We start from the raw sequence: 57,671 nt of genomic DNA on the forward strand, positions 1-57,671 counted from the left end.
TAGACTCGAACTCATGCACTGGCTAATTTCATAAATTCCTTTTTTTGTCAACTCCTAATACTGAACCGACGCCCTAGCACTGTGGAGTCAATCTAAAATCTAAAATCTAAAATCTAAAATCGACTGACGCACGCTACTACTTATACACTTTGTCGATCGGAATCTGAATCCTAAAAGTCGTTCCGCATCCTATGGAGGAAATACACTCAATCTTGCCATTGTGCTTTTCCACCACAATCGAGTGCGCGATAGACATTCCCAAACCCGTTCCTTTTCCCACAGCTTTTGTAGTAAAAAACGGGTTAAAAATGCGATCGACTATCGCCTCGGGAATGCCCGTACCGTTGTCCGAAATTTCCACTATCGCAGTCTTCTGGGCCGTTACACCAGTGAAAATAACAATCCGGCCGTTCTCGATCTGCGATTGTGGAACCGATAACTTTTGATATCGTTCTTCAATAGCATCAATTCCATTAGCAATAATATTCATAAACACCTGATTCAGTTGGCTCGGATAGCACTCTACCAGCGGCAGTTTCCCGAACTCCTTAATTACTTCAATTTCCGGGCGGCTGTCCCGACTCTTCAAGCGGTGCTGCAAAATTAACAAAGTGCTTTCAATTCCCGCGTGAATATCGACCGGCTTCATTGCCGATTCGTCCAGCCGCGAGAAATTCCTGAGGGACAAAACAATTTGCCGGATGCGCTCGGTTCCTACCTGCATAGAACCCACGAGTTTTCTTAAATCCTCAGCCATGAAATCCAAATCTATCTCTTGAATGCGATCGACAATTTTTGAATTTGGTTCGGGATACTCCTGTTCGTAAAGAGTCACCAGATCGAGCAACTCTTTTGTATACTGGTTGAGATAATCAATGTTAGCGTGAATGAAGTTAACGGGATTATTAATTTCGTGAGCGATGCCGGCAACTAATTGCCCCAAAGAAGACATTTTTTCAGTTTGAATGAGCTGAGTTTGAGTAGATTGCAATTCTAGCAGCGCTGACTCTAAATCTCGAGCTTTTTCTCTTTCTCGTCCCTCGCTTTGTCGCAGTGCTTCCTCTGCTTGCTTGCGAGTCGTAATATCCTGGGAAACTCCAATTATTACCTTAGCCTGACCGTCAGCATTCCTGCTAAAAATACTATCCCGACTTTGCAGCCACATAATTTGACCGTCTGCTGCCCGTATCCGGTACTCAATTTCCCTAGTTTCGCCATCTTCAATTCCTGCAAAGCTCGCGTGATGTTTCACAATTTTATGGAAATCTCCAGGGTATATTAACTGAGGCAGGAGTGACGAATCCATCGCTGTAATTTCGTCGCTGGTATAGCCCAAAAGCGCGAACATTGAAGTATTAGTGTAGATATTTCGCTGTTCTTCCAAGTCGTAGAGATACAAAATACCGGGAGTAGCATCGGCTACTTTTTTAATGAACTGCTGGCTTTCTTGCAAAGCTAATTCAGCTTGTTTGCGATCGGTAACATCAATGGTGATGCCGTCCCAAAGAATATCGCCGTTTTCTTTAGCTTCAGGACGCGAATTTGTCTGAAACCAGCGAACCTCGCCCGAAGGCAGCACCAGCCGTCCTTCCCAGTGCCAAGGTTGCAAAGTTTGCGCTGAAATAGCAATAGATTCGTAGTAATTTTGGCGCTCGTCGGGATGAACCAAATCTGTTAGCAAAGCCGAATTTTGCAGAACAGCTTCTGGTTCTAACTCAAACATTTCTAGGGAAGCAGGACTCATGTAAGGGAAACTAACAGAGCCATCTGCACGCAACAAACATTGATAAATGATTCCCGGCAAATTAGCAGACAGCTTTTGGAATCTTGCCTCACTTTCCCGCAGTGCTTCCTCTGCTTGTTTGCGCTCCGTAATGTCAGTAATTGAACCAACCATGCGGACTGCTGTTCCAGATGCGTCCCACAAAGCTTGTCCCCGACTGAGTATCCATTTGTAGGCGCTGTTATAGCACCAGCAGCGGTATTCGATGATGTAATGCGGCGTTTTCTTGTTTAAATGGTCTTGGAGAGCTTGCATTACTAAGGCTAAATCCTCGGGATGCGTGCCCCTTTTCCATTCGTCCAAGTAATCTAAAATTGAGCTGTTTTCGTATCCGGTGATTTCCTTAAATCGCTCGGACAAGAACACTTCCCCTGTTTGCAAGTTCCAGTCCCAAATTCCGTCATTGTTGCCTTTGAGTGCTAACTGCCAGCGTTCTTCAGTTTGCATCAATTGAGCAGTTCTCTGTTTGACTCTATTTTCTAGCTCTTGATTGAGTTGTTTGAGACTTTCTTCTGCCTGTTTGCGTTCGATCGCAATTCCTGCTAAATTTATGACCGCTTCTATCAATTGCAGCTCAAAAAAATGGGAGCTGCGCGGTTGGGCATAATACATTCCAAAAATTCCCAGAACTTGACCCTGAGATGAGAAAATAGGAGTAGAAAAGCAAGCTTTCAGTCCAAAACTCAAGGCTAAATCTCGATAATTTTCCCACAAAGGATCGGTGGCAATATCTGTAACGATCACCTGTTGGCAGCGAAAGGCAGCAGTGCCGCAGGAACCGACATCCGGGCCGATGGCTGTGCCGTGAATAGCAGCATTGTAACTGTCGGGCAAACTCGGGGCGGCTCCGTGCAGTAAATGTTCGCCGTCTGGAGCTAGAAGCAAAATCGAACCCATGACATCTCTAGATTGCTGTTCGATAATTTCAACTAAAGTATTTAAAGTATCGCCCAGAGGAGCGCCCTTAGCAATCATTTCTAAAATTTGTTTTTGACCGGTCAACCAATTTTCAGCTTGCTTGCGCTCCGTAATGTCGCGGGCTACCACCAGAACCGTGTTTTCTTTCATTGGCGAAATGGTAGTGGCAAACCACGTTTGTACGCTGGCAATTTCCAGGTTATATTCAAAAGTACAGGTTTGATTTGTACCAAGGGCGGTGCGAATTTTATCCTGAAAAATATCTGCAATTTCTGGCTCGAATACTTCGCTGATTTTTTTGCCGACAAGTTCTGCCGGCGGTTTGTATAAAAGTCCAGGATTTGTCGGGGCAATTTTCAGGTAGCGTCCCTCAATATCAATCACCAAAATTACGTCGTTCATGGCAGCGAACAAAGCTGTAAGTTCCGCTTCAGAAGCTTGCAGGGCGATTTCAGCTTGTTTGCGATCGCTAATATCCGTCCCGATACAAAGCAGTCCTGCCAAATTTCCATTCGCATCTAGTAAAGGTTTATTTGTCCACGCTATCCACACCCTTTCTCCATTGCTGCGGATGTTTTCCTTTTCGTGTTGGAAGTATTTTTCCGGCTGTGCCAAAAAATCTCGAATCATTGCCGCGAGGTCACTTTCGGAGAAATCTGTTTTCGGTATAATTGTGCCGATCGCACTTTTGCCGATGATTTCTGCTTCTGAATACCCGAAAAAAGCTTCACCAAACTCGTTAAAAAAAGTAATCTTGCCTTCACTGTCTAACTGCACAATAATGCTGTTAGCATTCTCAACGAGTTGCCGGTACTTAGCTTCGCTTGAACGCAGTTTCGCACGGCTGTACACCCAGCTAAAAACCCCCACCCCGCTCAAAAGTGCCAGCAAGTCGCCTCCAAAGAGCAGCCACCCCCGAAACGGCGAATTCGCAGGCCATCCTCCTGCCGGAATTGCTGCTAACTGCCAGGAACCGTTGGGCAAAGTCACTTCCAGCACCACGGGATTGTCCTGAAAAATTGACTCGTCACCGAAAAACACTGCGCCGGATGCTCCCCTCCCGTCTTTGCCCCGCAGAGCGTATTGCAGCTTAGCTGAGGAGTCGTTGAGTCCTGCTTCCTCAATCAGGGAATTTTTGTCGATGATCAGACCTGTCAAGCCCCAGTAAACTCCTGTTTCGGGCTCGGCGCCGGAGGGTGTGAGAAAAATCGGCGATCGGCTGATAAACGTCTCGTCCCCCTCCAATAATTTCACGGGCCCGGCCAGCAAAGTTTTTCTGGTGTTGATGACATCTTCGACCATTTCCCGCTGTTCGGGTAGCGCGGTCAAGTCAACGCCGATCGCCACTTCATTTCCGTCTCGCGGATAAAGGTAAGCGACCGTCGTGCCTTTAACTAAAGTTATGGCGCGAATGCCCGGTTGCTGTGCCATCAGAATTCTCGCCGTCGCTGCAAACTCGGCTTCGGTGATATTTGGGTTATTGGAAAGATAAGCCCCCAAACCCCGCATCAAAAACAGCCGGGAATTCAAAGAGCTTTCCAGCTTAGAACGGACTGTGCTGAGCCGATCGAGGGTGCTAGCGCGGTTGTACTGACAAAACCGCTGTTGTTCCGATCTGTCTAAAATACCAACTCCGATCAAAATGGCTACTGATGCCGAAATTGCTGCTAAATAGGGTAAAATTTGAAATTTTTTAATCTTAAAGTATTCCATCTGCCGGCGGTTTAAGGTAGATCTTTACGTCTTTAGATAGATTTAGTTTAGTTCCATTTTTATAGGCAGATGCAAGATTTCCGGGATACCGGGCTTTTGGCGAGCCGGCGCGAGTTTTTTGTGTTCTAGGACGCCCGCCGAACGCCGGCGATATGTAAACCTCTAATCCTCAATTCTACGGAGAAAGTTTTAAATCTCAAATCGACTGACCGAAAGTAATGTGATCGTAAGCCCCCGAATTCATTCCTTCGCAGACTCAGAACGGGATCGATCTAAAATCTAAAATCTAAAATCTAAAATCGACTGACTCGCCATTTATCGGGGAGGGTGCGCGCTGCCGTACCACAGTGGTGGGGGAGCGCGTACCCGAAAGACGGGAATTATTAGCTAAAATATGGTTAGCAATAATTTTTTTCAGCGCTACGGCGAATCAAAATAGGGGCAATTTGATGCAAGAACAGTTGATGGAAGCGATCGCACCTTACCGCGATCGCGTGGATTATCTGGAAGTTCGCCTCGAACAAAGCGAGTCAACTGCGATTAGTTTTCGCGGCCCTCAGTTAGATGCTGTCAACCGCAGTTTTAGTCTCGCCGGCGGCATCCGCGCCTGTCACAAAGGCGGCTGGAGCTTTGTAACTTTTAACGGTTTAGCTGAGTTAAAAGATCGCATTGAAGAAGCTGTCGTTCAGTCTCGTTTGGTTGGCAGCGAAAAAACTCTACTAGCAGATGTCACCCCGATTCAAGATTATGTAGCAGTGGAATTGGGTCGCGATCCGCGCTCTATTACTCTAGCCGAAAAGCGAAAATTGCTCGAATCTTACAACCAGTTGCTGTTAGATTACGACCCGCGAATTCAGACGACAATGGCTGGTTACAGCGACAGATTCGGCATTACTTATTTTGTGAATTCTCAAGGTACTTGCATCGCTCAAGAGCGCTTGGACGTGACCGGGCGTTTCGGGGCGATCGCCCGCGGCGAAGGCGGTGTCGTCCGCCAAGGGTTTGAGTCGATTCACTCGCGATCGGATTACGATGTCTTGACAAATATTGAAGATCGTGTTAAGAGTGCTGCGGTTCGAGCAGTGGGCCAACTAGAGGCAAAATCGGTGAAAGGCGGTCAGTATCCGGTGATTTTAGACCCTTATTTGTCGGGGGTTTTTATTCACGAAGCTTTCGGGCATTTGTCGGAAGCAGACGGCATTTACGAAAACCCGAAAATGCAGGAATTGCTGACTTTGGGCAAGCCTGTGGCGATCGAACAATTGAATGTAATTGACGACGCAACTGTGCCGGGATTGCCGGGAACTTTGAAATACGACGACGAAGGTGTGCCGGCTCAGTGCAAGCATTTAATTAAAAATGGAGTTTTAACGACTCGGATGCACAATCGCGAGACTGCGGGCAAAATGGGCGAAAGTCCGACAGGAAATGCCCGGGCTTTGAGTGCTACTTTTATGCCTTTGGTGCGGATGACTAATACTGCGATCGAGTCTGGCGAACATTCTTTTGACGAAATGGTTGCCGACATTGACGAAGGAGTGTATGCAGTGCGGATGTTGGGAGGACAAACCAACGGCGAAATGTTTACCTTTGCGGCGGCTCAAGGGTTCATGATTCGCGACGGCAAATTGGCTGAACCGGTGAGCGATGTCACTTTAAGCGGCAATGTATTTCAGACGTTAAAGGATATTGAGTCGATAGGAAACGACTCGGTTTATGCCTACGGCGGTTGCGGTAAAGGCGGCCAGAGCGGTTTACCCGTAAGCGTCGGCGGCCCCCATTTGCGGATTAAAAATGTCGTCGTCGGAGGAAGATAATCATTAGTGATTAGTCATTAATTATTAGTTCAAAACTTACGCAACTGGCACATGGTGAAGGCGTGTTCGCGCCCTCACGCCTCGCCTTAACCAGTCCGGAACACTGACAAGTTGACCGACGACTCAAAATCTACTTTCGAGGGCTTCAGCTAGGTCGTTTGGTGTTTGGGAGACTTCATAAATTACAGAGAAATTGGGGAAGTGCGATCGCGATCTAGATTCTACCAGGCTTTACCCTGGTTTTTTGTTGAATTCTCCTTAAGTTGCCTCCCTCTTTACCTGAGCGCGTTGCCTAATGGGAATCTCAATCACAAATTCTGCACCCCTATCTGCTGGCTGCGATAAACATCTCAAATCTCCGCCGTGCTTATCCACCACAATCTGATAGCTAATAGATAATCCCAAACCAGTGCCTTGACCCACAGGTTTAGTTGTGAAGAAAGGACTAAACAGATGCGTTCTTACATCACTTGTTATCCCCAGCCCGTTGTCTTTAACACTGATTCTTACCCAATTGTCATTCAGCATAGAAGTACGAATTGTAATCGTACTAGGATCGTTTTTTATTTGCTCCAGGCTGCGTTTTTTGTCATAGTAATTCAAGCCATCAATGGCATTGCTCAGCAAATTCATAAATACCTGATTCAACTGAGAGGCATAACATTCTATTTTTGGCAAATCTCCGTATTCTTGAATAATTTGAATAGGTGGACAATCCGGCTTAGGCTTGAGCCGACTCTGCAAAATGACTATAGTGCTGTCGATGCCATCGTGAATATTAACGGGTTTCATCTCCGCTTCGTCAAGCCGCGAGAAGTTCCGCAACGTCAGCACAATCTGACGGATACGTTCAGCCCCTATTTTCATCGAAGATAGCATTTTAGGCAGATCTTCTCGGATAAATTCTAGCTCTATGTTCTTAATTAAAACTTCGATTTCAGGGTGATTGTGGGCACCGTGCTGCTCGTAAAGGTTTATTAAACCCAATAGCTGCTGAGTATACTCATTGACATAAGTTAAATTGCCATAGATAAAATTAACGGGATTATTAATTTCGTGGGCAATACCTGCAATGAGTTGTCCTAAGCTAGACATTTTCTCAGTCTGAATAAGCTGAGCTTGGGTGCGCTGTAAATTTTGGAGTGCAATTTCTAGTTGAATAGCTTTTTCTCGCTCTCGCGCTTCCGATTGCTGCAATTTCTCCTCTCTTTCTTGGCGGGAGCGCTCGTTTTCCTTTAGCTGTTGTACGTGGGACAATGTTTTGTTAATTGTAATTTCTAAATCCTGAAAATTTATAGGCTTAGTCAAAAAATCAAAGGCTCCGGCGTTCATCGCCTTTCTAATATTTCCTAAGTCGCCATAAGCCGATATAACTATTGTTTTGACTAGGGAAGCTATCTGATTAAGTTCCCCTAACAAAACGATCCCATCCATAACTGGCATATTAATGTCAGTCAGCACAATGTCTATATCGGGTTGTTCTTGTAACTTTGCCAGCGCTTCTACGCCATTATACGCAAAAAAAACCTGGTATTCTTCCGCACGGATCTTTTTTCTAAATTTCTGGGAAATTAGAGATTCTAAATCTGGCTCGTCATCCACAAACAGTATTTTTGCTGACATATTGCGATATTTTTCGGTCTGATGCGACATTTTTTGCCCCTTGCATTGATTAACTTATCCCAGTAATATTTATATACTTTAAGTTCTATTATAGATTATTGTTGCAAGAGTCATGAAAAGGCTGATTTCTACAATGGCAAACCTAAGGGCTGTAATAGGCTCTGAGTTTGGTAGAGGGCGATTGATTAGATAAGGTCGAATTCAGCCTTAGTTTGTGTGATTGGAATTTCTATCCAGAACTCCGCTCCCTCCCCCACCTCTGAAACACACTTCAATGTGCCGCCATGCTTTTCCACTATAATTTGGTAGCTGATATAGAGACCCAAACCAGTACCCTGACCTACAGGCTTAGTAGTAAAAAAAGGTTCATAAATACGGTCTTTCACGTCTGCGGTCATTCCCAGCCCATTGTCCCGAATTTGAATGACGACACGGGAACTTTCCTCTAGCAGAACAGTGCGAATACTAATGGCGCTCTGGAGAGCCGAGTTCTCATCTAGTGACCGTTGTTTATTGTACTCATTCAAAGCATCAATCGCATTAGAAAGAATGTTAATAAACACCTGATTTAGTTCTCCAGCATAGCATTCTACCAAAGGCAGATGGCTGTACTCCTCAAACACTTGAATCTCTGGACGCGTTCTCGTTGTTTGAAGTCGGTTATCCAAAATCAGCAGGCTGCTTTTGATCCCTTCGTGAATATCAACAGACTTTATGTTAGCTTCATCCAGCCTTGAGAAGCTACGCAAAGACAAAACAATCTTCTGAATGCGGTTAACACCACATTTCATCGAAGCCAGAATTTGAGATAAATCTGCTATCATAAATTCTAAATCTATGGCTTTGATTTCAGCTTCAATCTCAGAAGTGGGTGGGTGGTACTGCTGCTGATAGAGATTTAGCAGGTGGGTTAGGTTCTGGATATAATCACTGACGTGGCTAATATTGCCATAGATAAAGCTAGCAGGGTTGTTAATTTCATGAGCAATTCCCGCAACCAGTTGACCCAAAGAAGACATTTTTGCGGTCTTAATTAGTTGAGCTTGGGTCTTTTTTAGCTCTTGCAGACCTTGTTGTAAATCCTGAGCTTGTTCTCTAGCGCGAGCTTCTGATTCCCGCAAGCGCTGGTTTTCTTTTAAGTGTTGCACGTCACGCAGAGTTTTGTTGATGGTAATCTTTAAATCCTCCAAATCTATCGGCTTGGTTAGAAAGTCAAAGGCACCTAAGTTCATGGCATTTCTGATATTTTCCATGTCGCTATAGGCTGATATAACTATTGTTTTCAGCGGTAGGTCTCTTTGATTAAGTCTAGATAGTAAAGTCAGGCCATCCATTTCAGGCATATTAAGGTCGGTCAATACTATATCCAGATCCGGGTTTTCTTTCAATTTTTCCAGCGCTTCTACACCATTACGAGCAAAAAAAATCTGCCATCCTTCCGTGCGGATATTTTTTCTAAATACCTGGGAAATTACATATTCTAAATTTTCTTCGTCATCTACAAACAGTATTTTGGCTGACATATTAGTCTCTCAGTTGCTAGTAGAACCCTGAAGGCAGAAGGAGAGGATGGGAAGGTACCAATTACCAATTACCAATTACCAATTATGTTTTATTGTGAATTTACTCCAAATTGATTATTTTATTTTTCAGGCTCTCAAAATTAACAGGTTTAGTAATATAGTCATCAGCTCCATAAGCGATTGCGGTTTGGTAATTTCTTTCATCTCCATAAGCGGTAATCATAAAAACTTTTAGATCGGGAAACTTTTCTTTGATAATTCTGAGCAGTTCTATCCCATTCATTCCTGGCATATTAATATCGGACAAAATCAAAACAATTGACGCTTCTTTATGATTTTCTAAGTAGTCCAATGCCGCCTCTGCTGACAGGGCAAAATAAAAGTGGATTAGCCCTGCTTTGATTTCTTTTCTAAATTTTTGAGTAAACAAAGACTGAATATCTTCCTCGTCGTCTACAACCATTACTTTCATTTTTTTTACTCCTAAATTTCTGCTGTTTTTTTCGGCAATGTAATTATAAACTCTGTGTAATTTCCTACTTCTGTTTCGACTTTTAGTTCTCCGCGATGTTGCTGGACGACAACATCGTGACTGATAGAAAGACCTAGACCAGTACCTTCTGCTGGTGGTTTTGTCGTAAAAAATGGATTGAAAATTTTATCGAGTACCTCTGGCTTTATACCTGCGCCATTATCGCGAATGCGGATTTCAATTCGACCTTCCAGATTTCGAGTTTTCACGTCAAGTATAGGTGAAAATTCTGCTCCCATTTCTTGTTGCTTTTTATGGGCTGCATAGCAAGCATTGCTAATAATGTTAAGAAACACCCTACCTATGTCTTGTGGCACGACCTCTACTTGGCCAATGTCATTGTCATATTCGGTTTCTATGGTAATGTTAAAAGCAGTTTCTTTAGCTCGCATCCCGTGATAGGCTAGATTGATATATTCGGCCAATAAACTATTGATATCTGTGGCTTCCCAATGACCGCTTTGTCCCCTTGAATGCAACAGCATATTGCCAACAATTTTGTCAGCTCTTTGACCGTGTTGATTGATTCTTTTAAGATTTTCTTTGAGAAAGGTTAATAGCTCGGCAATATATTCATTGGTTTCCGGCTCTAACCTTTTTCCTTGATTTTCTAATTCTTCAAACAGTTCTTCGGTTAATTCAGCAGAAAGTTCTGAGAAATTGTTGACAAAATTTAAAGGATTTCTGATTTCGTGGGCAATTCCAGCGGTTAAACTGCCCAGAGAAGCTAGTTTTTCTTGGACAACAATCTGATTTTGCATAGCTCTGAGATTTTCTTCGATCCGCTGGCGCTCTTGAATTTCATTCTGCAATTGCTCTACAGTGTGGGTGAGTTCAGATGTACGCTCCTCGACTTTGATTTCTAGTTCCTCATTAGCTTTTTGCAGGGCTGACTGGGCTTGTTTGCGATCGGTGATATCGCGGACGATCGCCACATATTCTTGCAGATCCTGATTGGTTGTCGAAGCGCTTTGAGAGAATCGGTCTGAGATGGCAACTTCTAGAATGCGCGAGTCGCGATCGGGTTGGTTGAGAGTTTGTTCGCTGCGACTGAGCCACCGATCGGGCTGAGCCCCTAATCCGGGTAGAAATTTGTTGAGGTAAGACCCAATTAGCCTAGTAGAATCTATTCCGAAGACGCTTTCAGCAGCGGGATTAGTCTGGCAAATTACACCTTTTTCATCCAGCACTACGATCGCATCTAGGGCAATGGTAAATAGTTGTTCTGCTCCCTCTCGTGCTTCATCCATTGAGACGACTTGGGGTAAACTCGTCCAGCAGGCGATCGCCACCGCCACAAAAGCAACTAACAAAAGCAGCGCCAGCAAAAGATTAGAACCAACGCTAGAGTTAGCGTTTAATCTGACCCCAGAACCCCAACCGATCGCCACAGCGCTACAGACCAGTAAAATCAGGATTACCACTTGAAACGTTACAAAATCTGCGACCAGGCGATTGCTCTGCGTCCTGTAAACTTTAATCCACCACTCCGCATGGAAGGGGGGAAAGTTTATGCGTCGCATCGCCCCATCCGCTGCCCACAAGACGATCGGACACAGTAGACCCAGGATGAAATCTTGCCACCCCCAAGCCAATCCGCCACAAACCAAAACAACCGTCTCTATCATAAAGAAGCCTAGAGACCACCACGGCCACAGAACCTCTGGCCGCTTTCTTTGCAGCCACAGTGCTAGATGGACTGCCATAATCGAGACCAGGTAACTAACACCTGCCACGACTACTATATGAGCTAAGTCCCCCCAAATTAGAAACAACAGGCTGACAAACAGCGTAGCCATCAGGGCCGGGCCAAAAACTCCCCGTCGAGACACCACAGCGAAGACGGGGGAAATTTTTCCGTCTACGGCAAGTTGATACAAAATGCGGGGACTGATGGACATATAAGTTGTCGAAGAAAGCAGCCAGCCGGAGAAGACTAGGAATGTTACGAGCAGGGGAGCTGAATCGCCCCAGAAAGGTCGGGCTGCTACTATCAGACTTGAGAACGGATTGGCGGCGATCTCTGGAGTAATGGGCGATCGCATCACGATCCAGGAAACACCCATAAAGGTCAGAGGCATAAAACCCGTCGAGATTCTCAAAAACCGCAGCGTTTCCCCAGGACGGCGGCTATCGGCGACAAATGAAGCAGCCGTTTCACAGGCATAAACTATAATCGTTGCAAAGAAGTACCATTTTACCCAGTCCAAAAAGCTGAGGCTCGGCACGGTGGTTGGAAAAAAGCCCGGACTGCTTGGAGAGAAGGCTAACCAGCCCAACCCTTGAACGGAAAAAGTAAATAAGAATCCAATAGCCGGGATGATGAAAAATAAATGCAGGATGCTCAACCCCCTAGTGCCGCTCCAAGCCACAATCAGGGGTAGCACTGTAAATCCAATTTGCAATAGCCGCTTCGGAAAAGTAATCCCCAATGGCTCCAGGTTGATGGCGATCGTGTCTGTGAGTAGGATGGCGTTAAACGCCCCACCACAAGCCCAGCCTATGTAATATCCTAGGGCTGCATAAAGTCCTATAGCCGGGTAGTTTTTTAGCAGTCGAGTGGTATAGTTCGGCGTTCCTCCGGCTACGTTTGGCCAATGCTCGCCTAAGCGTTTCATTTGCAAGTTCAGCATCATACCGACGAGCATTCCAGGCAACCAGACTAAAAGCGCCCCAGTTCCGAGAGCGCCTTGGAGCGTCGGCGCAATGCTCAGCCAACCGAGATGAGAAGTCAGGCCAAAGCCCCAAGTTTCTAAAGAACTGAGAGTTCGCTCCAAACGCATAGGCGATCGCCTATTCAGATTTTCTCTTGGGGAAGGCTGAGTTGGATCTGAGTGGTAGCCGTTTTCCGGCTGGTGTCGGATGTCTGTCGCCATCAGTTTTACCTATTATTTTTTGGATTTTGCAGTCGCCACCCCGATGTTCCGCTTTATAGAGTTCAACTTTTTTGTATTAAGTATTTTTGCTACTCTTAAATTTTGGCAAAGCTGCCTTTCCCAGTCAACCCCATGAAAATCTATCTCAATCCATCTTTAATATTACCAGGACTTACGCAACTGCCACAGATCCGTGTACCAGCACCCTAAAATTAGACAATAAACATCAGAACATCGGAAATTTTTAGTCGAGCAATTAAATAATTTGATAGCAGCCCGTGTTTAATTTGATATATTGTTTGACGAGTTTGATCGGCTAAACTTTTGAGCGCCAAACCCACACAAGTTCATGGTAAGCAATATGATTTATTGGAATTATAGCTTGACGGCACTGGCAATATTCTCTGTCGGTTAGTTGCTTAATTCCCCTAGAAAATTGCTCAATTTTCCAACGAATAGCACACAGTTTTTGTACGTCCTTCGTGCTGGCTTGAGTTTGGTTGTTAGTCGCGACTGTCAACTTGTCAGTGCCCCGGACTGGTTAAGGTGAGGGCGCGAGCACGCCCTCACCTTAACCAGTTGCGTAGTCCTGTAGTTATTAGTAGGGTGCGCTTTGGCGCACTTTACTACTACAGATAGTGTAAAAATAGAAGGAATGCAGCGTCAGTCCTGTTCTTCCTTCTTCCCTATTTCTTTTGACTTCATAACTTACGCAACAAATAGTTCACTGCGCTATTTGTAGAATCTCTGTCGACAGAAGCGCACCCTACAGATAAAGTTTAGGCGTCCAGGACAGTTCCCTCTTTTGTTTATTCTTCCTTCTCAATAAAAAACCCCGGTTTCTTGAAGAAACCGGGGTTTTTTCTACCAACTAACAGAGGAGTCAAAAGTTCACAGGTAGCGGTTGCCGGAATTCTGCATTTCTCGCACAACCCTCTAAACCAAACTACGGGCAAATTCTAGTTGCAGCTTCTTTAAAGCTGTCTCATTTCCTCTTCAAGCACCCGAACCAAATCTTGGTTCCCACTGGATCTTGCTACTTCTATGCGGTGAATCAGTTGCTTGTGAATGTTAGCGCGGTGGGTTTCTGCGACTTTTTTTACGTTTTGACGATTTGTGTTCATGGTGGACGTTCCTTATGTTAAATTTGGTGTACCTGCTACTTCTCTAATATAGCGCTAAATTTCAAAAAGTATCTAAATTTACAAAAAATTTACAGTTGTTGACCGATCGACCAAACTACTGTACAATACTGACCAGAAGTCAATAGCGAAATCTTGACAATCCCAAAGAAAGCAAAAGCCTAGACCAGCAGAAGGCTAGAGCAGCAGAAGGCAGAAGTAGAAATCCTCCCCATCACCCAACATTTACTCAAAGGGTAAGCGACCCAATGCGCACCCAACATTTACTCAAAACTCAAAACTTGCTCCAGCGCCTCTACCAACTGCTGAAGGTGTGCGAGCTCGTGAGTTGCCATCAGCGAAATCCGAATTCGACTGACGCTGACAGTCGGAGGCCGAATCGCCGAAGCAAAAATACCCATTTCCTTGAGCTTGCTGCCCGCTATTAAAGCTGCGGCTGCATCTTTTAACGGAAGACTGAAAATTGGGGAGAGGGAATTGGTAATTGGTAATTGGTGATTGGTAATCGCGCAATATTTGAAAGTTTCGATATTTTGTCGCAACCGAACTCGGCGTTCTGGTTCTTGCTGTACAATTCTCACAGCTTCCAAAGCAGCGGCCGCGTCAGCAGGCGTCAATGCCGTAGTATAAATCCAACTCGCAGCTCGATTACGCAGAAAATCAATTAAAGCAGCAGAGCCCGCAACGTAGCCGCCCAGACTTCCCAAAGCTTTGCTGAGTGTCCCCACTTGCATCAGCGGTGTTCCCGTACACCCGAAATGTTCTGCACAACCGGCACCGCTAGCACCGAAAACTCCTGTAGCGTGAGCTTCATCTACTAATACCATGCAGTTAAATTTTCCGGCCAAAGCTAACAACTGCGGCAGCGGACACAAGTCCCCATCCATGCTAAAGACGCTATCGGTAATAATTAAACACTTGCGGTATCTCGCCCGATTTTGCTCTAACTTGGCCGTTAAATCCTCAAGATTGCAGTGACTGTACTCTAGGGCAGTTGCACCGCTGAGTGCGGCTCCGTTTTTCAGGCTCGAATGGTTGTACTTGTCAGATAATATTAAATCGCGCTTGCCGACAACGGATACGATCGCCCCTAAATTCGCCAAATATCCCGAACTAAATACTAAAGCATCTTCAGTTTGTTTTAAATTAGCAATAGCCAATTCTAGCTGTCGGTGCAAATCGCGGTGTCCGCTTAGCAACCTCGAACCCGTCGCACCCGTACCAAATTCCTTAGTTGCAGCTATAGCCGCTTGAATTAACCTGTCATCGCCGGCAAGTCCCAGATAATCGTTGCTGGCAAAGTTAATCAGCCGACGGCCTGCTAATTCTACCACAGGCCCGGGGGAACTCTCGATCGATTGTGGCGATCGATACCAATGGGCGCGGCGAATAGTGTCGAGAGACTTCTCTATCCAAGCGTAAGGGTCAGCGTTCATTTTGGAAAGCGATCGGGTAATAAGTTATATTGTCTTATAATCAGTCCCTGCCTATCACACAAGCATATGCCACTCACTAAAAAATACAGATTAGTCACCCGCAGCGATTTTGACGGTCTTGTCTGTGCCGTTTTGCTCAAAGAACTCGATATGATCGAGGAGATTAAATTCGTGCATCCTAAAGATATGCAGGATGGAAAAATCGAAATAACAAATAACGATATTAGCACCAATTTACCCTATGTTGAGGGAATTCATCTAGCATTCGATCACCATTTCAGCGAAACTCTCAGACACGAGAAAATCAAAATCAACCACATCATCGACCCCTATGCAGCTTCCGCAGCTAGGGTTCTGTACAAATATTATGGAGGCAAAGCAAAGTTTCCTGATATTTCCGACGCGATGATGCAGGCAGTTGACAAATCAGATTCCGCTCAATTTGCCAAAGAAGAGGTTCTGCATCCACAAGAATGGGTGCTGTTAAACTTCATAATGGACGCCCGAACCGGGTTGGGAAGGTTTAAAGAATTTACGGTTTCCAATTATCAGTTAATGATGCAGTTAATCGATTACTGCAAAAATCATACCATCGATCAAATCTTGCAGCTTCCTGATGTGAAAGAAAGAGTAGACCTCTACTTCGATCAAGAAGAAAAATTTAAAGAGCAAATACAGCGCTGTGCCAAAGTTTATAATAATTTAGTTGTTTTGGATTTGCGCAACGAAGATGTGATTTATGCAGGAAATCGTTTTGTCATTTACGCTTTGTTCCCCGAGTGCAATATATCGATTCACGCACTGTGGGGACTGAAACAACAAAATACTGTTTTCGCAGTTGGTAAGTCAATCTTTAACAAAACTTCTAAAACAAATATTGGGGAGTTAATGTTAAGATATGGGGGCGGCGGGCACCACAATGCCGGAACTTGTCAGATTGAGAATGATAAAGCTAGTAAAGTTTTGAAAGAGTTAATTGCCCAGATTGAGCAAAATGGTTAAATTGGCTTTATCTTTTTTGCAGTCAGGACTTGAGTCTTTGATTATTTTATTTTTCAGGGCTAAAGTCCTTACTACAAACAGGGATTTTCAGAACTGAAGTCCTTACTACAAACGGGAATTTCCAGGACTAAAGTCCTTACTGCAAACGGGAGTTTAGTCCTCAAGGTTTTGAGATGGCGGGTTCGGGGCATTGAGATTTTCTGAACTCTTGCCTTTGACTGGCGGCACATGGTCTACCAAACCCATATCAAAAGCGATATCCGGCAACTCATCAGCGTTATATTTTCCTGCCTCAAACAATCGCCCGGGAGTAAAACAAGGCTGTTTCAATCGTACCACTTCCCCCGGTGAAAACATTCCCCTAAACATTTTGCGTTCGAGTCCCATAATTTCGGCTCCTAAAACAATTCTCGCATTAATCTTAGCAATTTTTGAGCCGCAGCTTCCCAATTAAATAAATCCGCCGTCTCTCTAGCTTTTTGAGCTACCTGAAAACGCATTGGGTCTTCAACAAGTTTTCGCAATTGTTCGCGAACAGACTGAACATTTGGTTCTGCCCAATGAGGAGCATTTCTGATTTTTAGATACTCAGTATCGTAACACTTTCCGACGGGTATGAGATCGTAAGCAATGGGATAGCAGTTATCAGCATTGGCGTACTCAGTCGGGCCGCCGTACATAGTCATAGCGACGGGCAAACCTGCTGCAAAGGCATCCAAAATTTTAATCGCAAAACCCTCGCCGCGAAACGGAGCTAAAAAAGCATCGGCTGACAAGTATAAATCAGCTAGTTCTGCTTTATTATAAAATTTAGGCATTATCACAATTTTTGGCTTTAACTTGCCGAGGCGCTTTTGGATATTGACGAGATGTTCCACTATAACCTCTGGATTTTTGCCGCCATCTTTGATAATTAACTCTACGTTGGAATTGTCTTGAAACTCTTCATAAAAAGCTTGAATGGCGACATCCGTGCCAAATCTATACAAATCAAAAGAATTGGTCATGTGCAGAATATATTTTACATCTTTTTGGGTTTTTTGCGGTTTGGGAAAATAGAGTTGGGAGATTAAAGGATTGAAACCTAGAGGCAGGACTGATACGTTGGTCGCCGGACATCCAGCTTTTATTAAGACGTTTTTAGAATATTGGCTGACGGCTAGTTTGTGGGATAAGTTATTGACAGCATCGTAAATCCAGTAATCATAATCATCAGTGTTTTTGGCGAATTCGTAATTGATAGCAAAAAGTTCTAAGTTGAGATGTCCCTTGAGTTCTTTTAAAAAATAAGGTTTCCAGTAATGAGACCATTTTATCTGAAATAAATCTGAGGGTGCGGTGTTCATCCACTTCTCTAACAGGTGGTTTTCTTCTGTTGTGGAATTGCGGGTGAGGTGAGAGGCGATTGTCGAGGGTTCGACAGAAATAGGAATTCCCATTTTGTCTAAACTTTTCGCCAGGGATAGTGTAATGTCGGCGAAGGAGTTAAAGTGTTGAAAGCCGACGTTAAAGTGAACCATATTTATTAGTTATTAATTATTAATTATTAATTATTAGTTATTAGTTGGTAGTTATTGGTTATTGATTATTGATTATTGGAGGCAGAGCCTCCAGGTATGTATTTCCAGGCAGAGCCTGGGAACAAGACTGGAAGGCTAAAATACCAACAAATAACAACTAATAAATAACAAATAACAACTAACTAAGGGCTAATTGGCCGATCGCACTAAAATGACTGTACAGTCGCACCCGCGCGCCACGGCTTCCGGGATGTTCCCCTGAATCACCTGCTTCAGCAGCCCTTCGCGGCTCGCTCCCAGGACGATCGCATCGCACTGATCGTTCTGAGCCAAATCAATTAAAGCATCAGAAACCGATGTAGCGCAAACCGAAGTCGCTATTATCGAACAGCTAACCCTGCGCTGGATAAACTCCGCCGCTTGCTTTAATTCGCGGCGATCGGGTTGTGCAACAGAAGGCTGGTGAACCTGACACAATTTAATCTCCGGTACAGCACTCGCAGCCACCAAAGCAGGTAGCAGCCGCAAAGCCGCAGCTTGCTTGTAACCGCCGCGAATAGGCACCAACCAGCGCTGCAAACCCATCAGCGTGTGCAGTCCCAATTCTGGCGCTGGAATGTCTGAATTCGGCGGGGAAAGTTCACTCTCTGGAGTTGCTGATGAATCTGAGCCGATCGCCAATGCGGGATTATCTGCGCCGTCAACTCCTTCGGGCTTTAACTCCCATTCTATAGACGCATATTTCCGCCCGCTGAAAGTGGGGAAAAACTCATTTTTCTTGCGGGTTGCTAATATTTTTTCGCTCCATTTAACCAAAATAACCTCGCAGCCGGCTTGCCGAATTACGGTATCCACAACATCGCCAAAAATGCGTCCTTTTGTGGAAAATTCGCCTTGCCAGCCCATCAAAATTAAATCGATGTGCCGCTCCCTAATTGTCTCCAAAATCGCGTTAGGCACGTCGTGAGCTACCCGTATTTGGGTGTGAACCGGCAAGTTCCAATTGCGAACAATTCGCTCGGCTTGTTGCAGCAGGCGGCGGCTTTTGGTTGTCCGCACGGCGCTTTCTGAGGGGGAACTGTTGCGCGGTACTAAGATGATTTGCAGGCATTCTAATTCGTAATTGCGATCGCGCGCGATCGCCGCGGCCAGCCGCAGCAAAGCGGGTGCTGTTTGGGGGTTGGAAAGCGGCACTAATAAGCGGCCGTTTCCGACTTGCGGAGCCCTGGTTTGATAGACAACATAAGAAGGTTCTGGATGCGGGCCCTGGGTTGTTTCTCCGCTGAGGCGATCGGATTCTACTCGGATAATGTCGCTGCGGGTAATAATTCCCACCAAACGGCGGCCTTCTATGACAGGCAAGCGGCTGATATTGTAGTTGTTGAGCCTGTACAATACCTCGCTTAAAGTATCTTTTGCTTTGACTGCGATCGGGTGTAGAGTCATAAATTCTTTGAGCAGCGAGTCTCCGGAAAAATTGCGCTCGCTGGCATTTGCCAAATCGGTTTGACTGACAATTCCGACTAATTTGCCATCTTCAACAACTGGAAATCCTCGGTGGTGCGATCGCGAAAATGCCTGCATCACTTCATCGAAAGTCAGCAGACTCGAAAGAGTTTCAACTCGGCGCTGCATCACGTCTTCTGCGTACAAGTCGCTCAAAGTATTGCTGGCAGCTTGTACCTTTGTCAGTTCAATGCCGTTAAACTCCAAAAGGTGATTGTACAGCGAGCCGCTCTCTACCTTTTCTGCCATTAAATAAGCAACTACAGAACAGATCATCAAAGGCAGCACTAATTTGAAATCCGCCGTAATTTCAAACACAATTACTACGGCAGTAATCGGCGCTCTAGTAACCGCGCAAAAAAACGCTCCCATTCCCGCCAAAGCGTAAGTTACCGGTGAACCGATACCCAAGACATCTGCCTGCACAATGCCCACCATGTGACCGAGTGCAGAACCCATAACTAGGGAAGGGGAGAACAATCCTCCCGGAGCTCCAGAAGCAGCGGAAATAATTGTTAGAAAAAAGTGAGCTACAAAAGCAATTAAACTCGTTATGCCGCTTGCTTCACCGGTCAGCAGAAACTCCCGCAAACCCGTATTGTTGCGGAAACCTTCTGGGAGAAAAGCTATTACTGAACCGCAGATTATGCCAGCTAGAGCCACTCGCGCGGGCAAAGCTAATTTGAGCGATCGCCTGTTAAATTGCAAGCTAGCAACAATCCCTTTCGTGAACAAAGCTCCCAGCAATCCCGCTAAAACTCCTAACAGTATGTAAAACGGAATTTCCTGAGCCTCAAAACTGCTTTGGTACTCGCGAAGGTTCAAACTTAAACTATCGCCGCCCAAAAGCTGCGAGACAACTGCACCGATAAATGAAGCGATAATTGCAGTCCCTAAAGTCAATCCCGAAACGTCGTGCAGCAGTTCTTCAACTACAAACAAAACTCCTGCAATCGGAGTATTGAAACCAGCAGCCAATCCCGCAGCAGCACCGCAAGCAATCAATTGTCGGCGGTAGTCTGGGGAAGTAGGCATCAAGTGACCTATCCAGCCGGCCAAAGATGCTCCTATTTGCACAGTCGGGCCTTGCCTGCCTAAAGTTAAACCGGAACCAACTGCTAAAATAGTGGTCAGAAGTTTGGCTACAGCTACTCGCAAATCTAAGGAAAGATTGACTCCGCCGAGAGCAGCTTTGACGTGAGGAATGCCGCTGCCGGCAGTTTCGGGAGCAAAACGCTCAACCAAGAAACCTGTTAGCAACCCGCCGCATAAACCGACGCCCGGCAGTAATATCCAAGCTGGAATTACTGTCGAGGTAGCAACTCGCCAACTGCCGAGCCATCCAACTCCTGATTTGAGCAAAACGCCAGCCAGTCCTGAAATTAAACCGATCAGACAAGCTTCAAAAATAGCGAGGCGTTTCGGTCGTAAAAACAGTTGAGATGCGATGACCCTGGAAGGTTCCCTAAATTGTTTAGGGATAGTAATGTACGGCATAAATAGCGTTGATTACCTGAGAATTGTCTGCTCGATCAAACTTTAGCAAAAAATCCTTCGATACTTACCTGAAATCTGCTGTAATTCCGATGCTACCGGATTTGATATCAATCTGCAATTTTTTTACCCTATAGCCTCCACCACTGTTTTCAAATCCGGCACTTCTAAATCACGCTAGCCGCAGGCCGGCAGTGTCGCCCCAAATCCTGTTTTCTCGTGTCTGCGATTTAGCCAAATCTATCTCGCGACTTGACAGCAATTGTCTCAAGGCTGGCATTATTCCGCTTTTCCAATCTATGAGAGGGCCGTAGCAGTCAAAACTTACAAATTCAAATTGATTAAAATTTAACCTCTTTCATTGCTTCTATTCTACGGTTGATATTCAGCAAAAATTTCAATTTTTCCGACAATATTGCGATTAAATTCGACCAATTCTTCTGCCGGAATCCAATACTCTTCTTGTATTGAACTACCCACATTTTGAACGGGATATCTTTTTAAGAATTCGGCCGCAACCCGAAAGCGGGTGACATAGCCGAAATATCCCGATGCTGCATCTCTTGTATTCCAATCTCGCGCGATTTGTATGGCATAGGCTTTGTGAAGTACCGGATAAAAAGTAGGCTGAAAGGATAAGCGCGGCGGGAATGCCAGAAAATCGCTTTCTTTAATCAGTTCCATTTCTTTTTTGCCGACGGCTCGGAACAGCATTACTGTCTCTCGATCTGATATATTGATATTTTTAAACCAAGCTTTCCAACCGTCCCAATTGTGAACTATTTTAGCCAATTCAGCGTAACCGGCCGCGCGGGGATGGACCCCATCGTTTTCGGTAAGTTCTTTTTGCCAAATTTCCGATTGTTGCAGGGGGGTGCAAACATCTAGATAAGGCACGTTTAACTCACTGCAAACTTGAGCAAATTGTTCGGATAAGTTGGCAATGCGGCTTGTGCGATCGGCATCGATAACTGGCGGTGGCCCTACCATTAAAACAGGGACTCTTTCTTGGGCAGACTTGAGAATATATCGCGCATTTTCAATTGATTTCTCAATTTCAATGCGAATTTTTTCGTTTTCTAGGTAAGTGTCGTTGACGCCAAAGGAAAATACTATTCTGCCGTCGCCGTAGTGAGGTAAGCGGCAAGAAACTTCGCTGAACCAGCGAGTTTCTATATCGGCACTGGTTTCTCCCCTGATTCCTAAATTGTAGTAGGTAATATCGTGTCCTTGTCCGCAAGCAGCCGCGCAAATCCGTCCTGTCCAACCGAGACATTTGGGATCGCAAGTACCGTTTACAAAAGAATCGCCGATAAAACAAATACGCATAGTATGTGTGGGGATTATGAATTGGGAATTGGGAATTGTTGACTGTTAACTGATGATTGATGACTACTAACAACTAACAACTGACAACTAACAACTGCCAACTGCCAACTGCCAACTGACTTTAATTTTTGCCGATGACGGACAATCCCTCTACAATTAGAGACGGTGTGTGGCAAGAACCGTTCCACTCGGAGTCTCCTCCCAATTCTACCAATTGTTTGAGAACGCTGTAGACGTTGCCGGCTACCATTGTGTCTTTGATTCTGCCGACTATTTGACCTTTTTTGACTCGGTAGCCGAGATCGACGTTAATCGAAAAATCGCCGGAAATTCCGGCACTGCCACCAAGCATTTGATCTACTACAATTCCGTCGTCTAATTGAGCGATTAAATCGATTAGCGAAAGCGAACCTGGTTTAATCAAAACATTGAACAAACTCGGCGTCGGATAGCTGCCCAAACCCGGGCGAAATCCGTTGCCGGTAGTGCCGCTACCCAAGGCTCGACCGGTGGTGCGATCGGTATAAAATAGCTGCAACACTCCGCTGTTGATAAAGACGATCGCCCGAGTGGGAGTACCTTCGTCGTCAAAAGGACAGCTATAGGGCCCGATATCCGGCTGCTGCGAGAGGGTGACAAGCGGCGATGTCACTTGTTGGCCTAATCGATCGTTCCAAGGCGAAGCACCTTCGATTACCTGTTTGCCGTTCAACGCCGCACAGACAGTCCCCCACAGCAAGTCGGCTGCTTTGGCTGTAAACAACACCGGCACGCGGCCCGTGGCGGGAGCAACATTATCTTTGGCCCATTCTAAACGCTGCAAAACCCGCTTGGCGCTGGTGTTTAAGTCGAGGGTACCGCGTTCGGTTTCGCCTTCCCAAATGTTGAGGAAATCTTCGCCCCGCACTAATTCTGCTGACAAGTAACCGCTGAGAGTGGTGTCGGTGTGACTGGAATCCAAGCCTCTGGTGTTCAGCAAGCGGGTGCTTTCGATTTCGCAGTCGAGTTCGGCGGTGCAGAGGCTTTCGGGATAGGCTTCGCGGACGATCGCGATCGCCTCTTTTCCCCAGTTTACTAGCTGTTCGGCCGGCACCGACACTCCGCGATCGGGATAAACAACTTTCTCACCGGTGCCGAGTTCGATGGTTTCCGGTTCGTTGAGTTGCGAAAGCGCGATCGCCCTGTCCACCAAAATTTGCGGTTCCACGGGCCCGTAGGCCACCGCCAAACCCGGCCGCCCGTCCCGCCACAGTCGCAGGGCAATGCCTTCTGCTTGGGCGGTTTCTAGCTGTTTGAGGCGGTTTGCTTCAAAAAAGACCGGCCGCGAGAGCGATTGCGATTCCAATACCTCAGCAGCTTCTGCACCTGCTTTGGTAGCTAGTTCTAGCAGTTGTTCTGCTGATTGGTCATTGGTCATTGTTGTCTGTGGTTGGTAATGGGCGATTCGATTTTCGATTTTCGATTAAAGAATTGGCAATGACTTACTGGATATGGGTTGGGAGCACGAGCCTACATTTAGATTCTTTTGGGAAACTGGTATAATTGGGGATAACAAGATGCTACGCATTTGTTATTATTTGCATCTTGTCCAAGCCCTTAGCGTCGATTTTAGATTTTAGATTTTAGGTTTTAGATTTACTCCACAGATGAATCTGGGAACTTGAACTATCAATCTAAAATTTCGATCTCTCCACGACAGGAGTCGGGGGCTTGGAACCGTTTTTGGGCGGTGTCAGAAACCAGCTTTCTTGCTGCAAGTCAAATCTCAAAGCCGAGAGTTTTTATCAAAAAACCTGGTTGCTTAAATCAGATTGAGAATGCTGCCAGATATCAGTTATTGCCAAGCGAGCGACTAAATAGTTAGTTCGTGCAGCAGCCAAAACCCTGCAAAAGATTCCGATTCCGGCTTCGACTGAATTGCTAAAAAATGTACTTTTTTTGCTTGCTTTTTAGCGGCTTCAAATCCTTTCGCTTCTCTCTCAGTTGCTGCGTCTCTGAGATTAGCTAAAATCCAGCGATCGTTAGCTCCCGTATCTAATACCAGCCTAGCGGGGGGGCCGCTGTCAAATTTGAGAAAAGCCAACTCCAAACCCGACATCCAACCTGCCAGGGCTGCTGCTCTCGACGAGTAGATAATAAGTCCCGGAATTTGGGTTTCCGGGCCGAGGCGTGTCATCGGCAGCCCGAAAGCTTCGCCAAATCCGATATCCCACTCGGACATTTCGTCAAAAGCTGCGAGCGGCAAACTCACAAACGTCCATTTTTCGCCGATTAAAGCATCCGGCAGCGCAACTGGCGTTTCGGGTACAAATTGAACGCTCGGGTTCACAACCGGTTGATAGCCCGGTTCGGCTGGATAAACGTCTTGCATCCGTTCTTCCAGCCACAGGCTGAGGGCGAGGGTGCGGCGGCTGCAGGCGGCGGGAATGTCCAACTCCTCGCAGGCTTTAGTAATCATGTTCGCCATTTGGCGGCGGAAAAAGCGGATTTTTTCGGGTCTTTTCGGTGCTGCGGCGATCGCATCTTTAATTGCATCCGCCAGCCACAGGGAATTCACGGTTGAACTGGAGCAGAATTGCGAGTAGCGAAACAGAGATTCGGCCTTGTCGCCTACATTCAGCGGGCTTTCGCAGATCAACACTTCCCATTTTTTTTTCTCTCGCTCGTCTATGATTGGACGGCTGTAAAAGTCGAGTTCCCAAATAGTAGCCATGCCGCGCTGTTAAAAATTAATCCTTTCTCATGTTACCGGACAGGGGACAAGTTTCTGATTCTGACAATTTAAGGCTGATTTTCAATCGCGGGCGATCGCACTTTCCCAAAGATTGCCGCTTTCCCTTGCAGCTTCCCGTGTAATTTTTGGCAGCAGTGCACAACCGGACGCATTAGCAACTCTTCGGAGAACTGTCGCGGAGCAATCTCAACCTGCGATCGTTTGTTAAACTTGTGCAAGCCAGGGAAAACCAACTGTATAGCTTGATTCCATGAGACAAATCATTCTCGAAAAGATTGTTTCAACCTTACAACCTTTAGATTTTGTTCTCGCTTTATGGCAAGGAGGTTCAGCAGCCCACGGATACACCGACGAGTGGTCTGACCTCGATATTGCTGTTGTGGTTGAAGATAACTGCGTGGAAAAAACATTTGAGATTGTTGAAAAAGCCCTCGCAGAAATTGGCGAAATCGAACTCAAATATCGAGTTCCCGAACCCGCTTGGCACGGTCAGTCGCAGTGTTTCTGGCGGCTCAAAGAAACCCCACCTTTTTTCCTAATTGATTTTGCTGTTTTCCGGCGCAGCAGCCGCAACGATTTTCTGGAAATAGAGAGACACGGGAAAGTGCCGATCGCCTTTGACAAAGCTAATCTAATTGTACCGCATCCTTTGGATCGAAGCAAACATTTATCTACAATGCAGTCGAGATTCAACGAAATTAAAATCCGTTTCGATTTGCTGCAACCTCTGGTAAAAAAAGAGATTTTTCGCGGACATTTAGTAGATGCGATCGGCAACTATCACAACTGGACGCTTCTACCATTAGTCGAACTGCTGGGCATGATTTACCGTCCGCACAGATACGACTTTGAACTAAAATATTTTACCCGAGACTTTCCGCCAGAAATAGTCGCTCGCACCGCACCGCTTTTCTGCATTGCCAACCTTGAAGATTTGGCATCAAAACAGCAAATAGCTGAGGCTTTTTTTGCAGAAAGTTTACCGCTTGCAGAAGCTAATTTTTACTTTGATAACACCCTAACACTACCGCAATAGGATCAAGGTTTCGTACCAAAAACGATTAATATAGTAGCATCAACCTTAAAGATTAACATCCCGTGACAAAACTCAGCGTTAACATCAACAGAATCGCCCTTCTCAGAAACTCTCGAAACATCGGTATCCCCAGCGTTACGGAAGCCGCAAAAACAGTAATTGCTGCCGGAGCTCACGGCGTTACAGTCCATCCCCGCCCCGACGAAAGGCACATCAAAGCTGCCGATGTTTACGAATTAGCCAAAATGCTAACTGTCGAGTTCAACATCGAAGGAAATCCGTTTCAGCCGCCATTTATGGATATAGTTTGCGACGTAAAACCGGCTCAGTGTACCTTAGTGCCGGACGCTCCCGACGTGCTAACATCGGATAGCGGTTGGAATATTCCCGAAAATCGCGATCGGCTCTTACCAATCATTCAAAAATTAAAAGACAACGGCATCAGAGTCAGCTTGTTTATGGACGCAGAGGCTGTTCTCATGCCGCTAGCAAAAGAAGTTGGAGCAGACAGAGTAGAACTGTACACGGAACCCTATGCAACTGCTTTTCGCGAAGGTAGAGTAGAATCTGTTTTTCAACAATATGTCTTAGCAGCTCAAGCCGCTCAATCAGCAGGTTTGGGAGTGAATGCCGGACATGATTTAAATTTGCAAAACTTAGCTAAATTTTGCTCGATTCCTGATATACTCGAAGTATCGATCGGTCATGCTTTAATTGCGGAAGCGCTAGAAATGGGCTTGTCCAACACAGTACAAGCTTACCTAAAAATCCTGGCAGGTTCGTAGTACAAATTAACCTCGTGGGGAAGGGCGGATTTTACCGCGGTAAACTCATTTGTATCAGAGATACTAACTAAATCCGCCCCTACAAGCATACAGGATCAAAACTTACGCAAAAAGTGGTTTAACACGCTACGAATATGGTAAGGTGCGCTGTCTATCGCCATACAGAATTAGTCGATCGTCCAAAAATAGGTAACAGTAGGGGCCGTCACCCCCTGCAGGGGCTAGCTTTTTCTAGTAGCAGCGCTCCTCCCACAGCCAAAACACCGCGTTTTTTGGGTGGGGGCATTTTTTAAGCAAGATCCTCGGAAACAGCTTGAATTTTCCTCGACCAAATTACTAATATTCTCTAATGATATTATGTGTAGGGAGTATCATTGAAATGTCTCGAAAAACTGAGGCTACTACTTAGCTCCCGCACTGCCAATCTGCTACCAGCAGGTTTTGTGCAAGTACGGGATATTTATGTGTATCCTCCATACTGCTGTAGCCTCTGTGCGATCGCCAGATTTAATCCGGTGAAAACAGGCAAACACAAGTAACCATATACAACTCATTACCAATCGGAAGTGCGACATGAAAAAACTAATTTTACTGACTGGAATGCTACTCGTGATGGCGGCCAAATCTGTATTTGCCAGCCCAGTAGCCCCAAAAATTGCACCGAGCGAGCTGATGGCTGCCTCGGAAATTACAGAAACCGTTAATAAAACCGCTACATCTGCCGCAGTTCCCAACATCGAACCGATCGAGCGAATGTCAACCTCGGAAATTCGAGAAACCATCAACCAACCCACCACCTATATTTTTGAAGGCGTCAAAGGGCGAGAACTCACTCTCTCCTTGTGGGCGGGACAACTGAAAGCCGAACTTTACAGTCCCAATGGTGAAAATATGGGGGTTATTGAAAAAAGCGACAATCAGTGGGTGGGTCAGTTACCAGAGTCCGGCATCTACCGCGTGCGAGTTACCCCGAAAGGTCAGACCAGCAGCTTCGTACTCGGACGCGACTTTAACGCCAAGTGGACTTATAGGCCCGATCGCGCAATGCCCATAGCATTCAGAGAAAAAGAAGCCACAATTAAACTCAAAATGTCCGGCTACCAAATCCAGCCCATCACGGTTCAAGGCAAGCAGGGACAGACAATCAGGGTAACTGCTAGCAACAAAAATCTAGATCTGGCGATCGAATCTCCGTCGGGACAACTCCTAGATCAAGGCGAAGGTCAAACTTTTGCTCAACTCCCCGAATCCGGCATCTACCGGGTGATGGTAGTTGCCAAAAGGCCGGTCAAGCCCTCCATCAAAGTTTATGTGCGATAGCTAAAGATGGCAAAAATACTGTCGCGCGATCGAACGTTGCGCCTCCCAATTACCACAGCTCGCCCGATCGGCGAGCTGTTTTTTGCGCAAAATCAACCTTGGATCAGCGCTTCAAAACGTTCTTGTTTCCAAATGCAGCTTAAATCCGAGTCAGCTAAAGCTAGTTCTCGGTATAAATTAGGGATAAACTCCACAGCCCGCTGCAAATTGTCAAGAGCCAAATCAGCAAATCCCAGTAGCGCATAACAGCAAGCTTTATTGTAAAAAGCATTAGCAAAATCAGGATTTATTTCTAAAGCAATTTCGTAGCAAGCAATCGCCTCCGAGTAGTCGCCTTTTCGCGCCAATTCTACACCCCGGTTATACCAAATTAAATAATCTTCAAAGGGAGACTCAGATGTGGGAGTGAACTTGGCATTTGTCTGATTTAAACCTACTAATTTCCCCAAAGCCACTCTCCGTTCGCCCACAGCTTCGGCTCGGCCCGGTTTCAGATCCAGCGATCGACTAAAACTAGCCACTGCTTGTTTGTAAAGTCCCATTGAGTTAGCAGCTATACCGCGATTGTACCAAGCCTTCGCGTCGTCAGGGTTAAACTCGATCGCCCTGTCAAAACTGTTGAGCGCCAGATAGTAAAGCTTGAGTTCCAACAGAGCATTACCTCGGTTGTACCACGCCCCTGCAGCCTCCGGGTGCAAATCTAAAGAGCGATCGAAACTCAGAACCGCCTTATTGTAAAGCCCCATATCGATCAGCGTCAGTCCCCGGTTGTGCCAAATACTTGCCGCCCACGGACTAAACTCCAGAGCCCTGTCAAAACTGTTGAGAGCCTCTAAGTGCTGACCCAACTTTCCTAAAGCAATAGCCCGGTTGTGCCAGCCAAAGCTCGCATTCGGCTGCACCGCCAAGGCCTCATCAAAACTATGTAACGCCTCTAAGTGCCGTTCTAGGTTCCCCAAAGCCATGCCTCGCCCAAACCAAGCCTTATAATGATCGGATTGCAACTTCACAGCTCTGTTAAAGTTCGCCAGAGCAGCATGATCGTCGTTAGCTTCGAGGTGACGCGAACCCAGATGGTAATACCAAGCCGCTTCCAAGTTTTGAATTAAGTTCATAATATTTTGTATCTATCTTAGGGATGATTTTACCTGAAACCATAGCTGGAATAAAACGGTAATTTCACTAAAAATCTGAAATATTTGATACAGGGCGATCGCCCGTACAAACTACCAGTAACAAACTCAACAATTGGCTGTCGAAACTAAATATTTTCCTCTGGTAAAATGGTTTTTTCGCTAACCCCACTCATCGCTTGTTGGAGGTGCTGCGCATCTCAAATCAGCGTGAATCGCGGAACTATTTACCGCATCCCGAATTAGGTTTGCAGTTACACAAAGAGTCCAAGGCAGCCCAAAGTCTAACTGCAAATCTCATAGTGCGATCGAACTTCTGCTTGCCCAATTCAAGCAACCACAACCGCTGTTTTAGCATTCTCACTCAACATCAACTGGCCTGTTGCATCAATACTAAAATCTTTCCCCAGCACAAAACCCTTGCCCATCAACCGCTGGCAAACAACCAGCGCAGTAATGCGGCGAATTTCTTCCATCACGTCAGCAGGAATCAAATAACTCAAACTCCAGAGCACGGACTCGCAGTCATACCAAATCAAACGCTCAATACTGACAATCATCAAAGCAGCTACACTGTCAACAGACAGCCGCCCTCTAAGATCCGCAATCAAATCTTTACCAATTAAGCTATTGCGAGTCATCATCGCTCTAGCCATCTTCCCAATTTCTTGTTCGAGTTCTAAATGATTCATGCTTGGCACTGGCTTTTATGTTTTTAAAGCGCTACTCAGAGTAAAAACAGCAGCCGCTACCAGGCTCTGCCCTAGCGTAGCTGACGCAGGCTCTACCGCAACTCTTTTAACAAAGTATACCTAAAGAAAGATCCAAAATGTATCTAAAGGCAGATACCAAAATATATTTTTTTTAAATAATTCGATATGCCAATCCCTAGAAGAGTTACTGGCAACAGCGAAGGAGCGCATTTTTGCCCGCCGAGGCCTAGTGGTCTACACCTGTCAGCCGTACTTCCTCCGCTAGTGGCTATCGGCTCCTCAACAGGTAGTCCCAAAGCTCTAGCCGCCATTCTCTCCCGCCTACCAGCAAACTTCGGTGTGGCCATTGCGATTATTCAATATGTCGATATGCAGTTTTCGGCGGGGCTGGTGGATGGGCTGAATCAACAAACACCCTTGACAGTGAAAGTAGCCAAAATTGGCGATCGGCTGGAGAAAGGTATTGTCTTAGTTGCAGGTACTAACGATCACCTCAGTCTTCGTTCTGATTTCACTCTGCATTACACAAAAGAACCGATTGACTATCCCTATCGCCCATCAGTAAATGTGTTTTTTAAGAGTCTTGCCCAATACTGGAACCACAAGGAAACCGCCGTGTTACTGACTGGGATGGGACAAGACGGTGCTGAGGGAATGAGCCTTTTGCGATCGCGGGGATGGCACACAATTGCTCAGGATGAGAAAAGTTCTGTCGTATATGGAATGCCCAAAGCGGCTGTTCAGCTAAATGCAGCGGTTGAAGTTTTGCTTCCTGAAGCGATCGGCGATCGCTTAGTTCAGCGAGTCCAGTTCAAATAACTCGGTATTATCAATGTCAACCATGATGAAGCCAAGAGAAAGAAGTAGATGAGTGATACAAATTTGGTAAACTAGACAATCAACTGTAAAGTCACCACTTCCTTTTTACAAAAAATGAGCATAGGTTTTTTCTCAATAGTTTTATGAGAGCATTGATTAAATAAAATATCAAAGAACACTCGCTTACTGAAGTCCTCCTAGTCGCTTAAATTCCAGCCGGACAGGGAGGCAAGTTTTCCGCATCCCTTTATTTTGTATAATAATAAAGTAGTTATCTCAGAGAAAAAAAATAATGGCTGCAAACCAGGCAGACATCGATATTGCCCCCTTGATCGACTACGGCCTGATCGACCCCACCGCTACGCCAGAGCAAGTAGAAAACTGCTGCCAACAAGCAGAGAGATTTGGCTTTGTCACAGTTTGCGTGTATCCCGCCTACGTCAGACAAGCAGTTGAGCTGCTGCACGGCAAACGTCCCAAAGTCTGCACAGTTATAGGTTTTCCCACCGGTGCTTCGACTTCAACGGTGAAACTTTACGAAGCTCTAGAAGCAGCAGATAATGGAGCCGTAGAGTTAGATGTCTCCGTTAACTTAGGATTGTTGAAAGCTGGAAGAATCGACCAATTCCACCGGGAATTAGCCCAAATTTGCGAAGAAACTAATCTCACCATCAAAGCAATTATCGAAAGTTCCCTGCTTTCGGATGCCGAAAAACAATTAGCGGCTGAGATCTGCATGGAAGCTGGTGTGGCTTATATCAAAACCAACACTGGCTTTTTTGGTCCGGCGAAAGTTGACGATGTGCGACTGCTGAACGAAGTTATTAAGGGCAGGATCGGGATTAAAGCCGCCGGCGGAATTCGCACTCACGAACAAGCTCTAGATTTGGTAGTAGCTGGGGCAACTCGTTTGGGGACTTCTCGCGGCCCTGAATTAATCCGCCAGCGCGATAATTTAGATAAAAGTCATTAGTCATTAGCAATGGCTAATTGGTAGTGGCTAATTGGGAATTGGTTCGCCCTTACGCACCCTACAACTAAAAGTTCTGCGTCCTGGACTGTTTTTGCTACTGTCTAATAACAATACTTCGGACAGTTTTTGATTGCCAACTGTAGAATGACTGTTCCAGGTCGATCGACCAACGAGGACAATGAAACTGTCCGAAGTAATCTAGAAAATCTAAAATCTAAAATCTAAAATCGAGTGACTCGAACTTACAAAGCAACTGGAATCAATCTTAAGAGTGCGCCGATCGGCGAATCCGATCGAGTGCTGACAGTTTTGACGCGGGAATTCGGCTTAATTCGAGCCGTAGCACCGGGTGTTCGCAAACAGCGATCGACCATCGGCGGTAGAAGCGAATTATTTGTTGTCAACGAATTGCTAATTGCCAAAGGCCGATCGCTCGACAAAATTACCCAAGCCGACACCGTACAATCCCATCCGGGTTTGAGCCGCAACCTCGGGAAACTCTCAGCCGCGCAATATCTGGCCGAATTGGCGATCGCCAGCGCCCTTTCCGACGAGCCCCAAGAAGAACTCTTTTGGTTGCTGGGCGAACATTTGAGCCGTTTGGAGCGTTTGTCCGATCGCACAGAAATCCAATCCGCCGCCGTGCTTGTCGCCCACCTCACCCACGGCATTTTTCACCTGCTAGCCTTAGCAGGCCTCGCGCCCCAAGTCCAAGTCTGCTGCGCCACCAGACGCCCGCTCATCCCAAATTTCAGCGATCCGAACTGGCAAACCGGGTTTAGTATACCCTCTGGGGGAACCTTCAGCTTGTCCGAACTAGCTAACCTAGAGGCAGAACTGTCTTCAGAAACCGGCACCTTGTACAAATCCGCTTCTCGTTCCCGGCAAACGACTGGCAGCAAACACTTGACAAACTTCTTGATTAATGCTAAGGAATTAGCAGCGCTGCAACAGTTGGCTAGTCCAGAACTAGAAGAGGGGATTGCCGATCGAACAACTTGGGTATCAGTAGAAAATATTTTGCGGCAATATGCCCAGTATCATTTAGGTTGCACGATTAGATCGGGAAGCTCGATCGATACCTACTTAGAGAGTTTTGAGTTTTAAATTTTGAGTGTTTAGTTAAATAGGTGAACGAACGATCGTACATCGCACCCCCAGCCTGCGGGATATCCGAACCTGCCGGCCTTTTCAGGTAAATTCTCAAGGTTGTTGCGACATCAGATAATAGATAGAGATAAAGTTACGAGATTATTAATAAACTTAGGGGTTAACACCTCAATTTTAAATCCCCATTCCCCCAACCTCCACCATCCCAGGCGAGCCACCCCAAATCCTATGATACGACTGTCCGATTCTGATTTGACAATATCTGTTTTAGCTGTGACCCACCACAAAATGGAAGAACGAGAAAATTTTCCCGATTTTCGCTCGGAACCCGCCTTGGCCGATCGACGGATCAACGTCGAAGACCCAGAAATGGATAAATATCCCATAACGAAAGAAACAGAGTCAAGCAACGGCAAAAGCCAAGAACCCGAAGCAATCCCCCCGCTGGCAACAGCAGACCCAGCAGCCGAGAGTTCGGAAGCATTAGCCGAAACTTCCGAAAAAGAAACAGCATTTCTGCCAGTTCTGAAAAACCGAAATTTTCTAGCACTGTGGAGCGGGCAAGTTTTTTCCCAACTAGCAGATAAAGTTTATCTCGTACTGACGATCGCCCTCGTGGCCAGCCGCTTTCAAGCGCCAGATCAAACCATCAGCAGGTGGGTATCGGCAATCATGATCGCCTTTACCATTCCCGCAGTGCTGTTCGGGGCCGCCGCAGGCGTGTATGTCGATCGCTGGTCGAAAAAAGCAGTGCTCGTAGCCACAAACCTGCTGCGGGGAGCCTTCGTTTTAACATTACCCGTGCTGCTGTGGCTCTCTGACGGGTGGGAACTCGGTCAACTGCCGCTCGGATTCTGCTTGCTGCTGCTAGTGACATTCCTCGTTTCGACTCTAACTCAATTTTTCGCTCCAGCAGAACAGTCAGTGATTCCTTTAATTGTGGAACGCCGCCACCTGCTCTCGGCAAACTCCCTCTACACCACAACCATGATGGGTTCGGTGATTATTGGCTTTGCAGTCGGAGAACCCTTACTAGCTTTAGCCGACACCCTATTTACCAACCTCGGCGGGGGACTCGGCATCGGCAAAGAATTAGTAGTAGGCGGAAGTTACGCCTTCGCCGGAGTGCTGTTGCTGTCGATGAAAACAGGCGAAAAAAACGATGCCGAACACGAACCGCCGCATCCCCTAGCAGATTTGCGAGAGGGCCTGCGTTACATCAACGATCAACCGAAAGTCCGCAATGCTTTAATTCAACTAATTATTCTATTTTCCATTTTTGCAGCCTTGGCAGTTCTAGCGGTGCGACTGGCAGAAATCCTCCCGGGTATGAAAGCGTCGCAATTTGGCTTTTTGCTGGCTGCGGTGGGCGTGGGTATGGCTGGTGGGGCGACGACAGTCGGCTATCTCGGCCACAAATTTTCTCACTCCCAACTGAGTTTAATTGGCTCTATCGGCATGGCACTTGCTCTGATGGGCCTTTCTGCATTTACACACCATTTGTGGCTCTCGGTACTGTTCATTACCCTGTTGGGTTTATTTGCCTCATTGGTGGGAGTGCCGATGCAGACTACAATTCAAGCAGAAACCCCAGAAGAAATGCGGGGAAAAGTCTTTGGGCTGCAAAACAATGCGACTAATATCGCTTTGAGTTTACCGTTGGCTTTGGCTGGGGTAGCCGAAACATTTCTGGGCTTGCCGACAGTATTTTTGGGTTTAGCAGGATTAGCGATGGCTGGCGGTGTCTTAACCTGGTATATTTTCCGTAGCAGTAATAGCAAAGTCGATCGAATCTAAAAAATAACAAACTCTGATTTACTGGAATGCACATCGCTTGGCTAGGAAAAAAATCACCTTTTTGCGGTAACGTCACTTACTCCAGGGAAGTCACCAACGCACTGTTAGACCGGGGATACCAGGTCAGTTTCCTGCACTTTGCCCAAGAAGCGGGCCCGCTCGACAGGAACAATACGGCGTGGAGCATGGCAAATGGTTCATGGGGAAAAGCAATTGCTCAAACCTCATATACCAATTCGCTTTCGCCAGCGAGTTGCAACGAAGTCTCTTTACCCTGTCACTACAAATCGCAAATTTATACGATTCCCACTCTCAAGTCCCGCACAGTGCTGATGAAATCTCTGCGGCGGCTGAAACCCGATGTTGTTCACGCTTCCCTGACGCTTTCGCCTCTAGACTTTTTGCTGCCGGAAATTTGTCAAGAATTGAAGTTGCCTCTGGTGGCGACTTTTCACCCCCCGTTCGATCGCAAATTGCGGAATTTGACATCGGGAACCCAACACCTGATGTATCAACTGTACGCTCCGTTTTTGGCTCACTACGACTCAACTATCGTATTTTCTTACATTCAGCGGGATATTTTGGTGCGCTTGGGAGTGCCGGAAGAACGGGTAGCGGTGATTCCCAACGGAGTAGACGCGGTGAAGTATTCGCCCGGGCCTTCGGGGTTGAAGTCGCAATTAAAAGCCGATCGAATTTTTGTTTACCAAGGCCGCATTGCTCCGGAGAAAAATGTCGAGGCTTTGCTCAAGGCCTGGAAACAGTGCAATTTTGGCCGTGGCAACGTGTTGGCGATCGTGGGCGACGGGCCCCTAGCCGCCTCGCTCCAACTGTCTTACGGCGAAGAGGATGGCATTGTGTGGCTCGGATTTGTTGCCGAGGAGGAACGGCGGATCGAAATTCTGCGGGGTGCAGACGTATTTATTTTGCCTTCTTTGGTGGAGGGACTGTCGCTGTCGCTGCTGGAAGCGATGGCCTGCGGTTTAGCTTGTTTGGCCACCGATGCGGGTGCTGACGGCGAGGCATTGGAGGAAGGCGCGGGGGTAGTTTTGAACACTCAGCGGGTGCGGAGTCAGTTGCAAACCTTGCTGCCGCTGTTTTGCGACCATCCTGAGTTTGGAATGGTGCTCGGTCAAAAAGCACGCCAACGGGCGATCGAGCGATACACTCTCAGTCAGAATATTACTGAGTTGGAAAAGCTGTACTCAGAGGTTTTGCAAAAGCAGCGCGTGCCACTTCGGGGGTTGGCATAGGGAGGAAGTTCGGCAACGGATGTAACGGATGTAACGAAAAGGAAGTCGTGTCTTTACCCTTAGATATTTACTCGTTACCAGGCTGGAGCGTGGTAACGCAGATCCGGAGGCTCTGCCTCCATTTTCCAGCCGAGGCAGAGCCTCTATATATGGGTTCCCAGGCAGATCCTGGGAACCAGTCAACATTGCTCGTTGCCTACCCTCCCGGGCGCAAATAATCCAAAAGTCGATCGCCCGAATCGGCCCGAATCAAAGCAACCACAACATCCGGCAAACTTCCCAAACTCGGATAAACTAAATAGCGCGGTTCCCACCGCGGCCCAAACTTATCTTTAAAACTGTGCAATCCCTTAAAATTATAAAACTTGCTCAAGTGGTCTGAAAGATAAATCAAAACCTTTTCCAACCGCCCGGATTTCTCAGCTTCTCCGACTCCCGCCAAAGCCGACAAACCCAAATCAAATTCTTCATATCCCAATTCTTGACAATGCTGCAACATCGAAGCAAACAAACACTCCATCGTGCCATTTTCCACCTCAGTGCGACGCCGCATTAAATCAACTCCAACTACCCCCTCTCCCGCCGATATCATATTAGCAAAAGCACTAATTCTACCGTCTGGAGTGTGGATGGCTGCGACACGAGTTTCCCGCAAATATACCTCGTCAAACCAACCCACCGAAAACTTTTTTTCCGCGCCTTGAACCATTTGCAGCCACTCGTCGCTCACGAGTTTCATTTGCCGCATCAATTCGGAACTTAAAGGAGGTTCGTAAAATTCGATTTGATAACCGGCTTTTGTAAGTCTGTTGATAGCAGTTCTCAAGTTTTGATTGCTCTTGCCTTTGAGAGTAAAAGTTTTGAGATTGACAATAGCTTCTTCGCCAATTTGCACCGCTCGAAAACCGAGAGTAGAATACATTTCTAGATCGTCGGGCAAAGTTTGATAAAATGCTGGATACCAATCGTTGCGATCGCAAAATTCTTGAAAGCCCAGAATTGCTTCTTTGCGGTCTTCAGCGGGCCCGATGGGGTCTCCCAAAGCAATCGCACCTCTACCTTTCGACACATAGGCGATCGTACTTTTTCCCGAAAAACTAAAATAATAAGATTTATCCGGAAGCAAGGCCAGTCTCGCTAGCGTTGTCTGCCCGTATTTTGCTACCACTTCTTGAGCTTTATTCCGTTCCGAAATACTTGCCGAATTTCGCAGCAGCACCGGCCGCAGCAGCATCAAAAGTGCGTAACCAAGCGTTACCGTACCCACAGCATAAATCGAATCGGCAAAAAAGTTACTAAAGCGAGTTTGCGGAACCAACCCCGCATTGTCCGCCGTAAAAAACATGGCAAAAGTCTGGAACAAAGCTGTGTCTAAATCAAAATTAACCGCTTGTCCGTTAACTTGAAAACCGCTGTCTAAAATATAAAAACCAGCCGTCCCGTAAGCCAGCGTAAACAGCAAAGCCCCCAGCAAAACCCGGATTCCTTGAGCAATTGAAGGGCGATCGGATTTAGCAGTAAACGTCTGCCGCATCACCAACAACTGAAACAGCAGCACCCCAGAAAGCAAGCTTTCTTCAACATCCAATCCCTTGACTAAATGAATTACAATAGAAACGATTAACAATCCCACAGTCAGCAACCAAGCAATCCGCTTGCGCCGCAACAAATTAGTTGCTAGAGTTAGCAGCATAAATCCGATAACTGCTGCAAAAAAATGCCCGCCCGCACGCACGGGAAAAGGGAAAAATGGTTCTAGCCAATTTCGGCGATCTGGTAAACTGGGAGTTACAGCAGACAGTAGGTTAATAACTCCTACCAATCCGGTTAAAAATGATGCAGTCCAGAGTCCAATCCTAGTTTTTTGGGGTAACACTGTTGACCTTTCTAATTTTTCTGTGTTGCCAGTGATATTTTAAACTGTTTTCCAACATAACTCAAAGAATCGGCTAAATGCTTGTGCCAATAATTCCAACCGACATCGGGACCGACAATCCCGTGTCCTCCCGGAAATTTGTTAAACTCGTTAGCAATACCCAAACTGTTTAATTGCTCGTGAAACTGTTGAGTAGAACTCAGAAAGTCTGCGTCTGCTTCCCCGGCATCCAAATAAGCGCGCAACTGCTGTTTATCTTTAACACTAAGTTTTTCCACTAAATATTTAGGACTGTTAGCCTTGCCGCTTTGATCTGTAAAATAACCGCTGTGGCTGAACAAAATATTAAAATTATTCAAATAGCGCAAACCGATATTAAAAGCTCCCCAACCCCCCGAAGATTGTCCTCCCATTGCCCATAATTTGGGGTCTTCCAGCGTTCTGTAGCGCGATTTTATGATTTTCACTAACTCGGAGCCGATCGCGCTTCCCACCTTACCGTTGGGCCCGTCAAAATACTGCGGGTCCCACAAAGGGCTCGTACCCCGCTTGTCGTTCCCGTCAGGAGTAATTACAATTGATGGCGGCAATCTTTTGCTTTTATATAAATCGTGAAGCACAGAAGTAACAGCGGCTTTGTCCTGATAAGCGCGCGCGTCTCCGTGCCCGCCGTGCAGCAAAAAAATCACAGGATAGCGCTGTTTGGGATTTTTTGCGTACCCAGGCGGCAAAATTAAGCCGTAGGTGCGCTCTGAATTCATAGCTGCACTTTTATATGTTTTGAGTTGAAAATTTAAGTCAGCATCAGCCACTACTTTCGGAGGGTCTAACTGAGGTGCTCCGGCAATAAAAACGTACCAGTATCCACTCGCACCGAGGAGGAGGATTGTACCGGCACCGATACCTAAAACTTTTCCCAGCCACTTAGGCATACTTTCAATCTCTCTTTTTGATAGGCGATCGCAATCCGTACATTATATGCAAGTATATTGTAGAACTGTAGGTGAGGTCGATCGCACATTTTGCAGCTAAACTGCAACGGTCTTTGGGGCCCGTTCCACAGTTAAACTGCAACGATGTTAAATTCTTCAATTCTTTAATCTAAAATGGTATGACTTATCACAATCCTACTCCTACAGTTGATATTATCATCGAATTAGCCGATCGCCCCCACCGCCCGATCGTACTCATCGAACGCCGCAATATTCCCTACGGCTGGGCAATTCCCGGCGGCTTTGTTGATTACGGAGAATCGGTAGAAACGGCGGCCAAACGCGAAGCTTTAGAAGAAACGAGCTTGAATGTAGAATTAATCGAGCAATTTTACGTTTATTCTGACCCAGATCGCGACGCCCGCCAACACACAATCAGTATTGTATTCTTGGCTTCTGCAATCGGCGAACCTCAAGCCGCCGACGATGCTAAAAATTTACAAATTTTTGAATCTTGGCAGATTCCCCATCAATTATGTTTCGATCACGATCGCATTTTACGAGATTATTGGCGTTACCGTCATTATGGATTGCGTCCGCGTTTGTAGGAGGGGAGTTCTTGTTTCGTTCATCTCACATTTTGCACCAATGTCAGGAACAGGCAAGATTCCTGTTCCATAAAAAAAACTCAATGTTATTGTGGAACGGGCTTCTAGCCCGTTTTTGAGAATGTTGCAGCACCTGAGTTCATCCAACTAAATTTTATGGCAAGCTTGACAATATTAGGCGGAGGTGCTTGGGGTTCGGCACTGGCAAATCTGGGAGGCAAAAAAGGCGATCGAGTTAATTTGTGGTCGCGCAGCAGTTCTTTTAATCTAGAATCAGTTATAACAGGTGCGGATGTTGTTGTTTCGGCAGTTTCGATGAAAGGAGTTGGAGCAACGGTCGATCGGCTGCTGGCGTTAGAGTTAAGTCCCGATACAATTATAGTTACTGTCACCAAAGGTTTAGACCCCGCGAGTACGCGCACTCCGTCTCAAATTTGGCAAAATGCCTTTCCTAACAATTCAATTGTGGTACTTTCGGGCCCTAATCTTTCCGAGGAAATTCAGCTTGGATTGCCGGCTGCAACGGTAGCGGCGAGTTTGGATTTAGCTGCGGCCAAGCAAGTGCAAAATATTTACAGTTCTGATATTTTTCGGGTTTATGTTAATGAAGACCCGCTGGGAACTGAGTTAGGTGGAACTTTAAAAAATGTATTTGCGATCGCGGCTGGTGTTTGCGACGGTTTACAATTAGGAACTAATGCTAAATCTGCTTTGCTGACTCGCGCTTTGCCGGAAATGATTCGGGTGGGAGTTCGTTTGGGAGCTCGCGCAGAAACTTTTTACGGTTTGTCTGGTTTGGGAGATTTGCTCGCTACTTGCAACAGTCCTTTATCGCGCAATTATCGGGTTGGTTTCGGATTAGCTAAAGGCAAATCTTTAGAGCAAATTTTGCACGAATTGCAGAGCACGGCTGAGGGGGTCAATACTACTAATGTGTTGATTGATTTAGCGGATAGGCGCGAAATTGAAGTCCCCGTTTCCCGTCAAGTTTATCGCTTATTAAATGGTGAAATTACTGCCGAGCAAGCCGTTTTATCGCTGATGGAACGAACTTTGAAACCGGAAATTTTATAACCTGCACAACTAGATAGGTAAGGACTTAAGCAAAGCCTAAGTCCCTACCCGTAGCTGAAGTTTCAAGGACTTGGCTCACGAGTTGCTAGTTATAAATTAAGAGTTCTAAGCGGGATTGGTCGAGCGGTCAGATTGATGTTTCGATCGCTCAGTAGAGAAAGAGTTTAAGGAATTGAAGATGAGTTGTGAATCCAAAACTCTTTAACTCATAACTGCTACTACTTAACTTTTAACTCATAACTCATAACTTGCAGAGCGAGTTGCACCAGCTTTACATCTTGCCTTTCTGCATTACCTCTTGAAGGTGCTGCCGAATTTCCTGCGCGTGCTCCATGTCAGCTTGCTGCAATTTTTGAAACAGCTCAGCACAAGGCTGAGAACCTGTTTCTTGAGCATCTTTCATGTAAGTTTCGTAGGCTTTCAAAGCTTCAGACTTGTTGTGCAAAACTGTTAACAAATCATACTCGAGGTTGCTGATGACTGTACTACCGTTAGTGCTCATAAACTGACCTTCTGCTAGGATTTGTTCCAAGTTTGACCGATCCAGAGATGACTGTTCATCTGTCTAGAAGGGTAGATAATTTTTACTTTCCGCCGTAATAAAACGCAACTTCTTTATCTTTCAGCGGTGCGAAGTCAGCAGCAACGAGCATTTTATCGAGCTCGTTTTGAGGCAGATGTTTGACACCGATGCGGACAATGCGCGATCGCATTGTATTTGACACGCCACTGCGCTGTCTCCCGGCTTCTAATCCCATTACTTGCTTGTAGAGGTCTAATTTTGCTTGCGGAATCGGAGTACCGTCAAAGTCGATTCCTGAGGCGATCGCAACATCGATCGCATCTGCACCAGTTGTAGATTGAGCCGCTGAGTTTGTTTCTGAAGACATTGTGCAAATTAAATAAAAAGGACGATCGTCATAGAAAGTAGTTTAGTCCTAAAAGTGCCCAAGTTGAGCACCAAACTCTAGCACAGCTCAAAATAACGTAAACTCGTGAAACAAGCTAAACAGTCCGCCCCACAGTCTTCGATGAGTGTTCGATTAACGACTGTTTGGCACAAGGGCGATCGCACTTAGCATTTCTTCAAACAACGGATTGCCAAAACTCATCAATTGCAGTGAAGCATTTTCGTCAAAGATATCCGGGTAAAATGTTACAGCATAATCGCGACTTTTATAGTTAAGATGCCAAGTGCTAAAATAGTTGCAGAAATTTTTACCATAAGACCAATGTCCTCGCAGTCCCAGAAGTTGCAATAAATCGAAAACTTCGATGTGTTAATCTGCATCGGCGTGGCGGATAATAATAAGAGATATGGGCTTTTTTCTTTCAATTGCTGCATTAACTGTAACAACCGATTCGGAGTTTCCTTGCGGTTTTGGGGGCTTTGGTGGCGGGCGTGATGCGCTTCATCCAGAATCACCAAATCCCAAGGTTGCGCGTCTAAAAGCTGTTTTGTGCGATCGCTCCGACGGACTAAATGAGATGATGCTAAAATGAGATTTTGGGAATTCCAAATATTCTTTTCCTCTGAGTGACTCCTCTCCCCATAGGAATTTTTTTATTCACCTTTGCTATAACTCCAAAAGTGCAAGTTAAATTTTTCACGCAATTCTTCGTGCCATTGCGGCTGAATGCTGGCGAAAGTGCAAGTTAAATTTTTCGCGCAATTCTTCGTGCCATTGCGGCTGAATGCTGGCGGGTGCTAAAATTAACACAGGTTTGACGTTTTGGCTGATGAGTAAGTAAGGCAGAATCAACCCGGTTTCGATAGTTTCCCCCAATCCAACTTCATCCGCAATTAAGAAACTTTTTGGCAAATTTGCCACAACTCGGCGCAATATTTTAACTTGATGCAGCTAAGGTTTAATCGGAATAGATTTCAAACAATAATCGAGACAACTTGGTGAAGCGTACAAGTTGAGAAGCGGTTCCAATTTAGCATAATCTAGAGATATTTCAGCATTCCCAATAACTCCTCCTAACTTCTCACTACTGAATTCTGACAGATATGCCAGAGTGCAATTTCATCGTGAGTTTTGCCGCCCCCACAACTCGTTTCCAAACGAACCACCCCTGCCCCAGCGCTTTGCTTCATCAAGCGGCTGAAAACTTCCCGAATTAGGGTTTTGATGCCGTCAGTTGCGAAGGGATTGGCAAAGAATTTATTGGCATTTTGATAAACTTGAGGTGCATTTCCTTCGACTACCAGCAGCAATTTGGCTGCAAATAAATCTAGAGACAAGTCTCCAGATAAAATCTCATCTCTGGGCACGCAGTATCAAAGATTAATGGCAGCATCTAACGATCCTTTTGTGTTGGGTAAATGATTAAAATCGACATTTCCGCCGCTGACAATTACCCCAATGCGAGCATTCTGGGCTTTGATAACTCCATCGAACAAAGCCGCCGCTGCTAACACTCCCGTGGGTTCCACAACTATCTTCATGCGTTCCCACATAAAAAACATTGTCTGGCGAATTGCGTCTTCGGAAACTGTTGCCATATCGTCCACATAATGCAGCACCAAAGGAAAGGTTAATTTTCCCAAAGATGGCGTGCGCGCACCGTCAGCAATCGTATCGGGGTTAATAACAGTTTGCAGAGTTTTCGTGCGGAACGATCGCGCAGCATCGTCTGCTTGCTCGGGTTCTACTCCTATTACTTTACACTGCGGAGACAAAGTTTTTGCTGCGATCGCACATCCAGACAGCAAACCCCCGCCGCCACAGCAAACCAGCAGCAAATCCAACTCCCCAACTTCTGCGATTAATTCCAGCGCCGCCGTACCTTGTCCCGCAATCACCCACGGATGATCGTAAGGAGGAATAATTGTTAAGTGTCGTTCTGCGCCAATTTTGGCGGTGAGGTCTTCCCGCGCAACTTGAGTGCGATCGTACAAAATAATTTCTGCGCCGTAGCCGCGAGTCGCCTCTTGCTTGACTTTTGGCGCATCTGCCGGCATGACAACAGTAGCAGGAATTCCCAACAACTGTCCCGCAAGGGCGATCGCCTGCGCGTGATTTCCCGAAGAAAAAGTCAGCACTCCCCGCTGTTTTTCCGCTTCAGATAGCTGCATTAAAGCATTGCAAGCACCCCGAAATTTAAACGAACCCGTCCGCTGAAAGTTCTCGCATTTGAAAAATACCTGAGAATTCGTCCGTTTGTTAACAGTTTCCGAAGTCAGCACCGGCGTTTTGAAAGCTTTGCCCTGCAACCGCTTTGCGGCAGCCTCCACATCGGCGAAACTGACTGGCAAGGGATTTTCTGTAGAGAAGTCAGCACTCATAGATTTTAGATTTGGACTATCGAGGACTCTATTTGTAGGGTGGGGATTGCCCGCTTCACTCCTACCATTAAATTATAAATTTTTATGATATTTTGGGGCTAATAATTATTAGATATTGTGCTTAATTGTCAAAAAAGCTGTTGATTAAAATCAAAGTTATGACAATTTACTATCAAAAAGTAAAGTGAGGTTTGTACTTGCACAGGAGAGGGATTAATCAATACAAATTTAACCACCGCCCGATTAATTGTAGAGAAACAGCACGGCGCCGTGTCCTGATTTCGGGTAACGGGTAAAATAAACCGGATTGGATGGTCAAATTGCCCGATCGCCCGATCGAATCCAACCATCGACAACAAGGCAAAAGAGGACACGGCAATGCCGTTTCCCTACCCAAAAAAGAGCGGCTAAATTGTTTAACAATTACAAAAAAAAGGACACAGCAATGCTGTGTCCCTACCCGTATCTTGTAGGAACACGGCATTGCCGTGTCCCCATCCGTACCGCCGATATCCCGATTAGGATTCTTGCCGTTTAGAACAAGAACAATTCAGAATTACCGGAAATTCCTAAATCGACATCGACAGTAGCAAACAAACTGTTACCGCCAACCGTAGAACCGTTGCTATCGTAATACAGTTTAGTAGATGCAGACAAACTGTCGTAGATAGCCATGATGGACGGCCCGGTTAAAGTTGCTTCGAGCGCAGTTACAGAAACTGTACTGCTGTAAGCGTAGAAACTCGAACCCAAAGGCCCCGATCCGGTGGTAAATGCGGCAAAACCAGTGGTGTCGAGGTTAATTACATCATCAGCAATGCTGTAATTGGTAATTAAATCCCCGCCGTCAGCAGTAGTTCCGCTGAACACAAACACATCCAAACCAGCACCGCCGTTGAGAACATTGGTTCCCACACCACCGATTAAAGTGTCATTCCCGATACCGCCGTTGAGAGTATCGCTACCGCCACCGCCGAACAGGCTGTCATTGCCATCGTCGCCGGAAATGCTGTCGTTACCCAAACCGCCGTCGAAAATGTCGGCACCGCTACCGCCGCTGAAGATGTCAGCAAATTCAGTACCAGTGACGCTGTTAGCAGTCGCATCTCCGGTAAACAAGACAGGAGTAGTGAAGTTGTAACCGCCAGCACCAGAACCGAAATTGTTAAATGCGATCGGGAAAGTGTTCCCAGCCGCAGTTAAATCGGCAACGCTACCTGAGCTAGTAGTAGTACCACTGGCAGAAGGTGCGATCGTACCTGTAAATACAAAGTCCGCCGTTCCCAGATTGGTAGTAGCAGTACCCAAATTAGCAATCAAGGTAGAACCACCGGCTGTCGTACCGTTCGAGTCAAAATACAACACAGTCTCGTTCGAGGCATTCGTAAATGCGAAGAAACCAGCAGTTGTAGAATTGCCCAGGGCAGACGCTTGTGCAGCTTCCAAAGAGGCATAACTGCCACCGGTGAAAATCACTAACTCTTTGCCAGTAATGTCCGGAGTTGAACCCGTCACACCGTCAAAGTTAGTCGTCGTCAAATTGCCGAATTCGCTCGCGCTAAACTGGAATTTGTCAGTTCCAGAGGTAAAGTCGGTAATTGTATCGCCGCCTTCGCCTGCTGCTTTGTAAACAAACAGATCCGCACCAGCACCGCCAGTCAGAATATCTGCACCAGAACCGCCGCTGAAGATGTCAGCAAACTCAGTACCAGTGACGCTGTTAGCAGTCGCATCTCCGGTAAACAAGACAGGAGTAGTGAAGTTGTAACCGCCAGCACCAGAACCGAAATTGTTAAATGCGATCGGGAAAGTATTCCCAGCCGCAGTTAAATCAGCAACGCTACCTGAGTTGGCAGTAGTACCAGACCCAGAAGCTGCGATCGTACCTGTAAATACAAAGTCCGCCGTTCCCAGATTGGTAGTAGCAGTACCCAGATTCGCAATCAAGGTAGAACCACCGGCTGTCGTACCGTTCGAGTCAAAATACAACACAGTCTCGTTCGAGGCATTCGTAAATGCGAAGAAACCAGCAGTTGTAGAATTGCCCAGGGCAGACGCTTGTGCAGCTTCCAAAGAGGCATAACTGCCGCCGGTGAAAATCACTAACTCTTTGCCAGTAATGTCCGGAGTTGAACCCGTCACACCGTCAAAGTTAGTCGTCGTCAAATTGCCGAATTCGCTCGCGCTAAACTGGAATTTGTCAGTTCCAGAGGTAAAGTCGGTAATTGTATCGCCGCCTTCGCCTGCTGCTTTGTAAACAAACAGATCCGCACCAGCACCGCCAGTCAGAATATCTGCACCAGAACCGCCGCTGAAGATGTCAGCAAACTCAGTACCAGTGACGCTGTTAGCAGCCGCATCTCCGGTAAACAAGACAGGAGTAGTGAAGTTGTAACCGCCAGCACCAGAACCGAAATTGTTAAATGCGATCGGGAAAGTGTTCCCAGCCGCAGTTAAATCGGCAACGCTACCTGAGTTGGCAGTAGTACCAGACCCAGAAGATGCGATCGTACCTGTAAATACAAAGTCCGCCGTTCCCAGATTGGTAGTAGCAGTACCCAAATTAGCAATCAAGGTAGAACCACCGGCTGTCGTACCGTTCGAGTCAAAATACAACACAGTCTCGTTCGAGGCATTCGTAAATGCGAAGAAACCAGCAGTTGTAGAATTGCCCAGGGCAGACGCTTGTGCAGCTTCCAAAGAGGCATAACTGCCGCCGCTGAAAATCACTAACTCTTTGCCAGTAATGTCCGGAGTTGAACCCGTCACACCGTCAAAGTTAGTCGTCGTCAAATTGCCGAATTCGCTCGCGCTAAACTGGAATTTGTCAGTTCCAGAGGTAAAGTCGGTAATTGTATCGCCGCCTTCGCCTGCTGCTTTGTAAACAAACAGATCCGCACCAGCACCGCCAGTCAGAATATCTGCACCAGAACCGCCGCTGAAGATGTCAGCAAACTCAGTACCAGTGACGCTGTTAGCAGCCGCATCTCCGGTAAACAAGACAGGAGTAGTGAAGTTGTAACCGCCAGCACCAGAACCGAAATTGTTAAATGCGATCGGGAAAGTATTCCCAGCAGCAGTTAAATCGGCAACGCTGCCTGAGTTGGCAGTAGTACCAGTCGCAGGAGATGCGATCGTACCTGTAAATACAAAGTCCGCCGTTCCCAGATTGCTAGTAGCAGTACCCAGATTCGCAATCAAGGTAGAACCGCCCGCTGTCGTACCGTTCGAGTCAAAATACAACACAGTCTCGTTCGAGGCATTCGTAAATGCGAAGAAACCAGCAGTTGTAGAATTGCCAAGCGCTTTAGTTTGTGCAGCTTCCAAAGAGGCATAACTGCCGCCGGTGAAAATCACTAACTCTTTGCCAGTAATGTCCGGAGAAACCCCGCTAACACCGTCAAAGTTAGTCGTAGTCAAATTGCCGAAAGCGCTCGCGCTAAACTCGAATTTGTCTACCCCAACAGTAAAGTCGGAAATTTTATCGCCGCCTTCTTTAGTTGTCCTGTAAACAAACAGATCCGCACCACTGCCACCGCTTATGACATCCAAACCGAGGCCGCCGGTGATGGTATCGTTGCCGTCGCCGCCTTTGAGGGTATCGTTATAATTGCTGCCGACAATCTTGTCATCGCCTGCTAAACCATCGAAATTAACTGCAGCCGGATAAGTGCCGAAATCCACATTGTCAGGGCCAGCAGTACCGACAGGAATATTTAGTGGCGTGCCGGTGAAGACAAAGTTACTGACTTGCAGGCGAATGTTCACCGAGAAACTGGTGACAATTTCAAAGCGCGCCCCAATAGCAAATACCAGCACAGAACGACCGGTAGTGGCATCTGTAAACTGACAGAAAGTAGGCGCGTCTGGGTTGCCACCCAAAGCTGCAAACCGCGCTTGCAAAGACGCGATGCTGGTAACAGTGATATCCGCGGTGAAGTCCAGTAAATTAGCGCTGCCGATCGACCCAACAGTAGAACTAGCAGTAATCTCCAGTCGGGTCAAACTAGAAACGCTGAGATTACCAAAAGCTGCCGTAGAAAGCTCTAAAACATCGTCATCGACATTAAAGTCAGTAATTAAGTCAGCTTCTACAACTGTTTGAATCTCTTGGCGGGAAGTGCGGTAAATAAAGCGATCTTTCCCAAGACCCCCACTTATAGTATTGGTTCCTAGGCCGCCTTCGATAGCGTCATCGCCATCATTTCCAGTTAAGGTGTCATTCCCAGCACCGCCTATTACTGTGTCATCGCCGATGCCAGCTTCGATATTGTCATCGTCATCGCCGCCGTCGATATCGTCATTATCATCGCCGCCTTTAACTTTGTCCTTGCCCAAGCCTCCTTTTATTTTGTTTTTGCCTTTACCGACTTCGATATCGTCATCGTCATCGCCACTGTCGATATCGTTATCGCCATCGCCGACTTTAATTTTGTCCTTGCCTTTGCCGCTGATGATTTTGTTGTTGCCTTTACCGACTTCGATATCGTCATCGTCATCGCCGCTGTCGATATCGTTATCGCCATCGCCACCTTTAATTTTGTCCTTGCCTTTGCCGCCGATGATTTTGTCCTTGCCTTTGCCGGCTGTAATATCATCGTCACCATCGCCGCCTTCTATGTCGTTATCCAGCGTCGCCGAACCGACAATAACTTGAGATTGTGTAGTGCCAGCAAACTTAAAGACATTTTGCTCGATTTTCAAGCTAAAACGCTGGCCGGTGACAACGTTTTTGCCGTTGCTAACTTCAAAACCAAAACTAGCGGCACCGATAAAACCGGATGCCGCTTTGAAAGTTAACAAGCCTGCGTTAATGTCTGCTTGAGAGAAGGTAAAACCGACTTGTGTTACCGCGACTCCCTTAAAGAATAGTTGGCCGGTTGTAGTCGCGGGCAGCTCGGTTAGCTTGAAGACTATGTTGCTAGGACCTTGCTGGGCATCGACAAAACTCAACAACTCAGAAGTAATAGTTTGCTCGCTGCCGCTGGAACCAGCAGTCAAGCTATTATTATTTCCCACTCGCGGAGGATTAAAAATCGGGTTCGGAGTTGGAGTTGGAGTTGGAGTTGGAGTTGGAGTTGGAGTTGAACCGGTAACTCCTAAAAAGTCGCCAGCATCGATAAGCGTTGCGTTGACATTCAACAATAGCGTCAGCGCGAAGTTATTGACCCGAATTTCGGTATTGCCACCGACTTGTATAAAGGTCAAGCTGCTAAAGTTCAAATCACCAAACAGCAGAAACTTGTCCTCGTTGTCTGCGAAGTCAGTGATGACTGAACTTGCCCCAGAGGTACTGTTACTCACGACATAAACGTCAGATCCAGCACCGCCGACACAGGTATGGTTGCCAGTACCGCCCATCAGCGTATCGTTGCCGTCGCCGCCCATCAGCGTATCGTCGCCGTCGCCGCCGCCGCTAACGCTGTCGTCGCCGCCGCCGCCGTCTGCCATGTCATTGCCGTCGCCCGTAACGAGGGTATCGGTGCCCGCACCGCCCATCACGGTATCGTCACCGTCACCGCCGATCACGCTATCGTCGCCGTCGTCACCGCTGCAAACGTCGCTGCCGGCACCGCCGATCACGGTATCGTCGTCGTCGCCGCCACTAACGCTGTCGTCGCCGTCGTCGCCTGCACAGTTATCGCTGCCGGCGCCGCCGATCACGGTATCGTCGCCGGTGCCCCCGCTAACGCTGTCGTCGCCGTCGTCGCCTGCACAGTTGTCGCTGCCGGCACCGCCGTTAACGGTATCGTCGCCGAGGCCGCCGCTAACGCTGTCGTCGCCGTCGTCGCCTGCACAGTTGTCGCTGCCGGCACCGCCGTTAACGGTATCGTTATCTTTGCCGCCGTTAACGGTATCGTTGCCGTCGCCACCGCTAACGTTGTCCTTGCCCTGATCGCCCCTGACGGTATCGTTGCCTTCGCCGCCCTCGCAATCGTCGTCGCCTTTGCCGCCGATCACGGTATCGCTGCCGCTGCCGCCGTCAACGTCATCGTCGCCTTCGTTGCCGTGCACCCAGTCATCGCCGTCATCGCCTTCGCAGGTGTCGTTGCCGGTACCGCCAAAAAGGCTGTCCTCGTCTTTACCGCCGTTAAGTTTGTCGTCGCCTTTGCCGCCCTTAACCTTGTCTTTATCGCGATCGCCCTTTATTTCATCGTCGTCATCGCCGCCCTCGCAATCGTCGTCACCTTTACCCCCGTAAATTTTATTTTTTTTGCCAGGGTTTCCTTTGATTGTGTCTCGGCCTTTTTTGCCGAATATCTCCTCGTTAGCGCCGGTGGCGACAATTACGTCATCGTCATCAGTACCGAATAGGGTTCGGCGGCGATCGATGCCGTTGCCATCATCTAAGTCATCTGTGTCGCCCGCATCTTCTTGGGGTACGGCGTTAAATTCAGCAATGTTGCTGTTATCCGCAACTTGACCGTTATCGGCGGTGGTGCCACTGTTTTCTGCGATCGCTACCTTAATTAACTCGGCTAACTCGTCGTCGGACATCTCAGGGGTATTGTTGTCGAAATCCTCGACAGGAATTTGTGTTTCATCTCGATCGGGAAAAAGTGTTCCCGATACATCTTCTAACAACAGTTCTTCTTCCATTCTGAATATTTCCCAAAAACGTTTGAGCTTCTTACAATCAATTTATCAGTAAGCAGGAGGCAGCAGAAGAAAAAATTTAAACTTCATGATTTCGCCTGCTAGAGGGGCTGATGTCCTCATCTTTACTATAGATGCCACTTAAAATGCAAGGTTTTTTTCTCATTTGCGAGTTTTATTTTCTGCCATTGCGCACCAAAATTAATTGCTCCGCCATTACACTGTAAGTGCTGCGCCGAAGCGCCTAGCATTTGAGATGTTCTCCGTAATTTCTACATTAAGCTGCGCCTAAGTGCCCTTGATTGTAGATTTACTACGTAATTTCTACAGTGAATTAGCTGAATTTAAACTCGCAACTTACAACTCCCCAAAACCTCGATCCCCACAATTTAACCCTTGCTTTTCTTGCGATTGAGCCTGGTTGCATTGAATTTTTGTAACACTCCCAGCTCGGACAAACCCTTCCCTGACTTAGGATTTGAGCTTCTTTAACTAAAGGACTACACCCTCCTAACTTTAGTTCCCGATGACTAATTAGAAATTTAGATTGTTCGCCCGGGCAAATATTTGTTTTAATTTTCAGTCGCATAATTGTCTCTCGATTTGACCGAGGCGAGCAAACTGAAATAGTATTTATTTTGATATATAAAAATAGCTCTGCAAAAATCTATTTATCTCAAGACAGATTGTAAGAGTTAGAAACGAACAGGAATAAACGCAGGAGTTATTTTGGGTTAAAGTTGTAAGTTCGCTCGGCCTTTCGAGCGGGACTGACGCAGGGCGATCCTGAGAAACCCAGTTGTTTTGTAGAGGCTTCGCTGCCAAATCAAATATTTCTCCGAGAAACCAGCTTGATGAGGCTTAGTCCTCTAGATGATAAAAATGATTGTTGCTTGAGAGGACAGGAATAATTTGATAGCGGTTGTATTGTTGAGAATTCTTGGCTCCTTAATTTTATTTTTCCTGCTTAACTTTAACTAGATTAAGACAGTTAAATAAAAAAACTAATAACATAAAAGTGGTAAATTAGCAATGCTCGATTAGCAATTATCGAGGGTCAACTATCGATTACGGATCGCCACAGAGGTCTTAAGGATGAGGGTGGACGGCTTACGGATGAGGAGCCAGGGCTGACCAATTAATTAATTGACACAAAATCAAGATTTCAGATGGGGGGTTGGTGGTACAGGATAAGCGCTAAGGACCGATCGACAGATCGAAAAAAAAAAAAAATACTCAACTTTGTCTCCGATATTGCCCTGAAACCGGTTGGCGAGAGCCGAAGTAATTTTAATAAGAACTAGAGATCCGCCTGGTAAAGTGCTTCCAATTTAACTTTACTCAGCAATGAGAAACTCAAGTTCGCGACGAATCTAAAGGGGTCTGCGGTAGAGGTGCAAAATGTTAAAGATAGCAAGATTCGAGAAATTTCGGCTTTCACTGAGCCACAGGGCAATAAAAACTAATAAACTGTTATTAAAGTACAACTTTTATAGCCTCAAAGTGTTTGAACAAATATATTTGACCCCAGCGTTCGCCCGATCGGGGGAAGCGCATTCAGAAACTTTGATTGAAAGAGTAAAAATAATTTTGCCGATGGCTATTCCTAGCCGCAAAAACGCAGGCAAATTCAGAATTAAGGCGGGAGGGCGCTAAATCCGTGAGCCAGGAATTTCAACTCTCAGTCACCCCAGTTGGGGACGACGAATATCTAGTGCGGACAGAAAGGGTTGCACCCGGTGTACCCTTAGCAGAAGAACAAGTCCGCTGGCCGATCGACGAATGGCTTGCACTGTCTGCTCAACTGATGAACGACCCGCTGGTGGGCTTGCTCCAAGGAAAAGCATTACAGGGAACCAGTTTGGCTGGTCGGGGAATCTCGCGCTCGGGAAACAACTCAGGGCCGAATTTAGTAGCCCTCGGGCAACAATTATACAGCGGGCTGTTTCAAGGAAACTTGCGCGATAGCTGGACTTGCGCTCAAGGCATCGCCCAGCACCGCCGAGAAGTGCTGCAACTGCGACTCGGACTCAAAGGCCGGCACTTGCCGCGGCTGCCGTGGGAAGTTCTGCACGCCGGCGATCGCCCTTTGGCAACCGGCACCGATGTCGTGTTTTCCCGCTACCAACCAGGTACAAGTTTGTTCAAACAAACCCGGATACTGCCCAGTGGCGGGCCGCTAAAAATTTTAATGGCGATCGCCTCTCCGAGCGATCGAGACAGCTTGCAGCTCAAGCGAGAAGTGCTCCACCTGCAACAAGAACTCCAAAACCGCACCGCTAACCCTCTCAAAAACAGCCCTCACTCCCCGGAAATTCAACTGACTATTCTCGAACAGCCCGATCGAGAACAACTTACCCAAGCCCTAGAACAAGGACACTACCAAGTCCTGCACTACGCAGGCCACAGCAACTTAGGTTCCAGAGGTGGGGAACTCTACCTAGTCAGCAGCCGCACCGGCTTAACCGAAACCTTGAGTGGCGACGACTTAGCTGGATTGCTCGTTAACAACGGTATTCAGATGGCAGTGTTCAACTCCTGCCGCGGCGCCTATGGCGACCCCTCAAACCTCGCGGACGACAGCCCGGAACGCAACTTAACCGAAGCTCTAGTCAAGCGGGGCATTCCGGCAGTGCTAGCAATGGCAGAAAGCATTCCCGACGATGTAGCCCTAACTCTCACGCGGCTGTTTTACCGCAACCTCAATCAAGGCTATCCAGTCGATCTCAGCCTGAGTCGAGCTAGAGCCGGACTAATTTCTGCCTACGGTTCTCACCAGTTATACTGGGCTTTGCCCATTCTCTACCAGCACCCGGACTTTGACGGCTATCTGACCGGCGCCCCAGCCCAAGGCGCGGCATCCGGGTCTCGGGTGCCAATAATCGCGTCGGGAACGCAGCAGGCTCTCGCGGGTACAGAATGGAATGCGCCACCTTCGCTCGCGGCGATCGCCCAATACCCGGCGACAGCCAATAGATCGCATGATTCAGACAGTTCTGACGGCGAAGTCTGGGAATATTTTCCTGACCCATTAAAAGAGTGCAGGGATTGGGTTCACCAGAACGATCGGCACGAGGCTGCTAATTCACCGAACTCACCGACGGCTTCGCCGTCCTCTATTAATAATCCTGACTCTTCGGTTATCCAAGAAATTTCCCCTGCGGCACCGGCTCAGAAACCGTTAAAAAAACCGGGATTGAAAAAATCTGTGGTCCTGGTGCTTTGCTTGTTGCCGGTTGCTTTGAGTGCTGGCTTTTTTGGGTGGCGGTACTCGCACCAGCGAGACACGAAACCAGAAGAGTTACTGCCGGCGGTACGGACTCCCCTGTCGCAAAATTACCTGCAAGAACGCCACTAAAAGCAACAACCTCCGTCAGTGCTGAGTTTGGGCCCGCTTGCCATAACTCCAAACTGGCGGAGGTTGTTGCTGGCAATTGGCTCACGGCTGCCGCTGGAAAAGTTATCAAAAGTATGCTGCTCGATCGAATCTCGGACTTACGCTCATCAAACTGGTTTCTACCCAACATCAAAAGCTAGGCCACCTGCACATCTAGGAAGAAAATGGGTTTCTCGTCGATAGAGTAAGTCCGGGACTACTTAATATATAATTCGTCAGTCAATTTGAGATTTTAGACTTCGGCATCAGCGCTCAGTCGAACGATTTGAGATTTTAGATTTACTCCACAGATAAATCTGGGATCTTGAACAAGAATCTAAAATTTTGATTTCTCCACGACAGGAGTCGGTGACTTGTATCCGTTTTTGGGCGGGCTGATTCGGCAGCCCGAGCATTCGTCATTCGGTACAAGACAATAAAAGCAAGAGCTGCAACAATTAAAAACGTCCTCACCGTCAGGGTGGTTACTATATTTCACAATAAGTAATTGTGCAAGTGGTGGTGAGTTTGACGTGCCCCTACAGCTTGCGCATAAGTTTTGAGAGTCTGGCAGTTTGTCGGCTACGAGTGCAAACCAGTAGATTTACACCGAAACTCCATGCCGGGAACTGCTGATAATTTGTAGTGCATGAAACATTTAAGCTGTTGTGCATTTAACTCGGTCTTTTTCAATTCCCCTGTGGAAAGAACCTCAAATTTTCTGGCTTGGGGCCGGAGGAGGAAGATTTTCCCGAGTTCCCCCTGAAAATCTACTGATACGCGGCGAAGGGTTAAGATTCGCGAAGCAATCTCGCCCGATCAAAACTATTCCCCTCTTGGTGCCTGCGTGATGTTTATGCCGCCGCGCCCATTGAGCCGGGTTTTAGGTTAAACCCGTTCAACGAACAGGTGAAATTTCCTTCAATTTTTACCTGATTGCCTTCCCCAGACTGCTTTCTCTGCAAGTTATATGCCGAACACCTTAATAGAAGATTGCTCGTTGGTATTTGGGGTTGTGAGGGGATTTGCCGCCAGAAAAACAGGGTTTATACCTTTTTAGATTTTAGATTTTAGATTTTAGATTGAAGAATTGGGAATGACTTATTCCATAAGGGTTTGGAGCTTGCCTACAGTTGGATTCTTTTTGTAAACTGGTTTTGGAAGTAGCTGGCAGCGGCATCGAGAACAAGTGCTGCCTCGCCTTGTTGAGGTAAAAGTTAACCCCGCGCAGGTAAATGCTTTCGGCAGATTTGCAGCGGCAGCACTCTAGGTATTTCGATTCATGGCTGTGTTGTTTTTACCTTGACCGCAGACACGATCGGACATTGGTGAATGCAGGGAACAGACTTTACTGTAAAAAAGTAAAGCATTTAATTTGCGACAATAATTCCCTGCCCGATCGCTCCGAGGCTTAGGCAAGCATTTGAGCCGCGAGGAGCAAATTGATCGCCCTTCGAGCATCCTTACTTGCACACCCGGTCTTGAGGTCGCAGAAATTTATCCAGAATCTTAATATTCAGAATTCTTAGTATTGACAGTGAAACAAAGTTAATCTAATGTGTTGTAATTGATATAAGTAAAGTCCAATAAGCGAGGTACGGTCAATGGCAGAAACAGCTACAGCACCCTTAACAGGAAAAGGTCTGCTTCAAAAAATCAAAGGCAGCGATTTGCCGCGCAGAGAACTTGCAAAGCTTTGCGGCTACTTCACGGTCAGCAAAAGTGGAGAAACCCGGATTAATCTGGCTGAGTTTTACGATGCAGTGTTAGCTGCTAAGGGCATTGAGCTAGAGAAGTCGAAAGCAGACGGACGCGGGCGAGAAGCGAGTTATCGAGCTAGCGTTCACAAGAATGGTTCGATCGTGATCGGGGCAAATTATACCCAAGAAATGGGATTAAAGCCGGGAGACGAGTTTGAAATTAAACTCGGATACAAGCACATTCGCTTGATTCAGATCGATGTGGACAGACCGGATGTGGATGTGGATGATGAAGAGGAGGATACAGAAGAATAGAGGCGATCGCGATGCAGTCAGCCGATAGCAAGGCGACTGGATTTGGCATTCGCTACACGAGTATTTGCGCGCCACCCTTCGATTTAACTGATGAGCTGTCTTGACTATTTCTATTTTCTCTTGTCCCGCAAAGATTACAGTGCCTCTGAACTTCGCAAAAAGGGGCAAGAGAAAGGTTTTGGCAATGAGGAAATATTGGAGGCGATCGCGCAAATTCAAGACCGGGGCTATCAGTCCGACACTCGCTTGGTGGCAAACTCGATCGCCTCTGCAGCAGGCAAATACGGGAAATCGGCCATCAAGCGCAAGTGCCTGCAAAAAGGAATTACCAGCGATTTGTTCGAGCAAGTCTGGGAAGAAGAAATTCCCGAAAATCAGGACTCCGAAGCACAAAAACTGGCCGAATTAAAAGCCAAAGTCATGCGCAAATACAAGCTCGATACTTTGGCTAAAGCAGATCCGAAAACCAAGGGAAAAGTCTTGAATTACCTGCAATACAGGGGCTTTAATGCCTTTGAAATGTGGCGGCAGTGGCAGGCGGAAGAAGAAGATGAGTAAGTTATAGGACAACCCTCGATCGATGCGGCCCCCAGATAGTCAAGCACAAATGCACTGCTGCCTGGGGGCTAAATTGTGAGTTCTGAGTTTTTGTAACTGTATGTCAATCCTCAGACTTGACTAAATAAGATTCGTACATCTGCCGGTGTCTGGCTAAAAGCTGGAGATATTTCTCGTTGCTTTTGGCCAGCATCCATTTCTCTTGAAAAATGGCGGCGGATTCTGCTTTCACCGGATCTGCTTGTAGCGGCAAAATATCTTTTCGAGCTGCGCTTTGCTCTGCAACAGACTTCAGCTTTTGAGGGTTTTGCTGGTATTTTCGGCCGCTTTTGTGGTTGGCGTAGCGACGCGATCGAGTGTAGCCCATCTGTAAGAACTTGCGGGCCATGTCGGCTCCCACAAAATCTTCGCGATCGAGATACTCTAAAAACAAGGAGTAAATTTTGCTGCTGGACTCCCTGGCAATTTCAGGAGTCTTAAATCTCCAGAAAGGCAGAATTTCTCCTTTGTAGGGTTCCACCAACAGCACTCCCTGTTCTCCTTTCCCTACCCGATAAAGTTCCGGGTGCTGTCGAAAGTCGATGTTCTTAAAATCCAAAGAGTAGTCGAACTGCTTCATTGGGCATTTTCTGTTCTATCTGGAACTATAGAAGCCCGGGGTTTACCTTCGTCTGGTTGAGTATAAACCCAAGCCCAAGCAATCAAGACAGCTTGAAAAGGCAGCCTGAACCAATACAGTAATTGGTTGTGGGGAATCCCTTCTATCGGAATGTTGTTGACGGCTTGATTGATATTAGCTGGAAACACGGCAATAAACAAGGCAATTAATCCCCACGCAGCCGCCCTGCTGACAGGAGGAACTAACAGCCCAATTCCTCCCAAAATCTCGAAAAAACCGCTGATATAAACCAAGGCTTCCGGGTAAGGAAGCTGGGGCGGCACGATTCTGATAAAAGGTGCGGGCACTGCAAAGTGCAGCACGCCTACAATATTGATAGCTACTGCGAGGATAACTCGCCAAATTTCTTTTTGACTTTTCATGGGCAATCGGTAATTAATAATTGTTAACTTGCTGCGATAATGCTTGCAAAAGTTGCCTATCTGGGATCGAGATGACAAGAAAACTCTGACACAAAAATTCTAGCTTTCCGGGTTTGTCTACTCTTGCTGGTGGCTGAAAGGATCTTGTTTACTAGAAAAACCTGGTTTCTGGGTAAGTCCCTGACAAGTTTTCTCAGCCCCAAACTAGAGGAAGCGAGAGCTCGAATCGAAAGCCTGCGCGTTGACTGCCGAAAACAGATAGCGCGCATTTTGATACCAGGATTTTAATGTCTAGTTCCCTGCTGCTGTCTCTATCTTCGGGTAGTAAAACCTGATTTTTGGTTCCGGGTAGGGCTCATTCAGCACCCAAACCAGGGGGATTTTCTCGATCGACAAATGCGCCTGGGCTTAACAT

The 57,671-nt window shown here is 46.7% G+C and carries 42 protein-coding genes; 15 read left to right on the forward strand and 27 right to left on the reverse strand.

Annotated elements, in window-relative coordinates; translation table 11 throughout:
• Positions 1-136 precede the first annotated feature (136 nt).
• Positions 137-4,414, reverse strand: a complete 4,278-nt coding sequence (locus tag QUA54_RS01040; RefSeq protein WP_333412591.1) for a PAS domain S-box protein — start codon at positions 4,412-4,414, stop codon at positions 137-139.
• A 449-nt stretch (positions 4,415-4,863) separates the two neighbouring features.
• On the opposite strand from QUA54_RS01040, the gene QUA54_RS01045 reads away from it, so the two are divergent.
• Positions 4,864-6,231, forward strand: a complete 1,368-nt coding sequence (locus tag QUA54_RS01045; protein WP_172190825.1) for a TldD/PmbA family protein — start codon at positions 4,864-4,866, stop codon at positions 6,229-6,231.
• Positions 6,232-6,489: 258 nt separating this feature from the next.
• Here QUA54_RS01045 and QUA54_RS01050 read toward each other — a convergent pair whose 3' ends face one another.
• The 6 genes from QUA54_RS01050 to bioF all read right to left on the reverse strand — a co-directional run bounded on the left by QUA54_RS01050 (position 6,490) and on the right by bioF (position 15,363).
• Complete coding sequence (locus tag QUA54_RS01050; protein ID WP_333412593.1) at positions 6,490-7,854, reverse strand: response regulator; 1,365 nt, start codon at positions 7,852-7,854, stop codon at positions 6,490-6,492.
• 185 nt (positions 7,855-8,039) lie between these two features.
• Positions 8,040-9,377 (reverse strand): response regulator, encoded by a 1,338-nt coding sequence (locus QUA54_RS01055; protein WP_333412595.1) that lies wholly within the window; start codon positions 9,375-9,377, stop codon positions 8,040-8,042.
• 100 nt (positions 9,378-9,477) lie between these two features.
• Positions 9,478-9,849 (reverse strand): response regulator, encoded by a 372-nt coding sequence (locus QUA54_RS01060; RefSeq protein ID WP_172192928.1) that lies wholly within the window; start codon positions 9,847-9,849, stop codon positions 9,478-9,480.
• Positions 9,850-9,860: 11 nt separating this feature from the next.
• On the reverse strand, positions 9,861-12,785 hold the full coding sequence (locus QUA54_RS01065; protein ID WP_333412597.1) for an ATP-binding protein: 2,925 nt from the start codon (positions 12,783-12,785) through the stop codon (positions 9,861-9,863).
• A 974-nt stretch (positions 12,786-13,759) separates the two neighbouring features.
• Positions 13,760-13,909 carry an arginine synthesis PII-interacting regulator PirA gene (gene pirA, locus QUA54_RS01075; RefSeq protein ID WP_006635290.1) on the reverse strand — a complete coding sequence of 50 codons (150 nt, stop codon included), beginning with the start codon at positions 13,907-13,909 and terminating at the stop codon, positions 13,760-13,762.
• A 281-nt stretch (positions 13,910-14,190) separates the two neighbouring features.
• A complete protein-coding gene (gene bioF, locus QUA54_RS01080; protein ID WP_333412600.1) occupies positions 14,191-15,363 on the reverse strand; it encodes an 8-amino-7-oxononanoate synthase in 1,173 nt (390 codons plus the stop codon).
• 66 nt (positions 15,364-15,429) lie between these two features.
• Here bioF and QUA54_RS01085 point away from each other — a divergent pair, with 66 nt between their 5' ends.
• Entirely contained in the window at positions 15,430-16,365 is a 936-nt protein-coding gene (locus QUA54_RS01085; protein ID WP_333412602.1) for an exopolyphosphatase, read from the forward strand.
• A 153-nt stretch (positions 16,366-16,518) separates the two neighbouring features.
• Here QUA54_RS01085 and QUA54_RS01090 read toward each other — a convergent pair whose 3' ends face one another.
• From QUA54_RS01090 to QUA54_RS01115, 6 genes are all read right to left on the reverse strand, one after another.
• Positions 16,519-16,752, reverse strand: a complete 234-nt coding sequence (locus QUA54_RS01090) for a hypothetical protein (protein ID WP_333412603.1) — start codon at positions 16,750-16,752, stop codon at positions 16,519-16,521.
• An 11-nt stretch (positions 16,753-16,763) separates the two neighbouring features.
• Positions 16,764-17,885 carry a glycosyltransferase family 4 protein gene (locus tag QUA54_RS01095; RefSeq protein WP_333412605.1) on the reverse strand — a complete coding sequence of 374 codons (1,122 nt, stop codon included), beginning with the start codon at positions 17,883-17,885 and terminating at the stop codon, positions 16,764-16,766.
• Positions 17,886-18,074: 189 nt separating this feature from the next.
• Positions 18,075-20,888, reverse strand: coding sequence for a chloride channel protein (locus tag QUA54_RS01100; RefSeq protein ID WP_333412607.1), 2,814 nt, complete (start codon positions 20,886-20,888; stop codon positions 18,075-18,077).
• Between the two features lie 369 nt (positions 20,889-21,257).
• Positions 21,258-22,214 carry a GDSL-type esterase/lipase family protein gene (locus tag QUA54_RS01105; protein WP_333412609.1) on the reverse strand — a complete coding sequence of 319 codons (957 nt, stop codon included), beginning with the start codon at positions 22,212-22,214 and terminating at the stop codon, positions 21,258-21,260.
• A gap of 121 nt (positions 22,215-22,335) precedes the next feature.
• Positions 22,336-23,631: a TldD/PmbA family protein gene (locus QUA54_RS01110; protein WP_333412611.1), complete on the reverse strand. Its 1,296-nt coding sequence runs from the start codon at positions 23,629-23,631 to the stop codon at positions 22,336-22,338.
• 435 nt (positions 23,632-24,066) lie between these two features.
• The gene (locus QUA54_RS01115; RefSeq protein ID WP_333412613.1) at positions 24,067-24,927 is read right to left on the reverse strand and encodes a Tab2/Atab2 family RNA-binding protein; all 861 of its coding nucleotides are present in this window, start codon (positions 24,925-24,927) and stop codon (positions 24,067-24,069) included.
• 271 nt (positions 24,928-25,198) lie between these two features.
• On the opposite strand from QUA54_RS01115, the gene QUA54_RS01120 reads away from it, so the two are divergent.
• The 3 genes from QUA54_RS01120 (at position 25,199) to QUA54_RS01130 (ending at position 28,089) form a co-directional block, all read left to right on the forward strand.
• Positions 25,199-25,984, forward strand: a complete 786-nt coding sequence (locus tag QUA54_RS01120; protein ID WP_333412615.1) for a nucleotidyltransferase domain-containing protein — start codon at positions 25,199-25,201, stop codon at positions 25,982-25,984.
• 62 nt (positions 25,985-26,046) lie between these two features.
• Positions 26,047-26,769 carry a pyridoxine 5'-phosphate synthase gene (locus tag QUA54_RS01125; protein WP_333412617.1) on the forward strand — a complete coding sequence of 241 codons (723 nt, stop codon included), beginning with the start codon at positions 26,047-26,049 and terminating at the stop codon, positions 26,767-26,769.
• Positions 26,770-27,342: 573 nt separating this feature from the next.
• Complete coding sequence (locus QUA54_RS01130; protein WP_333187860.1) at positions 27,343-28,089, forward strand: hypothetical protein; 747 nt, start codon at positions 27,343-27,345, stop codon at positions 28,087-28,089.
• A gap of 92 nt (positions 28,090-28,181) precedes the next feature.
• Here the strand turns inward: QUA54_RS01130 and QUA54_RS01135 are convergent, their stop codons facing one another.
• Positions 28,182-29,204: a tetratricopeptide repeat protein gene (locus QUA54_RS01135; RefSeq protein ID WP_333412620.1), complete on the reverse strand. Its 1,023-nt coding sequence runs from the start codon at positions 29,202-29,204 to the stop codon at positions 28,182-28,184.
• Between the two features lie 347 nt (positions 29,205-29,551).
• Positions 29,552-29,914, reverse strand: a complete 363-nt coding sequence (locus tag QUA54_RS01140) for a hypothetical protein (RefSeq protein WP_333412622.1) — start codon at positions 29,912-29,914, stop codon at positions 29,552-29,554.
• 186 nt (positions 29,915-30,100) lie between these two features.
• On the opposite strand from QUA54_RS01140, the gene QUA54_RS01145 reads away from it, so the two are divergent.
• From QUA54_RS01145 to QUA54_RS01165, 5 genes are all read left to right on the forward strand, one after another.
• Positions 30,101-30,754, forward strand: coding sequence for a chemotaxis protein CheB (locus QUA54_RS01145; protein ID WP_333412624.1), 654 nt, complete (start codon positions 30,101-30,103; stop codon positions 30,752-30,754).
• Between the two features lie 292 nt (positions 30,755-31,046).
• A complete protein-coding gene (gene deoC, locus QUA54_RS01150) occupies positions 31,047-31,727 on the forward strand; it encodes a deoxyribose-phosphate aldolase (protein ID WP_333412626.1) in 681 nt (226 codons plus the stop codon).
• Positions 31,728-31,958: 231 nt separating this feature from the next.
• Complete coding sequence (recO, locus tag QUA54_RS01155) at positions 31,959-32,834, forward strand: DNA repair protein RecO (RefSeq protein ID WP_333412628.1); 876 nt, start codon at positions 31,959-31,961, stop codon at positions 32,832-32,834.
• Positions 32,835-33,065: 231 nt separating this feature from the next.
• On the forward strand, positions 33,066-34,634 hold the full coding sequence (locus QUA54_RS01160; protein ID WP_333194144.1) for an MFS transporter: 1,569 nt from the start codon (positions 33,066-33,068) through the stop codon (positions 34,632-34,634).
• Between the two features lie 26 nt (positions 34,635-34,660).
• Positions 34,661-35,887 (forward strand): glycosyltransferase family 4 protein, encoded by a 1,227-nt coding sequence (locus QUA54_RS01165; protein WP_172184978.1) that lies wholly within the window; start codon positions 34,661-34,663, stop codon positions 35,885-35,887.
• 196 nt (positions 35,888-36,083) lie between these two features.
• Here QUA54_RS01165 and QUA54_RS01170 read toward each other — a convergent pair whose 3' ends face one another.
• Together QUA54_RS01170 and QUA54_RS01175 are read right to left on the reverse strand one after the other, a co-directional pair.
• Positions 36,084-37,763: a phosphatidylglycerol lysyltransferase domain-containing protein gene (locus QUA54_RS01170; protein WP_333412630.1), complete on the reverse strand. Its 1,680-nt coding sequence runs from the start codon at positions 37,761-37,763 to the stop codon at positions 36,084-36,086.
• A gap of 11 nt (positions 37,764-37,774) precedes the next feature.
• Complete coding sequence (locus tag QUA54_RS01175; RefSeq protein WP_333412632.1) at positions 37,775-38,695, reverse strand: alpha/beta hydrolase-fold protein; 921 nt, start codon at positions 38,693-38,695, stop codon at positions 37,775-37,777.
• 179 nt (positions 38,696-38,874) lie between these two features.
• On the opposite strand from QUA54_RS01175, the gene QUA54_RS01180 reads away from it, so the two are divergent.
• Both QUA54_RS01180 and QUA54_RS01185 read left to right on the forward strand, forming a co-directional pair.
• Complete coding sequence (locus QUA54_RS01180; protein ID WP_333412634.1) at positions 38,875-39,303, forward strand: NUDIX hydrolase; 429 nt, start codon at positions 38,875-38,877, stop codon at positions 39,301-39,303.
• Between the two features lie 156 nt (positions 39,304-39,459).
• The gene (locus tag QUA54_RS01185) at positions 39,460-40,377 is read left to right on the forward strand and encodes an NAD(P)H-dependent glycerol-3-phosphate dehydrogenase (protein ID WP_333412636.1); all 918 of its coding nucleotides are present in this window, start codon (positions 39,460-39,462) and stop codon (positions 40,375-40,377) included.
• Between the two features lie 271 nt (positions 40,378-40,648).
• On the opposite strand, the gene QUA54_RS01190 is transcribed toward QUA54_RS01185, so the two are convergent.
• From QUA54_RS01190 to QUA54_RS01225, 8 genes are all read right to left on the reverse strand, one after another.
• Complete coding sequence (locus tag QUA54_RS01190) at positions 40,649-40,879, reverse strand: hypothetical protein (RefSeq protein ID WP_172184968.1); 231 nt, start codon at positions 40,877-40,879, stop codon at positions 40,649-40,651.
• 82 nt (positions 40,880-40,961) lie between these two features.
• Positions 40,962-41,267, reverse strand: a complete 306-nt coding sequence (locus QUA54_RS01195) for a small RNA NsiR4-regulated ssr1528 family protein (RefSeq protein ID WP_006635311.1) — start codon at positions 41,265-41,267, stop codon at positions 40,962-40,964.
• Between the two features lie 153 nt (positions 41,268-41,420).
• A complete protein-coding gene (locus tag QUA54_RS01200) occupies positions 41,421-41,636 on the reverse strand; it encodes a hypothetical protein (RefSeq protein WP_333412638.1) in 216 nt (71 codons plus the stop codon).
• Positions 41,534-41,899, reverse strand: a complete 366-nt coding sequence (locus QUA54_RS01205) for a DEAD/DEAH box helicase family protein (protein ID WP_333412800.1) — start codon at positions 41,897-41,899, stop codon at positions 41,534-41,536. Before QUA54_RS01205 ends, QUA54_RS01200 begins: the two co-directional genes overlap by 103 nt.
• 85 nt (positions 41,900-41,984) lie before the next feature.
• Positions 41,985-42,221: an SNF2-related protein gene (locus tag QUA54_RS01210; protein ID WP_333412640.1), complete on the reverse strand. Its 237-nt coding sequence runs from the start codon at positions 42,219-42,221 to the stop codon at positions 41,985-41,987.
• A 140-nt stretch (positions 42,222-42,361) separates the two neighbouring features.
• Positions 42,362-42,655 carry a hypothetical protein gene (locus QUA54_RS01215; RefSeq protein WP_333412642.1) on the reverse strand — a complete coding sequence of 98 codons (294 nt, stop codon included), beginning with the start codon at positions 42,653-42,655 and terminating at the stop codon, positions 42,362-42,364.
• A gap of 6 nt (positions 42,656-42,661) precedes the next feature.
• Positions 42,662-43,669, reverse strand: coding sequence for a threo-3-hydroxy-L-aspartate ammonia-lyase (locus tag QUA54_RS01220; RefSeq protein WP_333412644.1), 1,008 nt, complete (start codon positions 43,667-43,669; stop codon positions 42,662-42,664).
• 534 nt (positions 43,670-44,203) lie between these two features.
• Positions 44,204-50,269 (reverse strand): cadherin-like domain-containing protein, encoded by a 6,066-nt coding sequence (locus QUA54_RS01225; RefSeq protein ID WP_333412646.1) that lies wholly within the window; start codon positions 50,267-50,269, stop codon positions 44,204-44,206.
• 1,657 nt (positions 50,270-51,926) lie between these two features.
• On the opposite strand from QUA54_RS01225, the gene QUA54_RS01230 reads away from it, so the two are divergent.
• The 3 genes from QUA54_RS01230 to QUA54_RS01240 all read left to right on the forward strand — a co-directional run bounded on the left by QUA54_RS01230 (position 51,927) and on the right by QUA54_RS01240 (position 56,215).
• Entirely contained in the window at positions 51,927-53,624 is a 1,698-nt protein-coding gene (locus QUA54_RS01230; RefSeq protein WP_333412648.1) for a CHAT domain-containing protein, read from the forward strand.
• A 1,622-nt stretch (positions 53,625-55,246) separates the two neighbouring features.
• Complete coding sequence (locus QUA54_RS01235) at positions 55,247-55,657, forward strand: AbrB family transcriptional regulator (RefSeq protein WP_172184952.1); 411 nt, start codon at positions 55,247-55,249, stop codon at positions 55,655-55,657.
• Between the two features lie 90 nt (positions 55,658-55,747).
• On the forward strand, positions 55,748-56,215 hold the full coding sequence (locus QUA54_RS01240; protein ID WP_333412650.1) for a regulatory protein RecX: 468 nt from the start codon (positions 55,748-55,750) through the stop codon (positions 56,213-56,215).
• A gap of 103 nt (positions 56,216-56,318) precedes the next feature.
• Here QUA54_RS01240 and QUA54_RS01245 read toward each other — a convergent pair whose 3' ends face one another.
• Both QUA54_RS01245 and QUA54_RS01250 read right to left on the reverse strand, forming a co-directional pair.
• Positions 56,319-56,834 (reverse strand): DUF4385 domain-containing protein, encoded by a 516-nt coding sequence (locus QUA54_RS01245; RefSeq protein ID WP_172184948.1) that lies wholly within the window; start codon positions 56,832-56,834, stop codon positions 56,319-56,321.
• Positions 56,831-57,256, reverse strand: a complete 426-nt coding sequence (locus QUA54_RS01250) for a DoxX family protein (RefSeq protein ID WP_172184946.1) — start codon at positions 57,254-57,256, stop codon at positions 56,831-56,833. Before QUA54_RS01250 ends, QUA54_RS01245 begins: the two co-directional genes overlap by 4 nt.
• Positions 57,257-57,671 lie beyond the last annotated feature (415 nt).

It is taken from the genome of Microcoleus sp. MOSTC5 (assembly GCF_036701825.1).
Classification (GTDB): domain Bacteria; phylum Cyanobacteriota; class Cyanobacteriia; order Cyanobacteriales; family Microcoleaceae; genus Microcoleus; species Microcoleus asticus.

Coding starts and splice junctions, on each gene's coding strand:
- QUA54_RS01145 (WP_333412624.1), top strand. CDS start 30,101: ATGCCAATCCCTAGAAGAGTTACTGGCAACAGCGAAGGAGCGCATTTT.
- QUA54_RS01110 (WP_333412611.1), bottom strand. CDS start 23,631: ATGACCAATGACCAATCAGCAGAACAACTGCTAGAACTAGCTACCAAA.
- QUA54_RS01175 (WP_333412632.1), bottom strand. CDS start 38,695: ATGCCTAAGTGGCTGGGAAAAGTTTTAGGTATCGGTGCCGGTACAATC.
- QUA54_RS01250 (WP_172184946.1), bottom strand. CDS start 57,256: ATGAAAAGTCAAAAAGAAATTTGGCGAGTTATCCTCGCAGTAGCTATC.
- QUA54_RS01090 (WP_333412603.1), bottom strand. CDS start 16,752: ATGGGACTCGAACGCAAAATGTTTAGGGGAATGTTTTCACCGGGGGAA.
- QUA54_RS01045 (WP_172190825.1), top strand. CDS start 4,864: ATGCAAGAACAGTTGATGGAAGCGATCGCACCTTACCGCGATCGCGTG.
- QUA54_RS01105 (WP_333412609.1), bottom strand. CDS start 22,214: ATGCGTATTTGTTTTATCGGCGATTCTTTTGTAAACGGTACTTGCGAT.
- pirA (WP_006635290.1), bottom strand. CDS start 13,909: ATGAACACAAATCGTCAAAACGTAAAAAAAGTCGCAGAAACCCACCGC.
- QUA54_RS01220 (WP_333412644.1), bottom strand. CDS start 43,669: ATGAGTGCTGACTTCTCTACAGAAAATCCCTTGCCAGTCAGTTTCGCC.
- QUA54_RS01120 (WP_333412615.1), top strand. CDS start 25,199: ATGAGACAAATCATTCTCGAAAAGATTGTTTCAACCTTACAACCTTTA.
- QUA54_RS01115 (WP_333412613.1), bottom strand. CDS start 24,927: ATGGCTACTATTTGGGAACTCGACTTTTACAGCCGTCCAATCATAGAC.
- QUA54_RS01130 (WP_333187860.1), top strand. CDS start 27,343: ATGAAAAAACTAATTTTACTGACTGGAATGCTACTCGTGATGGCGGCC.
- QUA54_RS01240 (WP_333412650.1), top strand. CDS start 55,748: ATGAGCTGTCTTGACTATTTCTATTTTCTCTTGTCCCGCAAAGATTAC.
- QUA54_RS01180 (WP_333412634.1), top strand. CDS start 38,875: ATGACTTATCACAATCCTACTCCTACAGTTGATATTATCATCGAATTA.
- QUA54_RS01065 (WP_333412597.1), bottom strand. CDS start 12,785: ATGGCGACAGACATCCGACACCAGCCGGAAAACGGCTACCACTCAGAT.
- QUA54_RS01235 (WP_172184952.1), top strand. CDS start 55,247: ATGGCAGAAACAGCTACAGCACCCTTAACAGGAAAAGGTCTGCTTCAA.
- QUA54_RS01190 (WP_172184968.1), bottom strand. CDS start 40,879: ATGAGCACTAACGGTAGTACAGTCATCAGCAACCTCGAGTATGATTTG.
- QUA54_RS01095 (WP_333412605.1), bottom strand. CDS start 17,885: ATGGTTCACTTTAACGTCGGCTTTCAACACTTTAACTCCTTCGCCGAC.
- QUA54_RS01165 (WP_172184978.1), top strand. CDS start 34,661: ATGCACATCGCTTGGCTAGGAAAAAAATCACCTTTTTGCGGTAACGTC.
- QUA54_RS01100 (WP_333412607.1), bottom strand. CDS start 20,888: ATGCCGTACATTACTATCCCTAAACAATTTAGGGAACCTTCCAGGGTC.
- QUA54_RS01085 (WP_333412602.1), top strand. CDS start 15,430: ATGCCACTCACTAAAAAATACAGATTAGTCACCCGCAGCGATTTTGAC.
- QUA54_RS01160 (WP_333194144.1), top strand. CDS start 33,066: ATGATACGACTGTCCGATTCTGATTTGACAATATCTGTTTTAGCTGTG.
- QUA54_RS01245 (WP_172184948.1), bottom strand. CDS start 56,834: ATGAAGCAGTTCGACTACTCTTTGGATTTTAAGAACATCGACTTTCGA.
- QUA54_RS01060 (WP_172192928.1), bottom strand. CDS start 9,849: ATGAAAGTAATGGTTGTAGACGACGAGGAAGATATTCAGTCTTTGTTT.
- QUA54_RS01055 (WP_333412595.1), bottom strand. CDS start 9,377: ATGTCAGCCAAAATACTGTTTGTAGATGACGAAGAAAATTTAGAATAT.
- deoC (WP_333412626.1), top strand. CDS start 31,047: ATGGCTGCAAACCAGGCAGACATCGATATTGCCCCCTTGATCGACTAC.
- bioF (WP_333412600.1), bottom strand. CDS start 15,363: ATGAACGCTGACCCTTACGCTTGGATAGAGAAGTCTCTCGACACTATT.
- QUA54_RS01195 (WP_006635311.1), bottom strand. CDS start 41,267: ATGTCTTCAGAAACAAACTCAGCGGCTCAATCTACAACTGGTGCAGAT.
- QUA54_RS01225 (WP_333412646.1), bottom strand. CDS start 50,269: ATGGAAGAAGAACTGTTGTTAGAAGATGTATCGGGAACACTTTTTCCC.
- QUA54_RS01140 (WP_333412622.1), bottom strand. CDS start 29,914: ATGAATCATTTAGAACTCGAACAAGAAATTGGGAAGATGGCTAGAGCG.
- QUA54_RS01135 (WP_333412620.1), bottom strand. CDS start 29,204: ATGAACTTAATTCAAAACTTGGAAGCGGCTTGGTATTACCATCTGGGT.
- QUA54_RS01040 (WP_333412591.1), bottom strand. CDS start 4,414: ATGGAATACTTTAAGATTAAAAAATTTCAAATTTTACCCTATTTAGCA.
- QUA54_RS01050 (WP_333412593.1), bottom strand. CDS start 7,854: ATGTCAGCAAAAATACTGTTTGTGGATGACGAGCCAGATTTAGAATCT.
- QUA54_RS01185 (WP_333412636.1), top strand. CDS start 39,460: ATGGCAAGCTTGACAATATTAGGCGGAGGTGCTTGGGGTTCGGCACTG.